Source organism: Methanohalophilus sp. DAL1 (assembly GCF_001683555.1).
GTDB classification, from domain to species: Archaea; Halobacteriota; Methanosarcinia; order Methanosarcinales; family Methanosarcinaceae; genus Methanohalophilus; species Methanohalophilus euhalobius.
Genome location: NZ_MAFX01000001.1, coordinates 1 through 56,576 on the forward strand (window position 1 = coordinate 1; position 56,576 = coordinate 56,576).

Genomic DNA, 56,576 nt, shown 5'->3' on the forward strand with positions numbered 1-56,576 from the left:
TCACAATATAAAGAAGCCCTTGACTCCTATTCCAAAGTGCTAAATATAGATACAATTGATTCAAATTATGCCAAATCATATCTTGGTCAGGGTAAAGTCTATGCCTATGAAAATTTTGACCATGAAGATATGTATGACCCAAAAAGGGCACTATATTGTTTTGAAAGGTCGATTGAGTTATATTCAAAATCTGTAGAATGTTGGATTGAGCTGGTTGATATTTATATCAAGTTCGAACGCTTTGATGATGCAATAAAGGCTACACAGGAATCTTTAAAATTAGGTTCCAAAAATCCAGATGTTTGGATTGCAGCGTCCGCTTTCTATGAATTTATGAGTATAAAATGCACGGAAAAAGCTTCTGAATTGAATCCAACCAATGAACTTATCCAAGAACGTTTGGAAATCAAGGATGAAAATAATATATGGTTAGATATGAATTATTTTTTCTATGTGCGTTCCAACGAAAAGTAAAATATAATTTATAATTTTCTACAAAAAATAGAGGTAGGTAAACATGAACAGACACAAATTATTGATTATTGCAATGATATCCATATTCTGTGTAACCATCTTATCATCTGGTTGTTCCACGAGTACAAATGATAATCTTAACCAAGTACAAAATTTTGATAATATAATCTTTAAAGACCAAGATAAGTTGTATGACTTATATGAAGAAATTGAATCAAAAAAAGATTATCGTGCTTTTGCAGGTGAATCTACACGTGATTATCCTGATGCAGAAGAATATACCGAATTTTCAGAAGATGCAATTTATCACCTAAGGGAATATGGTAATTTTCTTAAAGAAAATAAAAATACATTAGAACAAGACGGAATCGACACATCAACTAAATTCTACAACATTTCAGAATGTTACAGAAATATACTTTCTATGGATGCTGAAATTTTAAATGTATTTTATAATGAATACGTTTGGGAAAAGAAAGTTGATTTTAATGTACCAGGGTACAATAAATATATGGACTTTTCATTAATAGCTATACACCATGTTGAAGAATATGAATATTTTTTAAGAAACAATGAAGAAGAATTAGAAAAAAGCGGAGTCGATGTCTCTGACTTATTGATTACAATTTCATCATACAAGCAGGATATAAAATACGTGAGGAACAATATGTAATTCATAAGTACAGTAGTTCTCTAATTTTCGTTCCATCTTGTTCCTACCACGATTGAATTACCTTAAACACTGCACTACTAGCTGAATTCTTAACTTTCTCCTAAGCCATTCTTCAACAAACAGAATAAATCTGGCAAACTGAACTTGTCTTCATCAATGGTTATTGGACCTGGTTTTACAATTGTGAAATGCTTTTTCTGGAGATAGAGCCATACATTTCTGAGCAGGAACGATATTATTGTAAAGAAATACCTGAAAGTCACATCTTTTGTTGATGTTCTTGGTTTAACAATATTTCTCATCCTGTAAGATGATTCGATAGCAAACTCATACTTTTTCTCTGGTTTTAGAGTACCGACAGAACTGTGAAGAAGAATGCTTTGATTTGCCTAGATAAGTTCTTCAAGACTTAGTTTCCTGATTTTTGTTGCATTGTTACCGAATACAGCAAAGCTAAGAACACTATTATTACTTTTGACTGTCAAAGTCGGGTTAAAAATGTACTGTGTAGGTACTTTTTTAGTATTTCTTAGTATTTTTTAGTGTATCATTGATCACTTAACTGTTAAAATTAAAAGTAACACGATTAAAATAGAAATAATTAATTGTTTAAACTGGTAATTTTGCTTTTATTTTTTTTTATTTTTGAATTGGTTTACTGTCTGCCCTCGGGTCAACTGTTTGAGGTTCATCTTGTCCCTGGTCGTTGTCTCCCATTCTCTTTTGTAGGTTATTTCTTGTTTTTTCAATGAAACCGAAAAGTAATTGGTCAATGTCCTGTTTGATTTCTTCTGTTTGTTTGCCGCACTTGGTATCTTCCAGACCGCAGAGTGTTTGACTTCTCAAAACATCGGTTATCAACAAGTCGATTTGTTTTTGACAGTTAGTGCATTCGGTATTGTCTATCGCTTCCGAAAGTTTATCGAGTGCGGTAGCATAGTCCTCTTTCTAGATAAATCATATATTTAATTTTCATTGTAACCAAAAGCACCAGAAAGGAAGACATTTTTCCAATATTGCTCCCTATCAATTATAACCTTATCATCAGTTTTCATGGAATAATATTCCAAAAGTGAAAATTTAAAATTATTTCTTGCATAGTCGAAACTTTCTTTAGCAATTATTTCCATCAAATTTTTATTTCCGCCGTGTCCAGTATCAATATATTCCCTCCATCTAGACCAAATTCCAGAATCCCCATGGGCAGAGCCAACATACATCTTACCATTCTTTTTATCGACTATGAGGTACACACCTTTCACATGTTCAAGTGCTGCTTTCCAATCAATTTTGTTAGTCTTAAAAATAGTCTCCAAAATGTGAAAATCATGATTAATATTTTCATAACCACAGAAGTGCTCTCCTGAATATGGTCTGTCAAATATCTGCGAAACAATCAATTTCTCATAGTGTTTCTCAAAATTATATACACTCGTTGGTGTACCAGGACTTTGATAATGGACGAGCAGTCTACCTATGAATTCTTGACCTTTCTCAAGCAGTTCTACAGTATATGAAGCCTTATGTCTGGCTTTGACTTCAAAGATTCCACCAAATAACCACTTGTCATGTTGATGATAGCGAATCATTGAAAATATGTATTTTCGGCTGAAGCGGTCTCTTTTTTCACTACGCCAGCTATTCCATCCTTGCCATTCATCTCTGCTTCGTACGAATACATCTAAAGGATGTTCTGAGCCGTTCCATACAGCGAAGTGAATTTTGTAGTCTTCTGGGTTCTCAATTTTAATTAGATTTTCAATTGTTATATCCATAATGTACCAATCCATAATATTTAAGAAAGTAATACATTTATGGGTGATATCGGATGACATTACTATTTATTTTCCATTCATCATCTTCAAAAACAAATTCTATATTATAATTATTTGTTATATGAATTCCTTCCATATCCCATGTAATATCTACGTTCAGTGTTGTGACCTTATCTGTTACTGTTTTTTCAATGATTTCATAATCAGATATTGAATAATCAGTAGCATACACAATATTATGTATTTGATCCTTAGAATACTCTTTTTTTAAATCATTGGAAAACAAATCGTAGATATCATCGCCTTGAATTCCATTATAATAAATAACGTATTTTTTTAGTGTGTTCTCTGGGTTTGATGTTATAGATTCCGTACACCCAAAAGAGAACATTAATACTAATAAAACCAAAGTCACGAGAATTAAATTCTTTTTTCTCATTTTCAAGTTCACCATAATTTTTACCTTTATATCTATATTATTTGTAACTTGTTCCTTTTTCCTTTGGAAAATGTGCGCCTATTTTTCTAATTTGCAAAAATTATTCAGGATTCCATTCCCAAAATTCGAACATTAATTCCCCATCTCGCAGTCACCTATACCCCGGACAAATGTCAAATGTCCAAGGCCTGTATATAGCGTTTTTAAGTATATTTATATTATATTCTTACACAATGAAAGGTGAAATATACTTTTATTAGGACACTTCAAATTAAATTTAATAATAATTGATTTACCTTATTCCCTTATTAATATTTCGAAATAGCTACATTTTACTAAATCACGCAGGGCAACATCTATAAAAATCATTATAACAACACCACAATCAAAAAAATATTATTTCAAAATTCTAACTCTGAATTACCAAACTCCCCCGTCCCCCTGTCCTCCAAATCCGGCGGGTGTCGGTGTCGGATGATACTGGCAGATCAGGACATAATCTGCACCACAGGTTAAGCTCATGGTACCAAAAAGACCGATCAAGGCCGAAAAATCTGGCAAACCTGAACTTGTCTTCATCAATGGTTATTGGACGTGGTTTTACAAATATGAATATATCCAATGGTAAAAGGGCTATTGAAGAATATAAATCAAATAATCTTCTTCCATTATTTTTCGTTGGTTACTTTTTTGCATCCATTTTCATTAACTTAACTCTTGGATTGCTTATAGTTATAATTTCATCGGTGGTACTTTATTCTGATTCTAAAAATATTGGTGCTGGCAAACATTGTGAAAAAGAAACATTATCCCCTATTACATGGAAACCTTTTTCATGGCTATTATTCACGATATTTTTCTGGATAATTTCATATCCATACTATATGATTAAAAGAAAAGAGATTTGGGAAATGAATTTAGGATATTCGGATATATAAAAATACAAAGAAGGGTTGGATTAATTCATACTTTCATTCCTTTTAATGATATATACTAATACTACAATGAGATTTAATAACCAAATACATCCACCTATTGCCCATAAAACAGAATTTGGATTCCATGTATCAGTGTTCTTTTTAACATATTCACTATCATTATAGAGTGCTATCGGAAGAACTATCCAAGCAATTAATAACAAAAATCCAATAAGTGCGTCAAATCTAGGTGAGTCAGCTATTAAGGCTACAAAAATCCATAGAAATAACCATAATAAACTTGAACCAATAAGTGCCTTGTACCAGTCCAAAGAAGCTGATGAATGAGATTTTTTTATAGAAGGACTAGTTCCAGGCAGGTTTCTAACACCACAATGTGGACAAATTTCAGCTTCTTTTTTTATGATTATGCCACAACTGCGACAAAACATCTCATCTGGTTCTTTGTGTCTTTTTTGCTCATTTTGTTCATCCATGGTTAATAATCAGCCCCCATAGCATCAAGGTCTTTTCTTGCATTTGAAATCATAGAATATGTATGAATTGGAACTATGACTATTCCAAATAATAGATAGTTAAAAGTTAAGAAATTGATTATTGCTAAACCCCATTTTCCCACATAAATATAACCAAGTGGTGTTATAAGTATACTGAGAATTATTGCTATTGTTTTATCTTTTTCTGCAAGTTTCTGCAACTCATATATTCGTAAATCTGAACCATATGCTTTTTGAGATTCATTTTGTATTTGTCTAACACCACAATGTGGACAAATCTCTGCTTCTTTTTTTATAATATTTCCACAACTAGAACAATAAACTTCATCTGAGCTTGGATCCATTACTTTTTCTTCCATAAAATAGTCCCCTTAAAAATTATATTTCTAATATAGATGCATTACAAAAATCTCTAAGTGCATTTCACTTCTCTCGTAAAGCCAAAGCCCCTCCGATAATTAATATTAATCCAGATATTATCCAAAATGCAGAAACAGCTATAAATCCAAATATACCAGATATAAGCATCAAATATCCTGCATATTTATTGTTTTTATTAGCAATAGCTCCACCCACAATTCCAATTATACCGAGCAATATTGCCCCGAAACCACCACCAACAACTAAAGATGCATCCTGCATGCCAAAAGCACCTGCTATACCACCAACTGATATTGCAAAAATACCTGCAATTATACCAATCAATCCACCTATTATGCCCAGTATCATTTCACCGGTTCTACTTTTAGAATTGTCAGGGACATTTTCTTTTTGCCTAACCCCACAGTGTGGACAAATTTCTGCTTCCTTTTTGATAATATGCCCACAACTAATACAATAAGCATCATCCGTATTTGGAACATCTGTCATTTCTTCCATGAGTATCTATCCTATTATCGAGGTAGAATTTTTATTAGAAAGTGCTACCAACTGCGATTTTATAATCACTTACATCTTTATCAAATTCAATATTCGGAACATCAAAACTCCAAGATTCGCCAGCTCCTATATCATTAATATTATCTAGAGAACTACCTATTAAATTTCCATTAGCATCATAAAATTTTACACGGACTTCAGCATAAGACAAATCCTTGTTGGCTTTTGCAGTACCAACTACTGATGTTGTACCATATTCACCTGTTTGTAATTGATGGTCCAAAATTTCTAAATCTGGTTGTTCATTGTCTTTATTTGTAGAGGAAGATGAAGGGTCACTAGTACTGTCACCGCTACCTTCACTATACTCAGGAGAATCTGTACATCCTAATGATACAAACACTAATGAAAATATCAAAAGGACAATTATTATTTTCAATGCGGAATTTTTCATATATAATACACCTACTTAATATTTTAAATGTTACATCATATTTCAACTTTTCTATTTATCACTAATTTTGACTTTTGATTCTTCTATTTTATCTATTATCCGACAGTCTTTGCACTATGCACACTGGTGATAATTGGGCTGCATTTTATGGATCAGTAACCAATCTTAAATTGAATTATTTTTTTAAAAGCATGCTTAAAGGGCTCCTTCTTGGCATGTTTCTTAACGTATTCCTTTCAGTATTAAAACCCCCGAAGCCAATATCAATATCGCACATATATGGAATGGTGTTTCGAAGGATACATAGCCGGCCAGTATTCCTCCAAACAGGGGTCCGGTTGCCATACCTGCCGCCTGTGCACCTGTTATTACGCTTATCCGACTGCCTGTTGAATGCCCGCCTGTCATATCCACTGCCAAAGCCATCAAGGGCGTTTCGACTGCGGCCATTGAGATTCCCTGCATTATTCGCAGTATTATTAGCTCTTCAATATGTATTACATGTCCCAATCCGACAACAATCAGGGCATTTACTGCAATACCTGAGATAATTATCCATTTGCGTTCTATGCGATCGGACAGAATTCCCATTGGTGTCTGGAAAACAATACGGGATATTACATAGGCTGAAACTGCCAGGCTGAGGAAAAACTCCCCTGTCTGAAGCCTCTGCTGGTAGGCCGGTAGAAGGGAAAGGACGATGGTAATTCCCACCATCATCATGAAAATTGCAACTGCAAGGACATAGTACTCCTTCTGGTTTGCATGGTCCGCCGTTTTTGGTTCTTCTGGTTGTGGTGGGGGTGCTGTTTCTTTTACGAAAAATTGTACCAATAACAAAGTTGCAAGTACAAGAAATCCACATATATAGAATCCAACATCAAAGTTTGATATCGCCAGTATTCCTCCGGCGATGATGGAACCTATCCCGAAAGCAAAACCCCTCAGGCTTGAGTATATCCCGATTGCCTGGCCCCTTACAGATGAAGTGGAAAGGTGGGTAACCATTGCTACAATCGCAGGAACTGTAGCTCCAATGGCAATTCCCTGTATAACACGCAGTACTGTCAGGCTCTCAAGTGAGGAAGTATAGGGATAGGATAAACAGAGAAGGGTATAAATGACATATCCCACAACAAGAAAATCCTTTCTCCTGTTGAGTCGGTCACTCAAGCGGCCCATAAAAGGCTGGGATATTGAATTTGCAATTCCAAAAGCTGCAGTTGCAATCCCGGCTTTCAGTACTGCAGGCATCTCTGCTATTATTCCTGCATCAAGCCGGGCCGCATATAGAGGTATAAAAAACAGTAGCATACCTGTTGCCAGATCTTTAAATACCTTGGAAAAAGACAGGATGTAGAGTTGTCTGTCAATAGAGTGCTGGTTTTCTTTCATGACATGATCCGGATATCTTTATGGGTTATCTATTAAAGGGAATATATCTTTATAGATTTCCGGAGTACAAAATGTTTATCTAATTAAGCAGATTGGATGAAGTCTGCAGGAAATTCACACATAGATTACCTGATTGGATAAGGAGTGCCCAAAGAATAGGTTCACAGGCTGCCATCATGTAATTCTCTGTAACTTCTCCTTTCTTATTTGATTTATTTATATAACTGAATTCATAAAAGAAAATTACCAGTATCATAATACCGTTAAATTTGCAAATTTTACATGGTAAATCTTTATAAATATTGAATCCAATCAAAAACGAAAAGGTGATCCTGTGATGAAATACTGGCAGCCAGAATATGAAACCATGCAAAAAGATGAAATGCGCCAATTACAGTTAAAACGACTAAAAAAAACGGCTGCAAACGTCTATGGAAACGTTCCTTTCTACAAAGACAAATTTAAAGCACTTGATGTCTGCCCTGAAAATATCAATTCAGTTGATGATATCACAAATCTTCCCATCACAAAAAAATCCGATCTCCGTGCCAACTATCCTTTCGGACTGTTCGCAACTCCTAACAAAGATGTAGTCCGTATTCATGCATCCTCTGGAACCAGTGGAAAACCCACGGTTGTCGGATATACAGAAAATGATATTCGTACATGGGCAGACATGATGGCCCGTGATCTCAAAATGGTAGGAGTTGGACCGGATGATGTTTTCCAGAATTCCCTGAATTATGGACTTTTCACCGGAGGGCTTGGCTTCCATAACGGTGCTGAAAGACTTGGTGCAATGACCGTCCCTGCGGGTACCGGCAATACTGCCAGGCAACTTGAAATGATGCAGGATTTTGGAGTAACTGCAATTAATTGTACTCCTTCTTATGCTCTTTATCTTGCTGAAACCGCAGAAGAGATGGATATTCTGGATAAACTTTCATTACGTATAGGCACCTTTGGAGGAGAACCCTGGTCATCCAACACACGAAAAGATATTGAGGATGTCTTTGGAATGAAGGCTTATGATTCCTATGGTCTATCTGAACTTATCGGTCCCGGGGTTGCTTTTGAGTGTGAAGAGCAGGATGGGTTACATATATGGGATGACCATTTCCTTGTAGAGGTACTGGATTTAAATGGGGAACAGGTGTCCGAGGGGGAAAAAGGTGAACTTGTCCTGACATCCCTCACCAAGGAAGCCTTTCCTGTAATACGCTATCATACAGGTGATATTACCCGACTGCTTGAATCCGAATGTGCATGCGGAAGAACAAGCACCCGAATTTCCCGTATAATGGGCCGGGCAGATGATATGTTAATCGTACGCGGGATTAATGTGTTCCCATCCCAGATTGAGGATGTGCTTGTGGGTATTAATGAGATTACCGATCAATTCCAGATACTGCTCAAACGTAATGCACATAAAATGGATGAAATTACTGTCAGGGTGGAACTATCCGATAATGCTTTTACAGGGGAACTGAAAGATCTGGCTGCTGTTAAAAAACATGTCGAAAATGAACTTAAAAGTGTACTGAATATACGCACCAATGTTGATCTTGCGGAAAAAGGTACTATTCCTCGCACCACCGGAAAAGCAAAACGTGTAGTCGATCATCGTGAAGCACTCTAAAAGGATGTTTAAACATATGCCACATGTAATGGAATTGTTGGGAAAGACCCGGATTGTTGTAAAGAATGGCAAAGTTATCGAGGTTGGGGAACCTACCGTGAAATGGTGTCCCATTTTTGATAAGGTGCATGGAATCAAGGAAATTACTCCAGAAGCTGCGCGGAAAAATATGGAATATCGGATAAAGGATTTTGGTCTTTTCACATCCGAAAGGAAACTGGAGCAGGATGTATTCGTAGGATTCGGTGCTTCTGAAGTCATGATGACCGGCCTGAATCGGGATATGCTTGATACTACTGTCACCGTGTGCGATGGAGCGGGCACTGTGATCACAAACAACCCTAAACTTGTACAGGGAATGGGTGCCCGTATCTCAGGACTGATTGAAACAGAACCCATTGATGCTGTAATTAATGGTATAGCAGAAAAGGGCGGAATTGTACTGGATCCATCAACTGCTGAAATAAACCCGGAGGGTGGTGTGCTGAAAGCAGCTAAACTGGGCTACAGGAGAATTGCAGTCACTGTGGTCCATTCCGAAAATGCAGCACGCCTGAGACAACTTGAAGCTGAAGGTGAATTGGACCTGCTTATCGTTGCGGCACATACCACAGGTCTGGGAAAAGAGGAAGCAATGGAACTTTTCCAGCATGTGGACATTACGACAGGGTGTGCTTCCCGCCAGATACGGGAATTAATTAAACCCCTTGCACAGGTAGGCACGGCAGTACCGCTTTTTGCATTAACACAAAAGGGTAAGGAAATGCTGCTTGAAAGGGCAAAGGAAGTGGAATCCCCTGTCCTTATAAATACAATGCCCCTGCCGGTGTTACCGGAACATAAACAGCCCCGGGAACTGGTTTGAATTATTCAAAGGAAGTAATTGAACTTTCCTTTGATTTTTTCATTTTTGCTTCTATATATTTGAATGCAGGTACTCCCGTACCGCTTGTTTCAGCAGATACAAGTGCATTTACCCAGGGTCCGTTTACCATATAAGCGGTGCCAGGATGTGGTTCTTCATAGGTGGATTGGAGGGCTTTTACAACTACTTTCCCTGCACTGTTTTCAATAGTTACAAGATTTCCTTCCTTCAGTCCAGCTTTTTTCATGTCCTGTTTATCAAGCCGGATTATTGCTGTAAGGTTTGCATAATCATCTGAGAAACGGCTATCACTATTTGCTGCACTCTGGAAGATATCACGATGAGTGATAATGAGGATTTCCATTTCAGGAGATGAAAGGAACTGATCAAAACCCATCATATGGCCTCCATTATTTTTTCAATGATATCTGCATCGGCCATTTTATCCGATTTTCTCATTTGTGTTAGTTCGACTTTGACCCCATCCATCCGAATTGCTTCCCCTTTACATTCCACACCAGTAACGGCCGACGGGATTGTCACATTTGCAATCTGGGAAGTGAAGGTCTTACAGGGGTCAATTACAATGGTTGGGATTTCTTTGAGATTTGCAGCTATACTCCCGGGCAGGCTGGAAAGGGGGTCTGAACCGATGATAAGGGCAGCGTCTACTCTTTTCTCTTTCAATACCTCCACAACTGAGTATTGGGGCCCATGACCTATATCTTCCCCATCAAAACTTACCCTGTTAATATAGCCTGTTTGGTCAAACAGGGTATGGTTGAAGCCACGCATGTTATACTGCCCGACCATAGGCATCAAATGGAAGTCTGTCTTCTTGTTCAGGGCTTCCAGAAGATCTTCCATGGGTGATAGGTCGTGCATGGAATAAACCAGCCCCAATCCTGCAAATATCACACCGAATTCTGCTTTTTTCAGCACGTTTGCAAGTTCAAGAATTTCTTTTGGTTTCATACCAAAGGTTACTTTCGGTACTTTTCCTGATAGGGCTTCTGTCAGAGCCCGGGCAAATTCGGCGTCTGCTTTTGGAGGAATCCGGTAAAAATTATCTTCACATATTATTGCTGTATCCGATTTGCGTACATCAATTGCTATTGCCGTCCTGTCTTCTTCCCACCCCCTCTGGCGCATTCTTCCCCTGGGAAAATAAGAATATTTAGAAAGATGTCTGGGATGGGAATTTGAAGGATCACATCCCCAGTATACAATTACATCAGCCTTGTCCCTTACTTCATCCAGTGTACAACTTTTGATTTTATCATTGAGAATTGCTTCAACAAAAGGACCCTGGCAGAACGACGAGGTATCATCAATGCAGGCATTGGTTTTTTTTGCCAGTTCAATGGCTTTTTCCTGGGCTTTAAGACTCGAATTTCCCATACCAAATATGAGGGGATTTTTGGCATTTTTCAGAATTTCAGCTGCCTTTTCAATTGCATCCTGGGATGTGGCATCTTTTGCATCCACAGTACACTCTAGAGGATGCTGGCAATTTTTTATCCAGGCAACCCCTTTGCGACAGGCACTATCTATAATATTCTTGTTTTCTACTTCCCTCAGTTCTATATCGTCACACAAAAGAGCGCATCCTGTACAAACATGGTATTCTCTTTCCAAAGGCTCCCTCCTAATATCAGACAAATTCAATTGCTTTTGTGGGGCAGGTAACTATGCAACCGCTGCAAAGTCTCTTATTCTCTCCGAATCTGCGGCAATCTTCCACATTGGACAGGCGTACTACACCGTCTTCAACTCTCAGGATTACCCTTTCGTTAGTCGGTGCGTTTCCACTACCTGCACCTTTTGGGTCTTCTGCGACATTTACAGGACAGGCGACAACACAATTGCCACAACCTATGCATCGCTCCTCATGTACAATCATGCCGGTTTCTGAAGCTTGCTTTGCAGGTGAAACCAGGCCTTTAAGTTTTGTATAATTTTCACTGTATTTTTCCTCTTCCAGCATCGGAGTACATTCATCAAGGTTTTTCTCCCTGGAAAGCAAGGCTGCAGCAAAGGCCATACATGAGGATTTGCCACATTTCTTGCAGTTTGTCTTCGGGAGAAGCTGGTATATCTCCATCGCATTGGCCATTGTTTCACCACTCTGACGGACAAAAGGAAAATTTAGTCTTCTGAATCATTTTGTTGCTCTTCTTTTTTACCATTGTCTCCATTTTGGAAGAACAGATCACAGTGGCATGAACCATCCGCTGCAATTTCATCCTCATGGTAGACGCAGGGACAGATTATTTTCCTGTCTTCTTTTTCATCCCCTGAAGGTATTCTGCAGGGACAGTAACCTTTGCCGTACTTTATTTTGTTGTTCGCCAGCCCCTCAATTACCAGATCCAGCATTTCAGGATCGGGGTTTAGTTTGTACCCTTTCTTTTGAGCATACTTAGTAACCCAGTTTTCTGTTTTTACTTTGTCTTCTTGACTGACCATAGTTTTCTCACCTTAATCATTCAGATTTGATTTTGAATACCTCTTCGATTGATGCTTTAAGTTTATCTTTTGTGGTATTGCCTACCAGTTTTTCTTTTACTTCCCCCCTGTCAAAAAGCAAAAGTGTCGGGATTCCAACTACATGGTATTGTTTGGCAATATCTTTTGATTTATCGAGGTCAATTATTACAAATTTGACCTGGTTCTCATATTCGGCAGCTACCTCTTCGAACATAGGAGCCATTTTCTTACAGGGTGCACACCATTTTGCAAAACAATCCACGACCACAGGAGTTTCTGCTTTCACAACTTCCTGCTCAAAAGCCAGAGAATTAACTTTATAGAGATTTGTATTTATGGCTTCTGTAACAGGCTCTGACGTTGACATTGAGGGTTCGCCTTTGCCGAAAAGTCCTTTGATAAAATTTCCCAGTCCCATCATTGATCACCTTCAATGATTTAGTTATATTCTCCTTCTATATTATTTCTTTTGTGCACAGTGTTCACACAATCCACACGACCGTTTTTAATCTAATTAAGCAGAAGACTCCTTCCGTGATGTAGGAGATGAATGCGTCTTTCATTGTTTTGATACAAAATATAAATAGTGTCAAAGACACAGGTGAATATACATGTTGAAAGCCTACAAATATAGAATGTATCCTACAAAACAGCAAGAAGAAATGTTCAGTAAGCATTTCGGATGTGTGAGGGTAATCTATAATTGGGCGTTAGAACAGAAAATTAAAACTTATGAACAAGATGGGAAAGCGGTATCCAGATTCACATTAAATAAAACTATTCCAACATTGTATGAAGATATGGAATGGCTGAAAGAGGTTAATTCACAATCTTTGCGTGGAGCTACTCTTAATCTGGATAATGCTTTTACCAGGTTTTTCCGTGAGAAAACGGGTTTTCCAAATTTTAAATCAAAGAAAAATCCAGTACAATCATTTTCTGTTCCACAATATTATAAAGTGGATTTTGAGAAGAATAAAGTGAAACTTCCCAAAATTGGATGGATTAAAACAATATTACACAGGCACTTTGATGGAAAATGTAAAACCGCAACAGTATCAAAGATACCGTCTGGTAAATATTTCATTAGCATTCTTGTAGATGATGGTAAAGAATTACCTGATAAACAGGATTTTGATGAAAATAGTGCGGTTGGTATTGATGTTGGTATCAAAGATTTTGCCATCATGTCTAACGGTGAAAAAATAGATAACCCCAGGCATCTTAATAATTCAGTGAAAAGACTGAAGGTATTACAAAAGCGTCTCTCACGAAAACAAAGAGGTTCAAAAAATAGAGATAAAGCAAAACAGCAGATAGCCAAACTTCATGAGAAAATAGCAAATCAGAGAAATGATTTTCAGCATAAATTAACTTCCAGATTAATTAGCGAAAACCAAGCTATTGCACTGGAAACATTAACCGTATCTGGAATGTTGAAAAATCATAAACTTGCACAATCCATTAGTGATGTATCATGGAGTTCTTTTGTAACCAAATTGGAATATAAAGCAGAATGGTATGGGAAAAGCATATTGAGAATTGGACAATTTGAACCATCCACGAAAATATGCAATGTCTGTGGGTATCATAACAACAACATTACACTTGTAGAAAGACAATGGCAATGTCCTGATTGTGGTGCATCCCATGACAGAGATGTCAATGCTGCAATTAATATTAAGAAGTTTGCTTTAAATAAACAGAATTTGATAGGTATTTGAAGCACCGTAGGAACTACGGGGAGAGCCTGTGGAGTTGTTTTCAATGGGAAGGGCTATGAAGCAGGAAGCCACCCTATTCAGAGGGTGGTAGTTCACGCTGGAAGAATACAGGAAAAAAAGAGATTCTAACAGGACATCTGAACCTGAAGCCAAAGAGACTTCCAGATCCGATGAGCCTATTTTTGTAATACAGAAACATGATGCCAGCAATCTGCATTATGATCTCAGGCTAGAGATTGATGGCGTACTGAAAAGCTGGGCAGTTCCCAAACAACCTCCAAAAAAAGCCGGAATCAAGAGACTTGCCATACAGACGGAAGACCACCCAATGGAATATGCCGATTTTGAGGGAGAAATACCTGAAGGACAATACGGAGCCGGCAAAGTTGAAATATGGGACAGGGGAAACTACAAAGCAATAAAGATTGAAGACAAGGAAATCATCGTCACACTAAAAGGAAAACAATTGACTGGCGACTATGTTCTTATTAAGACGAAGTACGGCAAGAACGATAAGGGCTGGTTATTTTTCAAGAAGAAAGCAGATAACTGAATCCGGGTATCCCATACAAATAATCATAAAATACACCCATCCCGGCTATAAAAAACGCATTGAACCCGGAAGTTAAATACAAAAGCATTTATACCAACCGGAAAATCTCCTTTTGGAGTGAAAGGAAAATGCAATACAATCTGGGAATTGATGCTGGCGGAACGTACACGGATGCAGTTCTTATCCGTAACCGGGATGGGAAAGTCGTAGACTGGGCTAAATCCCTTACTACCTATCCGGACCTCATTATGGGCATACATAACGTCCTGGAATTGTTGAACCGGGAATATATGGAAAACATAAACCTGGTTTCCGTATCCACAACACTTTCCACAAATACCCTTCTGGAAAAAACCGGTGCATCCGCCTCCCTAATCCTGATCGGTGACCATCCACTGGAAAGAGAACTTGCTGCAGAGAATTATGTATTCATAGCCGGAGGACACGACCAAAACGGTGAAGAGTCGACACCCCTGGACATGAAAAAAGTGGAAGAATATATCAAAGAAGTGCAAGGCAGGGTTTCGGTATTCGCAGTTTCTGCCTATTTTGGAACCCGTAATCCGGAACATGAACTTAAAGTAAAGGATAAAATCCTCGAACTTACCGGCAAACCGGTTGTATGCGGCCATGAACTTTCCCAGGAACTCGGAGCCTATGAACGAGCTGTCACTGCCCTCCTCAATGCCCAGCTTATTCCTGTTACTACAAAATTCATCCGGTCAGTCATCCATGAAATCGAAAAACTCGGAATAAAGGAAAAAATGCTGATGTTGCGTTGTGATGGATCTGTGGTCAATATAGAGGATGCTCTGCATCGGCCAATCGAAACTATTTTTTCCGGACCTGCAGCAAGTCTTGTGGGTGCTTCATACCTAGCAAACCTGGATACATGTGCCGTTATGGATGTTGGAGGCACAAGCACCGATGTTTCTGCTATCTACAAAGGACTACCGGAGTTAAAAGCAGAAGGGGCTACAGTTGGTGGCTGGAAAACAAGGGTCAAAGCAATCGACATGGAAACTTCTGCTATGGGAGGAGACAGTCACATCTGGGTTACTAAAAAGAGCATAAATATCGGACCCAGAAGAGTAATACCTCTATGTATGGCTGCTACACATCACCCACAACTTATGGAGATCCTGAGCGAACAGGCACCTACCTTCCGTGTAATGGAAAATGAAAATTTCCAGCCAACCCGCTTTTTCATAAAGAATCAATCGGACCACCAGCATATTGATCCACAAGAGAAAGAAATCCTGGACTTACTGGGTGAACAACCGGTTTCCATACAGACTATTTCTCATCAACTAAATGGGATACCTTCTGCCAATGTACTGGATTCCCTGATACAGAAAAGAATTGTCCAGGCAATAGGATTCACTCCGACAGATGCCCTGCATGTACTGGGAGATTATACGGAGTGGAATGCAGAAGCTTCTGAAAAAGGGGCAGAGATGCTTTCAAAACTTCTCAGGAAGAACAAGATAGAGTTTTGTAAAAATATCAAAGAAATGTTTGCAAAAAATATGTCAAAAGAACTTATTCACTTCCTGCTGCCGGATGTTGATGAAAAAGTGATCACGGACATACTTAACGGCAAATATCCGGCACGTTTGAATCTGGATATTCCTGTAGCCCTGGTTGGGGGACCTGTTAAGGCTTACGTGGATGAAATACAAAAAATATTGATCGCAGACATAAAGGTACCTGAAAATTTTGAAGTTGGTAATGCGGTAGGAGCACTTATGGGAAAAGGGATCAAACGCGTGGATATTATGATCCGGCCACATTCCCTGCAACGGCCCGAAGAGAATTTTCTTGTATTTGCACCCGGGCAAAGAAAGCAGTTCAAGAAATATGTGGATGCCCTGGATTTTGCAAGAAAAACCGGAGAGAGTATTGTTAAAGGATACATGAACAAATGCCGTATAGATTCTGAGAGGGTGAAAATCACGTTTGAAAAGAAAACTGTGGTCCCGGATGGCTGGCATCACCCACCAATGGAAACACGCCTGATAGTGATGGGTGTAGGTACCCCAAACATCGGATAAACATAAGAATAAACAATCCTCTATACGACCCCAACAAGTTTGCCGTCAGGATATACACATTTATTCAGGGGCATGGAAGAGGAAAAAACAATGGATATCGAAAAAATACTTTCCAAAATAACATCATCCAGGGGCTACGAAGGGCAAATCGTACACAGTGAATCCATAAAAGAAAGACAGGGAAAGTATGATAATGTTGATATCAAGCCATTGCTCAGGTTTGCCCTGCATGAAAGAGGAATTAAAAGACTATATTCCCATCAGACAGAAGCCATTGAGAAGATCAGAAGTGGTAAAAACATCGTACTGGCAACCAGTACGGCCAGCGGAAAATCCCTGGCATATACAATACCTGTTTTTGAAGAAATAATGGACCATCCTGCCTCTACTGTCCTTTATATATCACCTCTAAATGCCCTTGCCAATGATCAGTATTCAAATTTTGTGAAATTGAGAGATATACTGGGTGAAAGGATTGACATTGGCCGTTTTGTAGGGCCGTCCTCTAAAGAAGAGAGATGGCAGGCAAAAGCCGATGCAAATATTATTTTTACCAATCCCGAAATGCTGCATATGAGTGTACTGGGCTGGAAACAGCAGTGGTACAGAGTATTATCCAACCTGAAATACATAATCCTCGATGAAAGCCATTATTACACCGGAGTCACCGGCAGCAACATGGCAAATCTTTTGCGCCGGCTGCAGAGAATATGCGATCACTACGGATCCAATCCCCAATACATATGCTGCAGCGCCACCATTGGCAATCCCGGCAAACATGCATGCAACCTGACTGGAAAAAACATGGAGGTCATTGACAGGGATGGTTCAGGCAGGGGAGCACAGAAGTTTGTATTCTGGAACCCGCCGGCATACTATAACAAAAAGGGTTACTTCCTGCGCAAAAGCAGTTTTGCAGATTCAAACCGGTTGTTTACCACATTAATACAGGAAGGATTGCAAACTATTCTTTTTACCCGTTCCCGCCAGAAAATGGAGAGAATGTACCTCCAATCAAAAAAGGAACTGCAAAACCGGGGGTTGAAAGAAAGGATCGCCCCTTATCGCGGTGGATATAGTCCAGAAGACAGGATTCTCATAGAAAAACAATTGCAGAATGGTACTCTTAAAGGCGTCCTTTCAACAAATGCCTTAGAACTCGGAATTGATATCGGAGGACTCGATGGTTGTATCCTTGATGAATTTCCCGGCACTATAATGAGCACCCGACAGCAGGCCGGAAGGGCCGGCAGAGGAGAGAACGAAAGCATGGTGGTACTTGTGGCCGGCCAGAATGCCCTGGACCAATATTACATGCGCAATCCAGAGAAATTTTTTGCAAAATCCTGCGAAGAGGCTGTCATTAATCCTGAAAATACCTACATACAAACGGGACATATACTGTGTGCAGCAAAAGAATTACCCCTGCAACAGGAGGACGAGAAGGATTTCGGTAGCGGAATACGGGATGTTATTGGAGTCCTGAAGGAAGAAAAATTGCTTGCAGAAAATGAAAAGGGTACAATCTGTCTTGATAACCATCCCCATGGACAGGTGAACATAAGGGGAGCCGGTAGGAACGGATATTGCCTTATAGATACCACAGGTGGCAAGAGGAAGATTATTGAAAAAGACCTGGAACGCTCAATGGCTTTCAGGGAAGCATTTGAAGGAGCCATCTATATCCATATGGGAAATCCCTATGTTGTGCAAATGATGAACCACAGCAAGAAAGAAATCCTTGTTGAGAAAGGTAAAGCTGATTATTATACCAAACCAATGGTTGCTTCCGAGATATTCCTGAGGGAAAAGTACGAAGAAAAAAAACCCGGGAAACTGGACGATATTACCGTCGGTTTGGGAAGGGTCGAAGTTGTCGAACAGGTGACAGGTTTCCGGAGAATACGGCACGGATCGGATGAAGAGATGGGCAGGAAGGAAATAGAAATGCCCCCTTCATCCCTTGAAACCGAAAGTTTGTGGATAGACCTGCCTGCAGGCTATGAGGAGATGGTGAGTAAACAGAAGCGGGATTTTGCCGGTGGCCTGCATGCAATTGAACATGCAATGATAGCAATGTATCCGGTACATCTGCTTGCAGATCGCAACGATGTCGCAGGAGTATCCACGCCATCACATGGAGACCTGGAGGGAAGAAGCGGGATATTCATCTATGATGGTCATGAAGGAGGTGTTGGTTTTGCAGAGAACGGTTTTGACAAAATTGAAGAAATGCTTGATGTTACCTTAAAAGCAATCAAGGGATGCCCCTGTGAAGAGGGATGTCCTTCATGTATCCAGTCCCCGAAATGTGGCAATAACAATGAGCCACTGGATAAACATGCAGCTATAATGATAATGCATGAAATACTTGGATTGGAGAAATACATACCACCTGCAAAGAAGGAAAGAAAAACCGTCTCAAAATCGCAGGGCAAACTTTCTACAAATAATACAAGCAACACAGATGCATTAAACCGTGCCCGAAGTAAATTGCGGAATAAGAAAAAAGCGAGTGTTGAAGAACTGATAATACAGGGCCAGGAATGCAGGACAGACCACAAAAAAGCCTATGAATTGTTCAGCAAAGCACTGGAGATGGAACCGTCCAACAAGAATGCCCTGTTTAACAAGGGAGTGGCCTGTATACAGCTTGGCAAATATTCACAGGCAAACAGGTGTTTTGATACCCTTGTACAGCAAGGCATGAACAAACCGGTAATCTGGGAAATGAAGGGGCGGGCTTTTCATGGAATGTGCAATTACGGTATGGCCATACAGATGTACAAACAGGCACTTGGATTGCATCCAAAAGATAAAGATGATATAAAGCGGATTCAAGAGTTGCTTGGGAAGGCACGAAAGAGCGTAAATGGCTGATAATGGGGATCTCGAACATTATTTTATCATCTGGCTATTTATGCATATAAAAATTTATATCTTTCACCTTTATATTTTTAGTAGATAGTCATTCACCCTGAAGTATATTTTTATCCGTGGATAAATGACTTGATAGCAAAATCCTGGTATACAACTTCAAAAAGTATACTAAAATGCATTATAGTAGAAAGAATTACACCCGGTAATTTGAAGGACGATATATCAAATAAGGCCAAAGGATAAAAGAAAAAAATAGTTATACATCAGCCGGGATTCGAACCCGGGTTCGAGCGTTGGCAACGCCCGGTGATAACCACTACACTACTGATGTCCATACTGAATTGGTGCCCAGACCCGGACTCGAACCGGGGACGACTGCCTCTTCAGGGCAGCGCTCTCCCAAACTGAGCTACCTGGGCATTGGGAGCACCACATACATGTGGTTTTTTTATTTAAGTATATCGCAATTTCGGAAGTGGGCCCGCTGAGAGTCGAACTCAGGATCCCCGCCATGTCAAGGCGATGTCATAACCTACTAGACCACGGGCCCATTCTGTTTATCAGACATCTACAAAAACGCAGACGCCCTGTACCTCAGGGCCACCCTGAAGCACTCTCCCTATACAGATTAAACCTATATATATTTTGTTGCCCCCCCCCTAGAGAGGTATATGTAAAGAAGACAGCGCCGCCAGGCCATAAAATCTGACAAAGCAAAATGAATAATGATTAAGAACCGCGGTCTGACTTGAACAAATAACAAACGAAGAAGAACAATAGATAAATATGATCAAATGGACTTAATAAAAATATTTATTGATCATGAACAACAGTTATATATTGGAATTTAATTAAGGAGAGACATGGACTCCTTTACGGTAATCATACTGGCTATATTTTTACCCTTTGCCGCGGCGATATTCATACCGCTGCTGGAAAAGTTCCTGAAGCACAGGATCGGTTGGTTTGCAGCAGGAATTGCCTTCCTGAGCTTTGCATTAATAGGTATAGTAGCTCCCGAAATAATTCATGGACATATAATACAACATTCAATTGAGTGGATGCCAAGCATCGGTGCAGAATTCAGCATTTATGCCGATGGACTGGCTATGATGATCGGATTCATAGCATCCGGTATCGGTGTAATTATAATGTCCTATTCCAATGGGTACATGTCCCACAAGGAAGACCTCCCCCGTTATTACCAGTACTTGCTCTTATTCATGGGGTCCATGATCGGTATGGTCTTTGCAGGGAATACACTCCAGCTCTTCATATTCTGGGAACTTACCAGTATCACATCATTCATGCTTATCGGTTATTGGAGAGATAAACCCGCTTCCATCTACGGAGCCACAAAATCCCTGCTGCTCACAGCAGGTGGCGGTCTTTTCATGCTGGCAGGATTTATCCTGCTACATACTATTACAGGTTCCTATGATATCGCTACTATTCTCCAGAACCCCGCGATGATTGAAAACATCAAAGCTCATCCTTTCTTCTTAATAACACTGATACTTATCCTGATAGGTGCAGCTGCCAAATCCGCACAGGGGCCCTTTTACATATGGCTTCCAAATGCAATGGAGGCTCCCACACCAGTCAGTGCTTTTTTGCATTCAGCAACAATGGTTAAGGCCGGAATATATCTGGTAGCCAGGATACACCCCATATTTTCAGGTACAGAAGCCTGGTTTATCTTAGTAAGTGGAATTGGCATATTCACAATGCTGCTTGCGGGATTTTTGGCATTCCGCCAGACAGACATCAAAGCAATCCTGGCCTATTCAACTATCAGCCAGCTGGCATACATGATGACAATGTATGGTTACACATCCTACCACGAACCCGGCTTAGGAGTGGCAGCAGCAACTTTCCATCTTCTCAATCACGCAACTTTCAAAGCGTGTCTTTTCCTGGTAGCAGGCATTGTTGCACACGAAGCAGCCACCAGGGACATACGCAAACTTGGTGGCTTGCGAAAAGACATGCCTATTACCTTTATCATTGCATCCATAGCAGCCCTTGCAATGGCAGGAATTCCACCTCTTAATGGTTTCCTTAGTAAGGAAATGTTCTACGAAACCTCGGTTGAGATGGGACATATTCTCGGAGGACCTTTCACATTCCTGATACCGGCAGCAGCAGTACTGGGAGGTGTGTTTACCTTTGCTTATTCCATCAAACTTATCGACGGGATATTCCTGGGGGAAAAACACCATGACCACCTACCTGAACATATACATGAACCACCGTACACAATGCTTATTCCTGCAGCATTCCTTGCAGGCCTGGTTATCCTGTTTGGCCTAGTCCCTTCGATTCCGATCCACAATATAATTGAACCTACAACCGCGGGAATCTTGCTCGAGGAAGTACATCTGCATGTCAAACTCTGGCATGGTTTTACACCGGCCCTTTTCATGACAGTAATCACTTTCATAGCAGGCCTGACAATTTACACACGCTATGATAGTATAGCGGCCTGGCAGGATAGGTTTAATGCAAAATACCCCCGGGTAAGTGTGAACTATTACTATGACAGGATTATTGATGGAGCAAAGGGAAGCGCAAAAGGATTTGCCAATTTTGCCCAGCCCGGTAGCATAAAGCTCTACATCTATGCTATATTATTTTTAATGGTCATACTGTTTGCCATACCAGCATTCATGATGGCAACACAGGTGTTCCCTGCCAACCTTAATTTTGACATTCCCCCTTACGAGGCACTGATAATGGTCCTCATGGTCATCGCAGCAATTGCAGCAGCAACCCTTCACAGATACCTGGCTGCTGTAATCGCACTTTCGGCGGTTGGTTACCTTGTCAGTCTAATATTTATATATCTCAAAGCACCCGATCTTGCTCTTACACAGGTGCTTGTGGAAACCCTCTCCACAATAATATTCCTGCTTGTAATAGCAAAGATTCCCCAGACATTCAAGGAAAAAATTCCAAAAACCATTCTGGCAAGGGATATAGTAATTTCATCTGCTGTCGCAGCTACAGTGCTGGTCTTGCTTCTCAATGCAACCCAAGGTATTGTTTCACCCTTTGAATCGCTTTCCTATTATTTCCTGGAAAACAGTGTTCCACTTGCAGGAGGGCATAATATTGTAAATGTAATCCTTGTGGATTTCCGTGGTTATGATACGTTGGGAGAAATTTCAGTGTTATGTCTGGCAGCCCTGGGAGTCTATAACCTAATACACAGCAGAGGTGAAGGAGAATGACAACATTAATTACAAAAACAATTACCAAAGTCTGCATACCCCTTGTTATCCTGTTCTCAATATCCCTCTTACTTGCAGGACATAATAATCCGGGAGGAGGATTTATAGGAGGCGTAATGTTTGCTTCGGTAATCTCCCTGACCTATGTTGTTTTCGGTTTGAAATATATCAAATCCTTCTTTAACCCTTCATGGGATAAATGGTTCGGTTTTGGATTACTTCTTTCTTCACTAACCGCTTTTGGGGCAATTGTATATGGACATAATTTCTTCAGGAGTTCAATTAAATTTGTAGAGATTCCCCTCTACGGTGAAATAGAGTTGGCATCAGCCACCCTCTTTGATATTGGAGTATATTTTGTCGTTATTGGCACTCTGCTACATATATTCAAAAACGTGGGTGAAGACAAATGAACAATACAATATTATCGATTGCAATAGCCCTGATCTTTGGTGTTGGGACATTTCTAATCCTGCGCAGGGACATCATAAAAATCATCATTGGTTTATCCCTCATCTCCCATGCAGTAAATATGCTAATAGTTTCAACCGGAGTATTTGATGGTGAAAAAGCTCCTATAATAACAGAGGGGCATCATGGTTCTGGCAGCGGGATAATTTTTACAGATAAATTATCAGAAGGTATACTTGCACCAATAGTACCTTCTGGAATGGAAACCCCTTTCGTAGATCCGCTTGTACAGGCTCTTGTACTGACAGCTATTGTCATCAGTCTCGCAACAACTGCATTTATACTTATATTGGCCTACCGCATCCATGAAGAATACGGTACCACCGATGTAAGGATACTCAGGAGGCTGCGGGGATGAATATTCAGGAACATCTCCCAATACTACTGGTTGCAATACCCATACTTATGTCAGCATTAATGATAATGCTGCGTTCCAGACCAACTTTCCAGAAAATCCTCAACATAATTGTATCAGCATCCATATTATTGATGAGTATTATTCTCCTCTTGCAAGTATGGAAGAGCGGAATACAGGTTTACGAAGTTGGGGAATGGGGTAAATATGGCATCATACTCGTTGCCGACCTGCTGGGCTCCGGGATGGTTGTATTGAGTTCAGGGATATCCCTGCTTGCGCTTATATATTCCCTTGATTATATCGAAGGAAAGTCCCTGAACACAACATATCATTCTCTTTTTAACCTGCTTGTTGCAGGCTTAAATGGAACATTCCTCACAGGGGACATTTTCAATATGTTCGTGTTTTTCGAAATACTGCTGCTTTCATCATGCGGATTGGTAGTAGCTTCGGAAAACGGAGGTGTCACAAAAGTTTCCGATAAAATGGAGGCAACCTTCAAGTATCTCATACTGAACATAATCGGTTCAATGCTAATGCTGGTTGCAGTTGCCTCCCTCTATGCAACGGTGGGCACACTGAACATGGCAGACCTTTCAGTGAAAATATCCGCACTGAGTGATGCAGGGACCCTACCCTGGCATATCTATTTCATTGCTTTATTATTTCTCATCGTTTTTGGTAACAAGGCAGCCATATTCCCTCTTCATTACTGGCTGCCGGATGTCCACCCGACAGCTCCATCACCCATAAGTGCCATGCTTAGCGGCGTTATGATCAAAGTGGGAGCATACGGAATTCTCCGGGTATATTTCCTGGTCTTTAAAGATGCACTGTTTTTACTGCAACCAATTATCATCCTGCTTGCATTGATTACCATAGCAATAGGGGCTATTGCTGCTGTAGGCCAGAATGATGTCAAACGCCTACTTGCCTATTCCAGCGTCAGCCAGATAGGTTATGTTTTTCTGGGGATTGGAATGGGAACAGCTTATGCCCTTGCAGCTTCTTTGGTATATCTTGTTAATCATGCAATTGCCAAATCCATGCTTTTCCTGACATCCGGAGGGATTATTCACCATGCCAAAACAAGGGATATGCATCATATGGGAGGAATGGTCAAAAGTGCACCTCTAATGAGTAGCATGTTCCTTATAGGAGCGATGTCCATTGCAGGAATGCCGCCACTGGGAGGTTTTATAGCAAAATTTGTCCTTTTTGACGCGGCTATGTTGGGAGAATATTATTTGCCAGTGCTTATAGGATTTGCATTCGCAGTTTTTACAATATTCTACATGTTCAGGGCATGGTTACTCATGTTCTGGGGTGAAGCAAGGGATTTTGAAAAATATGGCCCGTATTCATCACATAGACCTTCACCAATGATAACAGTACCAATAATTATACTTGCAGCAGCTGTACTCATCCTTGGTGTGTATTCAGAACCATTGATATCCCTTTCAAGTGAGATTGCAAATCAGCTTCTTAATCCGCAACCATACATTAACGCAGTCCTGGGAGGGAGCGTAAGATGAAGAGGTATGTTCTGTATTCAATTGCACTTGGTTTTGTCTGGTGTTTTGTTCACGGTGTCGTAAACCTCAGCAATTTCCTCATAGGTGCCATGATCGGACCATTCCTGATCAGGCCATTTAAGGAACTCTATAATTTCGGAGAGGAATTTTCATACAGGGATAAATTAAACCGCATACCAAAACAGATACATTATCTCTCCATACTCATAGTTGAGATTGTAAAGGCAAGTATCGTTGTAGCAAAAATTGTACTGCAACCAAAAATCGATATAAAACCCGGAATTATAGCAGTTCCCATCAGGGCAAAAACAGATGTTGGTATTACAGCTATCGCAAATACCATCACCCTGACGCCGGGAACCCTTACTATTGATGTATCTGATGACAAATCTGCATTGTATGTACATTGTATTGACATCGACAATGCAAAGGAAATACGTGATTCCATAAAGGACGATCTGGAAGAATATGTACTGGAGGCTTTCGAATGAACACAATCCACTTGCTTGACATAGCACTTGTATTTATGGTATTATCAATCATCCCCTGTATCCACAGGATTATCAAAGGTCCGACAATTCCCGACAGGGTTATTGCAGTCGATGCCCTTACAACAGTAATTGTGGTTATGCTGGGTGTTTATTCTTTTGTCCAGGGATCTGTGTTCTTCATGGATGTAGCTCTTGTGATTTCTATTATAGCCTTTGTAGGAACCGTCACAATCGCAAAATATCTGGATGAGGGAGTGGTATTCTGAATAACATAACATTTATACAGGATATTCTTAGCAATTTTTTCTTCTTCGCGGGAATGTTCTTTGTATTCCTGGGAATGCTGGGACTTTATCGGCTCCCTGATGTATACAACCGGCTTCACGCAACAACCAAGATCGGAACACTTGGAGCCTTTGGAGTAATGATGGGAATCGTTGTAAAACTTGGGTTCGGACCCATGGGAATCAAAGCAATTACTGTTGGTCTTTTTCTTCTGTTAACAGCTCCCGTAGCAGCTCACATGATAAGCAGGGCTGCTCACAGGCACGGAGTTGGACTTTGTGAAGAATCAACTGTAGATGACTACGGTAAAACCTATTGTATAATAAATTCCAGCTGCCCGGTTAAACATGAAGAAACTATTGAAGATGAACATGAGCATATGTGAAAGTTAAAGATATAAGGTAAGTCTGTCTAGAGATAGGGAAGAGATGGAACAAGTATCCCATATGCAAAAAAGAACAGAGATTATGAGGATTGCTGAAAAGACAGCAGACGATGTATTCAAAAAGGCAGGAGAGTTCTTGCGAGAAGGCAAAACTGTTGCCTTCCCTACAGAAACGGTTTATGGACTGGGAGCCGATGCGCTTAACCCACAAGCTGTAAAGCAAATATTCAAAGCAAAGGGCAGGCCTGCTGATAATCCCCTTATAGTCCATGTATCAAATCAGAGCCAATGCAAACAACTTGTGAGCACTTTTACCCCAATTGCTAGAAAACTTGCAGAATGCTTCTGGCCAGGACCCCTGACAATAATTCTCGAAAAAACAGATATGGTGCCTTATATAACTACGGGAAGACTTGAGACCGTAGCAATCCGCATGCCTGCAAACCAGATTGCCCAAAATATTATAGAGGCAGCCTGCAAACCTATTGCTGCCCCCAGCGCAAACATTTCCGGTCGGCCCAGCCCTACAACTGCATTCCATGTCGAGGAAGACCTTAAAGGCCGAATCGATGCAATTGTGGACGGAGGGGAAGTAGAAATTGGTGTGGAATCCACTGTAGTCGATGCACGCGGAGAGGTCCCGGTGATATTGCGCCCGGGAAAGATTTCTGCCGAAGATATACAGCAATGCACAAACACAGAAGTATGTATTGGATATGCAAAAAAGGACCATATGGAAAAACCTCTTTCACCCGGCATGAAATATACCCATTATTCCCCTTCTGCAAAGGTTATACTGGTGCAGGGAAAAGCAAAAGATGTATCTGCTAAAATTGCAGACCTTATTGGAAACACCAATGAGAACCAGGAAAGGGCAGGATTGTTACTTACAGAAGAGATCCAAAACAATTTCCCATTGGAAGAAAAATTATCTATAGGCCAGGCAACTAAACCCGAGAAAGCAGCAAAGTGTATTTTTGCAGGATTAAGAGAGATGGATTCAAAAGGTATGGATTTGATAATTGTAGACGGGTCTTTTACTGAAAAAGGGATTGGAGCTGCAGTCCTTGAGAGACTGCAAAAAGCAGCTGATATGATTATAACTACACCACGGATGTGAACACCTATGAAGGATGAGAAAAAAGAATATCTTGTACACAAGCAGATGTATCAAAGTACCGTTAAAAGAAACAAGAAAATCGGCCTGGCAAACATGTTTGTCCTGGCTACAGGTCTTGCATTAAAATATATAGGCAGACCGGATATCGGAGAGCATTTTATCTGGCTGGGAATTGTAATCCTTCTGTATACGTTCGGCTCCAACATGTTGGCAAAAAAAGAAATGCAAAAGCACCAGCCAAAGTGAGTCAGTCCTCTCTCACCGGGCAGGCGCACATTTCCAGCAGAGCTTCTTCCCCGGTGCGGGAACCACGTCCTATAAGGATGTCCCCACCCTCAACACGAGTGCGGGCACTTGGACTGTAAAGCCATCTTCCGGCTCTTTTTACAGCCATTATGTGAACTCCTGTCTCCGTGGCAAGCTGCAGTTCTCCAAGCGTGTCACCGACAATCGGGGAACAGTCTTCCACTACAACCCTCGTGATAACTTCATCCGAACCTCTAACAGCAAGAGTAATTATGGGGTGCAGTTCTATATCCCTGAGCACCGTATCAGCAATACCATACGCAGCATCAGAGATGGCTTCAGATGCATTGGCAAGATGTAATAGACCCTTGAGTTCGTCAACATCAGAGACATGTTTTGCGGTTTCAAGTACCCAGTGCTGGAGATCATATTTCATGACATCCATCTCAGACTCAATGGCACGCACCTCTTCTGCTATATCATTATTGTCATAGAGTATTGCAAAATAGGCAAGTCCTACAGACATTTCAGCCATGTTTTTCATGTCTACGATGATATCTACGGCCTTTTCCAGGTCTTTTAATAATCGCTCGTGTGAATTATCCCGTAAAACATACTCTTTGTTGGTGGCAAGTTTGATCAGAAGAGGTACCCCTTCATCATGCCCTCGTGCAAACAGGACATCCCCTGAACGTATGCGGGTTGAATGATCCGGATCATATATCCAATCATTCTGGCGCCTGATAGCAATAAGCCACATCCCTGTTTCGGTATCCAGTTCAAGATCACCCAGTGTATAGCCACTCATGCTGGAATCGTCGCTTACTGTAACCCTTAGAATGGTTTCTTCAGCTTCTCTGAGTGCCATTTTTAGTTCCAGCGGAATACCCATTTGCATCAGGACAATTTGGGCGATATCAGCAGCTGCATTTGCGATTTTTTCAGAAGATGAAGCTACCTGAAGCACCCCCGTCATTTCTTCGGCTTCCTCAACACGACGGGTGCTTAACATTGCAGCCATGTTCATGTGATAGTAGTAAGTATCCATCCTCTCTTCTAAGCGGAGGACTTCCTCAGCAATATCCTCATCATCATAAACCATAGCAGAGTAAGCAAGATCTACCATAAGTTCTGAGGAGTCTTTCATTTGAATAAGAAGATCTTTGAGATTAGTAGGGCTATATTTGATCTCTTTGGGACACATGATTCATTCTACCTTTGTTAACTTAAACTAATTCGCGAATATAAAAACATAATCATTATTAGTGTCAGACAAACTCCAACAATGCTATAACTCCAAATATGGCAGAGATCCCTACAACATCACCGATAGTTGCAATTATAGGAATAACGGTATCATCCGGGTCAAGCCCGAATTTGTGAGAGGCAACTGCTACAACCAGTGTTACTGCATATACTATGACCAATTCTATCACGCATGCCATTACAGAGATACTGAAAAGACTTGTAAACTCTATACCATTGTAAACAATCATCCCCACAATCCATACCACTACACTCAGGAAGCAGGAAGCGATAATACCTACAATAAAAGCAGCTACCAGACTATTGCGTACAACAGGATTCTTATGGATACGTGTGGTACCAAGACCCATATGAAATGCCGAGGCCAGCCTTGCTCCAAGCATGCTGCCTGTATCTCCTCCTATTTTTATCAATGCGGGTATCAGGAGTAAAAGGATAGGATATGAGATCAAACTATCCAGATGCGAGTTCATGATCTGACCTGCAAAAAGGCCGATGAAAGAAGTCAGGAAAAGGATAGGTGCACTGCTTTTCACTATACTTCCAATGGAATAATAGCTCATATTGCCAACACCACCTTTGCGGAAAGAAACAGCATGAACATGGATACGATGTCACCTATAGTTGCTATAGAGGGTGTGACTACATTATCCGGGTCAAAACCAAACCTGAACATACCTATGGCAAAAAACGTTGCTATTACAGAGAGAATTAAACCTGAAGACAAGCCTGCCATAACGGCTATTAATGTAAGGGTAAAGGCACCTGCACTTTCCAGACCCAGGGCAATTGTCATAAAATGACCCAACAAACCCAGTACAAAAGATAGCAACAAACTGAGCAAAAGAGAACCCCCAATATTGTTGAGCAATTCAGGATTGCGCTCTATTTTCGTGATCAGACCCATATGTATTGCACTGCCCAGACGGGAGCCCAGGGTAGAGGAGATGTTACCCCGCATTCCAAGCACTGCCGGAGTTATCACTAACAGACCGGGAATTACCTGAAGTTCTTCTGTCATACCGGAAAGAATGAGGCCTGCAACAACACCTCCTACAGTAGCAAGAAGCTCAAAGGGAAGAACTTCCCTGACAATCGAACCGATACTTGCATAATCCCCGAGATAATAGGTTTCTATATCTTCTTCATATTCATAATCTTCAGGGTCTGAATCCATCAAAACCTAATCAAATGTTACTATTATAAAAAGAATGGCATTCCATACATCAAAAATGATATATACAACTTGTAACATCTAGGGGATGCAAACGCAGGCAGGGGCCCGTGGTCTAGCCGGTCATGACATCGCCTTTACACGGCGAGGATCCTGAGTTCGAATCTCAGCGGGCCCACCAGAGTTTTTATCGTCTTCTGATATTGATTTTTCAAGATTTTTAAACTTATTTTTCAGATTATCTACTCTTGTCTCGAGGGCAGATTTGGTAGTTGGTTGTATAACTTCTATTTCACCATCAAAATCTTCGTCCAGCGAGATTATGAATAATGGAGTGCCTTTGTTGCAACTGATTGAATTACATGGCGGAAATGTGTGGGTAGAAAGTCAATACGGCAAATACAGTATATTCGGATTCAACCTTCCCTTAAGCCCCGATGATAAAAATCTACAATAAGGAGTGGAATCCCAAAAGCTCCACACCAATACTAAAATCGCAACAAATAGAATACTTTTTTACCCGATTATACTAAATACAATCATAGCTAATCTTATCAAAAGATTAACGTGGGAGTATTAGTTGATCAAAATTGTAATTGTAGCACTAACTTTGTTATTCTTATCAGCAGGCATGACAGGGGCCTGGCAACCGGAGACATGCAAGCAATGTCACAATGAACAATACATTATATGGAATTCTTCGGCACACGCGGATTCCCTGAAAGCGGCAGGAGGGTCGGTTGTTGACATTGAAAGTTGCACGGAATGCCACGTTGAATCCTCAATAAAGGAAACATAGGGAAGAGAAGATGTGGAGACAACTATTGAGCCAATTACGTGTGAAGTCTGCCATCGGCCTCCTGAAACAGGTTATGATTCACATATTGACAATCCGTCCAGCCATATACCAAAAGTGAATCTTTCCGCCGGGATGTGTGGCAACTGCCATACGGATTCACATCATCCTATTATTGATGAATGGGATGAGTATTCCTACAAAAAATTTGATATGGAATCGATGGCAAGTCATTCCGAACCCACTGATGTGGCGGAAACCTTCATTCTTGAAAGGGATAATTCCTGAGTCTCATTCAAAAGCACCGATGGTGCCATTGTTTCTCTGGAAGATGAAAGTATCGATGGTCTGAACCTGGATGAAGTTCCACAACCTGAAGATGTAGAAGAATGGCGTGTTACCTGTGTAGCCTGCCATGAACCACATTCCGCTGAATACCGTATAGAGGGGGCTCTTCTTTGTGGGAATTGTCATAACGGCATGGGTGCCACGGCAGATGGCATGACTACGGAAATCCACCATCCCAACTGGGAGATGTATAACGATTCCATCTATAACACAGGCAACCACCCTGAGGTCGGGTGTTTGGATTGTCATATGGCTTCAAGGGAGTATAATGACACCACACATGAAATAGCCGGGCATACCTTCGATTATGAACCCGAACTGCTATTCAGTTTGGAATCATCCGGGGAATGTTATGATTGCCATGATGAAGAATTTGCAGAAGTTATTGAAACAAGACAGGATTTGATTGCGCAAAGGATTGAAGAACTTAAAAGTGTACAGAACAATGCCAGTGTTGCTCTGGAAAATCTCAATGGTACGGCTTCCTATGAGACAAAACTTGAAGACTACAACAATGCAGTCTTTTACATGCATTTTGTTGAAGAGGACGGATGTCTTGGCATTCACAACATGGAAAAGGCCAATGAATATCTGGACAAATCAGAAAAATTATTCAATTCTGTAACTGAAACTGAAGAGCCTGTTGAGCAACCCGGATTTGAAGCAATTGTTGCAGTCTTTGGCCTGATGTTTATGTTCTGGATAGCAAAGAAAAGGGATTGAATTATCCCTTAACTTTTACTTTTCTTTGTTCTTTTCAATTTGCTCTCTGAGTGCCTTAATACCTACTGTGTCTTTTTCAACCCTCACCATTATATCACCTGTAAAGGGCATTTTATACGCCGGCTTCACATCATTTCAAGCTGGCAATTCCAAAACTCCCTAATAAAAATAAAATATCTTCAGTAATAAGTGTATGTAACTATCTGGAAATACCTGGAGGGATACAGATTAATAATTAGATTCAATTGGATAGAAGATCACATGCCTTATGTGAAATTTTGCCAGATCAAGAATCTGTTCTTCCAGATAAGATTTAGAGGGAAATTCGGGGAGGGATGTAGGAAAGAATGAATCCTTTATTTGTTCTCCCACTATATCGTCACAACCTCTTTCAACCTGTATTATCGTAGAACCTTCGCAATATTCAGCATCAACAAGCACATTATCCCTGTCCCCATCAGTAATTCCTATCAATGGTATTTCCAGACGTTTCAGGATGCTTCCTGCAATAGCCGTTGTGTCATCCCCAACTGAAATTGCTAGGTCCGCTTTTCTTGCAAGTTCGAATGTCCTTTCCGCTTCATGGTTAATAATTACGGCCCTACATAACTGGTGCTTATGAACATCAATTCTTTCCCTGTTCATTGATTCCAGAACAGGAGTGCGGCGTAAATTTCCACTTTTTATCCACGCATTTTCAGGGTCAATCTTACCGATGTATGAAGCAAGTTTTTCCACACCATGTTTTTTCAATTGTCCGCCCTTGATAGCAATAATAATCCCATCCTCAAATATTAATTCCACATCCTCAGTATTGGCGTAACCGATTACAAGGCCGTTGACCATTATGGATTCTCCGGGCAGGACCCCTGAAATCATACGTATCGTTTTATTATCGTTTTTTCTGATAGATGGTTGCCTTGCAATTTCAGGGTACACCAGTGGCATACCCAATTTCCTGCATAGCCAGTATACATCGGAGTTTACATTTTGTCCCCTGTGAATAACTTTCCCATCCAAATTCCCGGGTCTTTCAACATGTACAAGGGGGACTTCAATATCCACTCTATCCGCCACCATATTCCCAAAAACAGTCCCGCTTTCAATGGTTTTTCCATGATTTAGCAGGAATACACAGTCACATTCTTTTGCAAGTTCAGTAATCGCCTCACTGGGTTTGCTCAAACTCCAGATGTCGATTAAATCTTCAAGAAAGGAATCCAGCACGGCCAGTTTACACATAGTCCCGGCGGCTACGGCATACACATCTGCTCTTGCTGAAAGAAGTTGTATTATTTTCCCTGCCCAGCCACTGTCTATTATTTCCGGGCCGTGTATTATAATTCCATATTTCATCCTGTCATCCTTGTACTTAATGTCTCATATGTGAAGATAAATTTATATCTTATCGATTCAAACCCTCAACCTGACAAAAGTCGGTCTATTCTGAGTAATATCCATCCCCTCCGTTTTACCGTCACATGCGACTTTTGTCTTCATTGCAAATAAATGAGGACCGACACAATGACCGTAATCACTGTACCCTATGGCAACGAAAGTATTGATGTCAACATTCCGGATTCCAATATGGGTGATATCCTGATGCCCTGTGAAATGGAAGTAGAATCTACCCCTGAGGAACTTGTTAAAAATGCCCTTGCAAATCCGGTAAATAGCAAAAAACTTTCAGAAATCGTAACACCGAATTCCAATGTAGCCATCATAGTCAGTGATATTACCCGTCCATCCCCCTCTGCAACAATGCTCCCAACACTTCTTGAAGAATTGAAATCCGGAGGATGTACCGAAGAAAATGTAACGGTGGTCTGTGCTCTGGGACTTCATCGCCAGCAAACTGAAGAAGAGATTAAAAAAATACTGGGCCCTCTTTATGGAAACGTCAGATTTGTTGAACATAATAAAGAGAATTGTGTAAAGGTGGGAACAACTTCCAGAGGGACTCCGGTAGAAATATCCAAAGAAGTTTATGAGTCTGATATAGTAGTGTGTACCGGTAATATTGAATTCCATTATTATGCAGGTTACAGTGGAGGTGCAAAAGCAATCCTTCCCGGGGTGAGTTCCAATAATTCTGTTATTACAAACCATAAGATGATGACTATTGAAGAGGCAACTACCGGCAATATCGACAGTCCTGTAAGACAGGATATGGAGGAAGCGGCTCAAATATTCGGCCCGGATTTTTTACTCAATGTGGTCCTCAACAGCAAAAAGGAAATCGTCAGGGCTGTAGCCGGTAATATTATAGCTGCCCACCGAAAAGGAGTTGAATGTGTGGATAAAATGTACAAGGTGGAAGTGGAACCTGCAGATGTAGTCATTACAGCAACCGATGTCTCAAAAGGGATGAACCTCTATCAGGCCTACAAACCGCTGGACAATGCAAAAATGGCAGTTATTGACGGAGGCACCATCCTGCTTGCAGCCCCATGCAGGGAAGGGTTTGGTCATGAAATATTTGAGCGCTGGAGCCGACAATGCAGTTGTCCTGTGGAAACAATTGAAAAATTCAACTCAAATTTTGAGTTTGGGGGACATAAAGCGGCATTTATAGCACAGCTTGCAATGAAACATGATTTGCTCATGTATTCAGAAATGCCTGAAAAGGATGTACAGGACGTGTTTTTCAAGCCTGTACCAGACATCCAGCAGGCGATTGATTCAATCATTGCAAAAAATCCGGCCGTGAGAATCCATTTCATGCCCCATGGCCAGAGTACCCTGCCGATTCAAAAGTCGAGAATTTAAGAGACTGCTTACTTATGCGTGATCATGTACCCAGAAATCACCTTCCATGGTAACTTCTTTTTTCCATATGGGCACCTCTGACTTTACTCTTTCAATCGCATCACTCAGGGCTTTAAATAACTCCTGTCTGTGGGCCGATGCTACAGCAATATACACAATATCCTCTCCCCGCATTAGTCGGCCACTTTTGTGATGGATTAACACTTCGATAATTCCTTCTCTTTGTTTGAGGTCATTACATATCTTTTCTATACGTTCATCAGCAACACTCTCATATTTTTCAAATTCGAGCATTTTTGTGCTGATATCATCTGTCTCCCCTCTTACCACACCGGTGAAAGTACCGATACTTCCAGTCAGAGGAAATTCAGGCATATGACGTATTCTGTCAATCATACTGTTCAGGGTTACGAATTCCGATGTTTGCTGTACAATTCCTGCAACTTCGTCCATATCCCAGTCCGAACAAGGAGCAAGCCTGAGTACAACATTCCCTGCTTCCTCATCCATCTCTCCCAGCATTATTTTGGGCAAATCACTATTTGTAGCGCCTTCCACGATAGCGTAATCCATCCCTCTGCCTGCAAGGACTTCAAGAGCTTCATCCAGGCCTGCCCCACGCTGAATAGAAACCATACCTTCCTCTGAGACTGCAGTCACGTTTTCAGCGCCAGAATCGAAATGTTTACCCGTATCTTTTTTTGGGGAATCAAAGCGATGATCATGCATGATTTTGACAGTACCAACTTTACCCTTCAAAGCAAGTTTTTCCACCAGCCTGCAAACAAAAGTTGTCTTGCCGGTATTTTTGTAACCAATAACAGCTACGACTTTCATAATTATGGCATGGAATTATAAATATAAGTAGGCATTGGATAGACTGACATAATTTGATAATTAAGAAATATTACGTATTATTTATATATAAGAGGATTATTTACTCAATGTATGGATGAGCAGAAATTAAGGGTACAGGATATGCCATTGGAAGAAAGGCCAAGGGAGAGAATTGCAAAATATGGGCCTTCGAACCTTTCCAATACGGAATTGCTTGCAATAATCCTGCGAACCGGTACAGCGAAGGAAAATGTGATCAACCTGTGCAGTCGTATTTTTGCAAATTATTCTATCAAAAATTTAAGTCAGGCCAATATCACAAAGCTGACCGAAATCCATGGAGTAGGGATTGCAAAGGCTTCCCAGATCTCTGCTATATTCGAACTGGCTCGCAGGCTTGAGAAACATTCAGATGAGCCACTGCCACGTATCCGTTCCCCGGATGATGTGTACAAACTCCTGTATCCCCAGTTGAGGTGCCAGAAAAAAGAACATCTTACAACCCTTCACCTTGACACCAAAAATCAGGTCCTACGGGAAGATGTGGTATCAATAGGCAGCCTCAATGCCAATATTGTTCATCCAAGGGAGGTATTCAAATCAGCCCTTCTGGAATCAGCAGCCTCTGTAATTCTTACACACAATCATCCATCGGGAGATCCCACACCAAGCAGGGAAGATATAAATATTACCCGTAAACTCGTAGACGGAGGGAAAATACTCGGAATTGATGTACTGGATCATGTGATAATCGGGGAAGGAAAATTTGTGAGTTTGAAGGATGAAGGATATATTTCCTGACAAAAGATTTAAAGCATTTTCCGACAATTATCCAGCCGAATGAAAGAGATAGAACTTGATGAACCATACTCCATCCCTTACAGGGCAATCTATGCCATATGTGATGAAACGGATGAATGTGCGGAGATAATTGAACATAGTAATTGTTATGGTGGTGCTGCATGGGCCAGGCACCATTATTCCCACTCCCCTATTGTCCGGCAGGTAAGGACACTGGGAAATATGACTCGCTATCTTGTAAAAACCGGTAATGTACCCCTTGAACTAAAGCCATCGTCTGCCGCTGCAGGTATTGAAGCGGTGGAAATCAAAGATAATGAGGTTGCAATTACCTATGCCGGACTGGGTGGGGGAGGCGTCGGTGCCACGCGTTGTCGTGCACAGGCAGCCGGGGTCCTACACTCAGAAACTACTCCCTCTGGAGGTGGGAAGGCGGCAAAAGGTACCATCATTGTCCCAAAACGCAAGCGTGTACTCGTGGGAATTGATGATACTGACAACAAAGAAACAGGTGCTACCTGGTGTCTGACCCACAACATCGCAAAAGAACTGGATTGTGTGGAAAGTGTGTACCTCTCCCACTCCCTGGTGCAACTTTTCCCTGTATCGGCAAAAACCCAGAACTGTGTTTCAACAGTCCTGGAATTTGGATGTGTGAATGAAAGGGCACAGAATGCACTCCTTGAAAATATCCGCAGTGCACTGGAAAAGTACAGTGTATCAAAGGATACGGGAATGGTTGTCCTCGACTCCTTTAATGCTTCCAGCATTAAGGAATACAGCAGATTGTGCAGGTCTGCTGAGCTGACCTATGAGTTTGCAATGGAGTATGCTGAAAATCATGGTGTGGATGTCTGGATTGATGGTAAAGGCGTAATAGGTGCCCTTGCTGCCCTACCCTGGTTTGCCAGACCGGATGATTCGGTAATAATGGATGCTGAACTCCCATGAATGAGCGTCAAATAAGCGGCAAAGATGTGATATTAAAGGCTGCCGGCCTGCTGGAAGTTAAGCTGGTCAGTGCGGTTGCCGGCTATCCTGTTACTTCGATTGTGAATCTATTCAGAAATGATGATTTTTGGGCAGACAATACTTTCTGGATGATTAATGAAAAAGTGGCTCTTGAAACTGCCCTGGGGGCCTCGGTTGCCGGACGCAGGTCTTTTGTCCTGACAAAACATGTGGGCATGAATGTACTCTGTGACCCTCTGGTTACATCCGCCACCCATACAATAGGCGCAGGTTTAGTGATAATCGCAGGGGATGACCCCGGCGCAAAAGCCTCCCAGAATGAACAGGACTCACGCTATTTCGGACCCCTGGCCGAAGTACCTGTCTTTGATCCTGCAACTCCTGAAAAGTTGTTTGATTCACTGAAAGAAGCAATCGAACTTTCGGAAAAGGCAAGTATTCCCGTTATAGTCAGAGTAACTTCCCGTCTTCTGGAATCGTTTTGTGAAAGTGCTTTATTGCGACCAAAAGGATCGGTACCACCTGAATTTGACAGGTCTGTATGGGACTACACCATGAAGGGGAAGCATCAGCGTTTCCATTCAATGTCATACCCTTTAATGGGAGATTATTCCCAATCACAGGATTGTCTGTGTCATATCGATACAACAAAAACAGGCATTATTTCCTCAGGTTATCCTGCCTGCCTTGTGGAAAAATTCATTGAAGAAAGCAATTCCCGGATTTCACATCTGGCTCTGGACATGGTTTATCCACTGCCAATTAAAAAATTGAAAAGATTTATTGATCACCATGAATATGTGCTTGTGGTTGAGGAAACAGAAGATTACATCGAATCTCATATTTCAATCGAAGACACCATAAAGGGCAAATCCACAGGACATATACCCCATGGTAAAATAGAAAAAGAACATATACTGCATGCTCTTGAAAATATCAAAAAAACACATATGGATAAAGTGGTCAACCCCGAGACTATTAAAGAGAGAGGGCCACGTTCTATCTGTGATACATGCCCCTATCTGCCTCTCTACAAAGTGCTTGGTACAATAGATAAACCAATTGCAGGGGACATGGGCTGTTCCATATTAAGTACTTCTGCACCTCTTCAGGCCGTGGATACAGGTTTTGCACTTGGCTCTGCCATATCGGTCGCCTGTGGTTTCAAAGGAAAAGGTATTGCAGTCATCGGGGATTTTGGTCTGGCACATACAGGAATGCAGGGATTGATCAATGCAAAATCCAACGGTTTTGACCTGCTGGTTATTATACTGCAAAATGATGTTGCAGCTATGACGGGAGGACAGGATGTAGCGGACCTTACTCATGTTCTTGAAGCACTTCATGATGACATTGAAGTGGTAGATTTTGCAGAAAAAATCAAAGAAAGAGAATTGCAGGCCCTTCTGATGGAAAAAATGGAAAAAAAAGGAATATCCATAATACTTGCAAAAGGTACATGTCCCAAATACTGAGGAGATACTCTATGGTAAAAGTTGCCTGTATCCAGATGGACATTGAGCATTGTAATAAGAAAACAAACATTGAAAAAGCCCTCGCTATGGCTAATCGGGGCCTTGCCATGGGTGCTGAAATAATTGTATTCCCGGAAGTGTTTTCCACAGGTTTCTGTTATGAACAGATGGATAAACTGGCTGAAAAGTCCCCCTACCCCACAGTAGGACAACTTGCGGATTTTTCAAAAAAAAATAAATGCATCCTTATCGGTTCAATAGTGGAAGAACTGGATGCTAAAACCAAACCCTATGCCAATCTTGGGTTCTGTATTGAAAGCGGTATAATTCGGGGAACTTATCGCAAAATTCACCCCTTCGGGGAAGAAAAAGGTCACTTTACCCCGGGTGATTCCATTCAGCCCATAAAACTTGAGAATATATGTATCGGATTGGAAATATGCTATGAGATAAGGTTTCCTGAAGTGGCACGCAAACTTGTGCTTGAAGGAGCCGACTTACTGGTGACGATTGCCCAATTTCCGAACCCCCGGGTCAATCACTGGAGAATCCTGGGTCCTGCCAGGGCAGTGGAAAACCAGATTCCTCATGTGATGTGTAACCGCACAGGAAAAGACCCTACCAAATCGTTCCCTGGAAGTTCCATGATTATTGATGCCCTGGGGAATACTCTTGCAGATTCCGGCCGCGATGAATGCATAATCATAGCAGACATCGACCTCTCACTTGCCAAAGAACTATCCAGTAAAATACCTGTACTGGAAGACCGTAGGAGAGATCTGTATTCCAATTGAAATTCAGATACTAACTTCGATACCCAGGATTTGCTTTTTGCCTTTTGCAATATCCCTGGCCATTCGGGCACATCCAGTAGCTGCACTCCATTTTCCCAGAATCCAGGGTTTCATATCCAGATAGTGATGTATTTTTTCCACAAGAGGATCCACTTCTGCCATAGAACCTGCAAGAAAAAGACAATCACATGTTGAATAATCCTTTAGCAAAACTTTCATAGCTTCTATTTCCATGGATGCAAAAAGAGCAAGAGTATCAATTGCAAATTTTGCCTGATCTTCATTATCTTTTAATCCATCAAGCAAATCTGCAGTGTTTTTATAAGATGTATTTTTCACCACACCACTGTTCATGAATGCCTCGTTTGCACCACATGTCCCGGCATCAACCTGCCTTATTGATTCAAGATCAAGAGGGCCGTGTACGGTACCGGGTGCGAAAATACAGGCATCAAGGGCACCTATAACCACGCCGTTTGCAACAGCCAGAGTTACAGTGTTTGAACTGATATCTGATACAATGAAATTATTAATACCCCTGGATAATGCATCATAGGCAATTCCAAGTTTTTCAGGGCTTGTGGAATGAGAAAATACGTTCATTCGAGAATCAGTATGGCTTTGTGAATGTATCCCGGGTATTACAACTGTGGGGATTTGTGCCTTCTTGATAGTATCAAACACCAGAGTTCCCGCACCGGTCTTTTTACCGACTCCTTCAATACTTCTTACTCCACGATTGTGGACATCCTGTATATCCATAATATTGACAATTCCATCTCCCATAGAATAAGTCAGGGCAATCATTTCAATCTGTTTGATATTGATATTGAATTGCTTTTGGATTAATTCAAGAATTTGACTGTCTTCCATTTCCTTCATGTCTGTTCGGGGAACTTCAAAATAGAAGGATTTTCCATGTTTATCAAGAGCTGCAAAACGCATTGCATTTGTGCCGTGATCAATACCCAGATACATACCCGGGATCACTCCATAAACATTGCATTTATTTCCTGCATTATTCTTTCCCCTTCTTCTTCTTTCCCAACGCTTGTAACGATTCTTACCTCCTGGGAAGAAGTACCATGTGTCAGGAGAGCCCTCAAATTGCCTCTACTATCCGGACGAAGAAGTTTTACATCTATCTTCCCCCCGGGTGCACTCTTTCCTTTAACAGTAATTACTGAAGGGATTATTCTTTTGACATCTGGATGATTACTGATTATTTTGAGCAGTTTCTTGCCATGTCTACCACCTATGATGGTGGAATGCGAACCCCCAAGCTTGCTTTGTAAGGTTGAATTAGGAGTCATATATAGGAGCCGTGGTTTTACTTTTCAAAAAAAAAGAAAGATTAGATGCTTTGCACATCACCCATATCCAGCAATGAAATTCCTTGTTCATAAAGCGTTTCAACAGCGGTTTTCAAATCATTAACGCGTATTATGAGAAACGCCTTTTCTGTTTTTGTAACAAAAGCGTAAGCATAATCGATGTTGACACCTTTTTTGCCAAGTACCTCTGCTATTGTTGCAAGCTGGCCGGGTACATCTTCCATTTGTATACCCAGAACATCTGTTTCGGAAACTGTAAAACCTGCATCATGCAATACACGATGTGCTTTTTCCGGCTTGTCTACTACCATCCTTATAATTCCGAAATCCCCTGCTTCAGCGATAGTAAATGCCCTTATATTGACGGATGCCTCTTTGAAGCTGGATGCAATATTTGCAAGGTGGCCTGGCTTATTCTCTGCAAAGAGTGATATTTGTTTGATAAATTTCTCATCCATGGAATCATCAACCTGTGGTGTTATGGTCTATAAATTATCCTGAAATTCTTTATAGCTTTCTATTATCAATTATCTTTTTGGATTTACCAATAGACCGCGGAATTGTCCCATGTTCTACAAGTTCGACACCAACAGAAAGATTGAGCACACTCTTTAGAGCAGAGGCAACTTTTTTCTCCAGTGAGATTATGTCATTGACCTTGTCACTGAATGCTTCATCATTCATTTCAATCTGTATTTTCATTGTATCCATTTCATTGATACGATCCACATGTATCATGAAATGTTCTCCAACTTCGGGTATTTTCATAAGCACGGATTCTACCTGTCCCGGGAATACGTTGATTCCACGGATAATCAGCATATCATCCACACGTCCGGTCACCCTCATTATTCTGGGATGTGTGCGCCCGCATTCACAGGGTTGCTTGTTCAGAATTGTACAATCTCCTATCCTGTATCGGATAAGAGGCAGGGCTTCTTTTGTAAGAGTGGTTATTACAAGTTCTCCCCTTTCTCCTTCTGGTAGAGTATCTCCAGTTTCAGGATCGATTATTTCCACAATAAACTGGTCGCCCCAGATATGAATTCCATCCTGGCAAGTACACTCAGTAAAAAGTGGCCCACTGAGTTCAGAGGTACCAAACACATCATACGCCTTGATGCCTGTAGCGTCTTCCATACGCTTGCGCATTTCCTCAGTCCAGGGTTCTGCTCCGAATATACCGGTTTTCAGGCCGGTATCCTCCTGGAAATCAATACCCTTATCCTTTGCTTCTTCTGCCATGTAAAGGAAGTAAGAAGGAGTACATGCAAGCGTTGTGGTACCAAGATCCTGCATCAGTTCAAGCTGTTTATCGGTGTTACCAACACTAATCGGCAGGACGGTGGAACCCACTTCTTCAGCACCATAATGCAGTCCGAGTCCACCTGTAAAAAGACCGTAGCCGTAACTTACCTGAAGGACATCCCCACGGCCCACACCAATTGATGTTAATGCTCTTCCCAGGGACTTTGCCCACTCATGAATGTCATTTTTGGTATAACCCACAACAGTAGGTTTGCCAGTGGTACCTGAAGAAACATGATAGCGTACAAGCTGTGTATCAGGTACACAAAACATTCCTTTAGGATAATTGTCCCTGAGGTCCTGTTTATAGGTAAACGGAAGCTTTTGCAGGTCCTCCAGAGTCCTGATATCTTCCGGTTTCACCCCGGCTTCATCAAAACGTTTTTTGTAAAAAGGAGAGTGAGTATAGACATAGTCTACAAGATGGCGCAACCGCTCCTCCTGAATCTGTTCCAGCTCATCAAGGGGCATTCTTTCAATCTGTGGGTTCCAGTATTCGATCATGTTATCACATAACAGATATTTTGTCATGTACAAAGTACATCATTATATATAATATTTGAAATTAAGATTTATAAACTAGACGGATTCGTCTTATTCCGGAGAACTTCAATAACCTTTTGTTTGCAGGCCCAAAGTATCTCATCCATATCGGCAACTACATCGATACCCGCAGCACCTGCATGTCCTCCACCTGTGCCATTGTAATCAGCACTCACATCTTCCATGATCTGACCCAGATTTACTCCGGCATTTACAGCATCTCTCTTTGCCCTTCCGCTAACCCGGATAGAGTTTTCTTTCAACGTACCTACAAATGCAACATCAGCACCTATATTGATCAGCATTGAAGAAGCAGAACCTCCAAAAGAGCTTACATGAGAGGTAGCCACAAGCCAACTTTCCACTCTTTCAATCTCCGCACGATTGGCCGTCTTTAGCATGGCAATACGCATAGACACATCCTGTGGAGTGGAAGCCATCAGCTCCAGTACTTCCGCATATTCAACACCGCTACTTTCAATAATATTAGAAAATGTGCGGAAAGTATCACTTGTTGCATGTTTGAAATGCCCGGTATCGGTCACTATCCCTGTCATGAGCCCCACAGCAGTACGGTTCATAATAGGGGCACCCATGCATTTCAGTACATCATAAACTATTTCTGCAACAGATGTCTTATTGCGGTGCAGATAAAATGCTGCATTCTCTGTAAGAGCAGTTGTGGCGTGGTGATCAATCACGCCATAGTGACATAATTCAATATCATTTAATTGTGCAATTGTTGAAGTATCTACTACAACCGTAAGATCGTAGGCTTCGGGGTTTGGGTTTTCCACAACATCAATCTCAAGTTTGTCAACCAGCAAAGAAGCAACACGATTGCAACCATCAACCAGCCCTACTTTGCCTCCAATAGCTTCAGATAGAGCAAAGGCACTGCTTACAGCATCGGGGTCAGCATTGCGATGACATAGATACAGGATATTATGGTAGTCAAGAAGTTTGTTGTAGAATCCCTCTTCATCTACTTTCATTTCAACCTCTACTATCACTACCCGCAATTGTGCCGGCAAATGATAGTTGGCAGGCAGGTCAGGCTCACTGTGCCTGATAACCGCCCTGGGTACCCATAGCCTGTTTGACCTGTTCCTGAAGCTGGTTGAAACGTTTGGATATGCGTTCTTCCTGACGAGAAATAGACTGCAATCTCAGGGAAAGGGTTTCATTTCTCTCTTTGAGCTTTTCGATAGCATCATCCTTGGTCGTACGGATCTGCATATCCCCAACAGTCCTGTAGACAACTGCATCTCCTGATAACTGTTCAAGTTCTTCCAGAGCATTTTCCGTTTCTTTCAGTGTACTTTCGATCTGATTTTTTTGCATAGCAAGTGTCTGGGCCTGTTGTTGAACCTGCTGCAACTGTGCCAGCTGGTTCTGGACCTGTGGGGGTAGTTCTGAACTCATTTTAGTTTCACCTGAGCATCCAATAAACCTAAAATGATTTTAATGTTTCTATGGTTCATTCACCTGAAAAGATGTCTGCAGTTGTTTATTGGAAGAGAGTCCAAGCAACCTGAGATTCAATAGTACATCACAAGATAGATGTGTACCCCCAGCAGATAAGAAAGGAACCATAATGCAGCTATGAGTTTCATTGCAATTAACCTATTGAGAATATCCTTGACCCTGCCCATAAAAAGTAATTCTACATAAAGGCCCAAAAGAAGGATAAAAAGGCCCAACCCATGATGGAAAAGCAGTTCAATATTGAAAAACGTGTTAAAGTAATAAGTAGATCTTACACCAGACATAGCGGGGTACATAAAAAATACTGTCGACAAAAGCTGTGCAAACAAAGCAAAACCCATTATACGACAATGGAGTTTAGTTTTATTATTACGAACAAGATATACTGAAACAAGTATAATAGTTATCAGAATTGTTTGAAAAATAAGGTTTAACATAAAATATCCCCTCCAAAGTGTCTTACTGAAGATTGGAACAGAATGATATAAGACTGTCTTACAATAGAAATGCAAAAAAGAGGTATATAACATATGGCAATGCTATCAAGGAAAGAACTTAACAAACTACTGGAGGGTGAGCAGCCTCTTGTAGAAGGTTTTGTGGATGAAGAATTTCAGGTGCAACCCAATGGTATCGAACTTACACTTGAGAGTGTGCACAGACTAAATGGAGAGGGTACCATCGATTTTGATAATTCAAAAAGGCAAATTCCTGAAAGTATACCTCTTGATTTTTATGAGGAATGGATTGATCTTGAAAAGGGCATATACAAAATTATCTTCAACGAAATCGTTAATATTCCCAAAAATATTGCAGCACTCGCAACACCAAGGTCAAGCCTGATACGTGCCGGAGCGACTCTGGAAACTGCTGTATGGGATGCCGGATACCGGGGCAGAAGCGAATGTTTACTTGTTGTATATAACCCCGATGGCCTGAAACTGCAAAAAAATGCGCGTCTTATACAACTTGTGTTTTATACTCTGCACACAGAAGTGGATGAAGGATACAATGGTAAATACCAGAATGAGAATACCTGCTTACAATAATTTTTTATAAAAAACACATGTACATATATGTACAGGAGAGGACATATGAGTGAAATTGGCAAATCCGTAAGGATAGAACGCATATTCGATCGTAATACACAAAACGCAATAATAATACCAATGGACCACGGAGTCGGGGCCGGGCCTCTAAGAGGACTGACAGATATGCCCACTACTGTAAATAAAGTCGCTGAAGGTGGTGCAAACGCAGTATTGGGGCACATGGGTCTTCCCAAACATGGCCACAGAGGATATGGAAAGGACGTGGGATTGATAATTCATCTTTCCGGTTCAACATCCCTTGGCCCTGATCCAAACCACAAGGTACTGGTTACCACCATTGAGGAAGCCATAAAGGTGGGCGCTGATGCAGTATCAGTCCACATAAATATAGGTGCAGATGATGAGGCAGAAATGTTGCAGGACCTTGGTAGAATTGCAAAGGGCTGTGATGAATGGGGAATTCCCCTTCTTGCAATGATGTACCCCAGAGGACCCCGCGTAGCATCAGAACATGATGCAGAGTATGTGAAACATGCTGCAAGAGTGGGTGCCGAGCTGGGAGCAGATATCGTAAAAACAAATTACACAGGAGATATTGATTCATTCAAAGAAGTCGTGGAAGGCTGCCCGGTACCTGTTGTTATAGCAGGTGGTCCCCAGATGGAAACCGAAGAAGATCTCCTTCAAATGATACATGATTCACTGGAGGCAGGCGGCAGAGGTGTTGCAATCGGCAGAAATGTATTTCAGTCCGAAGACCCGGTTGTTACCGTATCTAATATATCCCGCATTGTACATGGGGGAGAATCTGTAGAAGAAGTCCTCAATAGATAATATTTGAAAAGATGAGAGCAAGACCATGTGAGTGATATGGCCAAATGAAGATATGTTAGGTAGTGGTACGATATGAAAATGGTCTTGTATATGATAGTGTATATACAGTCCTCTATAGACAGGTCACACATCCCCAATAAATGAACAAATGTTACTGGGCTTTAATTGTTCTGTTCACAATTATAGTGTAATTTTGAAATAGTTCGATAGAATTAAATGTCATGGAAATATGGAGAATGAGATCACTTTCATATTATCCCATTTATCGAGGATTCAATTATGGACAAATATGAGCAGGTTATCGAACTGGCAAAAAGACGGGGATTCCTGTGGAACTCTTTTGAATTATATGGAGGTACTGCCGGATTCTATGACTACGGACCCCTGGGAAGTACCCTGAAACGCAGAATAGAAAACATTTGGAGACAATTCTATGTCGTTCGGGAAGGTTTCATGGAAATCGAAACTCCCACCATCGGCATTGAGGACATTTTCGTGGCTTCCGGTCATGTAGGTGGTTTCTCCGACCCTCTGTGTGAGTGTGAACAATGTGGAGAGGCATTCCGGGCAGATCACCTGATTGAAGACTATGTAGCGGTTGCGGATGCATTGACCAATGAAGAAGTAGATGAGATGATCAGCAAATATGATATTTGCTGCCCGGAATGCGAGGGGAAACTCGGAAAGGCCAAGGAATTTAATCTGATGTTTGAGACGAGTATAGGACCCGGCAATGGCAAACCCGGATACCTGCGTCCGGAAACCGCTCAGGGAATCTTCATTGATTTCCAGAGGCTGGCGCGTTATTACAGGGAAAAACTGCCTTTTGGTGTAACCCAGATCGGTAAGTCATATCGTAATGAGATATCCCCGCGGCAGGGTGTCATAAGACTCAGGGAATTTACCCAGGCTGAAGCTGAAATATTCATCCATCCACAAGAAAAAACACATCCAGAAATTACTGCAGTGGAGAATGACCTGATAATACTTTATTCCGATAAAGCCCAGGAAAGAGGAGAACTGGAAGAAATGACAATCCGGGAAGCAATTGATAACAAAATCATTGCTCACGAATTCCTTGCATACCATATCGCTCTTACCAACCGTTTCCTCAAACGTATTGGTATTTCTCCTGATAAACTGAGATTCCGCCAGCATAAAAAAGATGAAATGGCACATTATGCAATCGATTGCTGGGATGCCGAAATCAAAACAACTCGTTTTGGATGGATAGAAACAGTGGGTATTGCTGACAGGACCGACTATGACCTGAATGCGCATACAAAAATGAGCAAAAATGAGCTGGCTGTCTATATTGAATATGATGAACCTAAAATGGTGAAAAAATTTGCTGTAAAACCGGATATGGGAAAACTGGGCCCCCTATTCAGGAAAAAAGCAAAGGATGTTGCAGAAGCCCTCAAGCAACTCGGGCCTGAAGAACTCGAAAAAGATGGCGATATAAACGTATTAGTCAACGGCGAAAAAGTTTCAGTACCAAAAGATGTTGTTTCAGCTGAAGAAGTGGAAGAAAAAATAAGCGGGGAAACTGTGGTACCCCATGTGATCGAACCGTCCTATGGAATCGACAGGATATTCTACACATTACTGGAACATGCTTATGAAACCGAAATGGTCCCCACAGCTGAGGAAGAAAAGGAAGAAGAGCGTATTCTTCTCAAATTTAAGAGTGAAATTGCCCCTATTCAGGTAGCAGTCCTGCCCTTGATGAAAAACAGTGATGAACTGGTCATTAAAGGCAGGCAGATCGCAAGTATCCTAAAGGACATGGGATTGATGGTGGCTTATGATGATTCGGGAACCATCGGCAGAAGATACCGCAGAAATGACGAAATAGGTACTCCATATTCGGTTACTATCGACTACGAAACCCTTGAAGATAATACCATTACAATTCGTGAGAGAGATACCATGAAGCAGATTCGCGCCCCTGTAAGTAATCTTGAAGAAAACCTGAATAAATTAATCAGTGGAAATATGGTGTTTGAGGAGGCGGGAAGCCCCCTCTAATACTTTCAATCCGCTTTGCTAAGATATTAATAAAAATTGTTTGTTCCTTCCCCTTTAAAGATAAATAAAGAGTAATATGGTAAAGTACATACAACATCCCCTGATTAAACCCGATTCTGTCGAACAACGTCTCTACCAGCTTGACCTGGCAGGCAAAGCACTATCTTCCTCTACACTGATAGTCCTTCCCACAGGGCTGGGCAAAACAATAGTCGCTCTGCTTGTCATGGCGTCGAAACTGGAGGCTACGGGAAAAAAGGTGGTGATGTTATCACCCACAAAACCACTGGTCGAACAACACGCAACTTTTTTTAGCCAGATGTTAAACCTGGAACCTGAAGAAGTGATGACATTTACGGGAAATCTCCCTCCTGCAAAGAGGGAAAAGATGTGGGAAAAGGGCAGGGTAATAGTATCCACGCCCCAGGTCATCGAGAACGACCTGCTCACAAAAAGGATCAGTCTTCAGGACGTGGCCCACATAACATTCGATGAAGCACACCGTGCTGTTGGAAACTACTCATATACCTACATTGCAGAGGAATATTTCAACCAGGCAAAAGAACCCCTGTGTCTGGCAATTACAGCAAGCCCGGGAAGCTCTGATGAAAAGATAGCAGAGGTCTGCGAAAGCCTTCATATCGAAAAAGTGGCAGTCAAAACAGAAGACGATTCTGATGTTACCCCATATATCCACCATAAACAAGTCGAATGGGTTCACTTAAAATTGCCCGATGAAATGCAAAGGCTCAAGGATTTGCTTGATAAAGTCCTGGAAGACAGAATCCAAAAACTGGATGAACTGGGATACAGACTGCCCTACGGGAAAAAAACATCAAAAAAGGAACTACTGGGACTCCAGAGAAAAATGCAGGGCCAACTCAGAAGTGGAAACCCTGATCCTTCTGTATACAGTTCCATATCCCTCATGGCAGAAATCCTCAAAGCAGGCCATGCAATAGAAGTTATTGAAACCCAGGGAGTAGGGGCTCTTGCCAAATATGTGGACCGCCTGGAGAGGGAAGCCTGTACAAAGGGAGCGAGTAAAGCTTCTAAAAGACTCATGGAAGACCTGTTCATGAGGCAATTATCCTATCGTCTTAAAGAGTGCGGTGCAGAGCATCCCAAACTTGAGACCGTGTGTAACATTGTAAAAGAACAATTAACCTCCAATCCAGATTCAAGAGTGATCGTTTTTACCAATTTCAGGGATACCGCAGAAATGGTAACAGATGCACTATCAAATATTGAAGATATAAATCCAGTGAAATTTGTAGGCCAGAGTTCAAAATACAGAGACAAAGGCCTGACCCAGAAACAACAGGTCGAAATTATCGATCATTTCAAACAGGGAAACTTCAATGTACTTGTTGCAACTTCCGTTGCTGAAGAGGGACTGGATATACCTGCAACAGACCTGGTTGTTTTTTATGAACCAATTCCTTCGGAAATACGCAGTATCCAGAGAAAGGGAAGAACCGGCCGCAAACATGCCGGCAGGGTTGTAGTTCTGGTAACAAAGGGGACACGGGACGAAGGTTACTACTGGAGCAGTGCAAACCGGGAAAAGAAGATGCAGGGAAATATCAGACAACTCCAGGAAACACTATCCACAGATGAACACGAAAATCCTTTCATTAAAGAAAAGCAGCGCAGTCTTGAAGATTTCGACAACCGCGTGGGGCCTGAAGATGAAAACGGACCGGAAGTCGTGGCAGATCAAAGAGAGATACGCAGTACTGTAACACGCAATCTACAAAAAGCAGGTGCATCCCTTAGTGTAAAAACCCTCGAAGTGGGAGATTATATCGTCAGTGAGAATGTCGCTATCGAGAGAAAGGAAACCGGGGATTTCGTGAATTCACTTATTGAGGGGAAGCTCTTTGAGCAGATTTCAAACCTGACACGCACATATGAAAAAACTATCCTGATTATCGAAGGAGAAGGACTATTCAATGCCCGACGTATCAATCCATCTTCCATTTACGGTGCAATGTTATCAATATCAATGGATTTTGAAACAACTATTCTCCATACCAGAGACGCAGAGGAAACAGCAGCTCTCATACTCCAGATAGCTAAAAGACAGCAGGGAAAGGAAAAAAAACCTATCAATCCCCACGGGAAAAAAGCTGCTCCAATCCTTTCAAAGCAGCAGGAATATATTGTATCCGCAATACCCCAGATTGGACCACAAGCAGCACGCAACCTGCTTGAACATTTCGGGTCTGTTGAGGCTGTAATGAAAGCTTGCGAAGAAGAACTCAGGGAAGTGAAACTCATTGGTCCTAAAACCGCTGCACGTATTAGAGAAGTGGTTTGTAGCGAATATAAAGGATAAGATCAGGAATTGTGCCTTATCCTTTCCAGAATATTCATTCCCCTCTCGATAAGATCAAAAGCGTCTTCTACACGCCGGGGATCTGATTCTGATTGAATATTTTTTGCTATTTCAACAAGTTTGGATTCTATCAATTGTTCAAGGGGACTTGAGCCCTTCCTTTCAGCATGCAATGAATCAGATACTGGTTCCTGAAAGTTGGCGTGCGGTTGCTCCGAAGAAACCTTCGATTTACTTTCAACAGGCTCTGTTTCAAACTCCTCTTTTATTCCCGTGGATACTTCTGTTTCAACAGAAGGAATCATTTCCTCTACCTTTTCATTTTGGTCCTCTTCCCCCTCTTCTGCAACGTTACATAGAGGACATAGGACCTGCCCTTGATAACGGAATAAAGGAGATCCACAAGTATCACAATGTTGTGCAAGCATTGTGCCACCAAGCTCAAGCAATTTGGAAATTCTTCTTATTTTAGCATCGTCATCATTTCTTCCCATTATTATCACATCACAACTAAAAGAATAATATGTGGCCGGAATACAGCATTCAGTACAAAGAGGTAATAGTCCACCCAGGAATTTAAATCTGACTGAATCGAATCAACAACTTTCATAAGATGAGATTCCAGCAAACGGGTAAGTTTTTATATGAGATTATTAGTTAGACATACAGAACTAATCCTTATTTTATATCCCTATTTAACTCAAGGTGATCAAAATGCTGTCTGTTAATACTAAAGATGTTATAGAGCAATGCACACAGGTACTGGAGCACATCGCAAACGATAATTCAGTCCCAAGAAATATCAGGCGCTCCGCCACCGAAGTCGTGGAAAAATTAAATGATGACAGTGAATCTCTTTTCCTGAGAGCTTCTTCAAGCATATCCATTCTTGAAGACATCAGCAATGACCCCAACATCCCTCTTCATACCCGTACATTAATCTGGAATGTAGCAAGTCAGCTTGAAACAATACCTGTGGATGAATAATTCATCAGGTATCTTTTTTTTATCTAGATAATCCCCAGGAAACATGGATTCTATTACCGGTATCCTTATTGGAAATTTTGAAGAAAAGGATGCTGCACGGGAAAGGGGCTTGGCCCTGTCACGTAAACTTGTCAGAGCGTGCCGTACAACTACTATCGCCATTCATCGCAAAGACAGGGATACTGTCAAAAAGAATCTCCTGACTGCTCGTAATTATCTCCGGGAAATGAATGAGACCCTGGGAAAATACCCTGAAATTTATTACAAAGGACCTGTGGGGCAGGCACAGCAGGAATATGCGGAATGTATTATTACCTATTCTATACTATGTGAAAATAAGACACTTGAAGAATTGCCAACTCCCCAACAGATGGAAGTCGAAGATTCAGCCTATCTTAATGGCCTTGCAGAGGCAGGCGGGAAATTGAGAAGGCATGTACTTGATCTGATAAGAGAAGACAAGCCTGCAGAGGGGGAAAAATATTTACAGATAATGGATAACATTTATTCATTTTTGATAATGTTTGATTACCCTGATGTAATTACCGCAAATCTCAGACGTCACACGGATGTACTCAGATCCCTGAATGAAAAGACCAGAGGAGATCTGACCCATGCATTACAGCAATATAAATTCCAGAAATTAATGACAAATTCGCAGGAAATAAATTAAATTTAAAAGGGAACTCATATGAAATTCAATCCTGATAAAATAAGAGAAGATGCCAGCGAAGATTTTGACAGGGCCTGGAACGATAGCGCAAAATATATCAAAAAGCCCCAGTTCAATGAGCGCTATCCTATAACATCAATCAACTATGGTAAACCTCATCCTGTTTATGATACTATTGCAAAACTCAGGGAAGCCTATCTTCGAATGGGCTTTGAGGAGATGATGAATCCCATTATTGTTGATGAACAGGAAGTGCACAAACAATTCGGCCATGAAGCACTGGCCGTACTTGACAGATGTTTCTACCTGGCAGGACTTCCCCGACCAAATGCCGGCATATCCGATGAGCGTATATCTAAAATAAAAGAAATGCTGGGAGATCTTTCCACAGAAGATATTGATATAATACGAAAGGTCCTGCACGCCTATAAGAAAGGAGAGATCGAAGGCGATGATCTTGTCCCCGAAATGGCCGCAAAACTGGACGTGTCAGATTCCCTCATAGTCGAAGTAATAGATCAGGTGTTCCCGGAATTTAAGGAACTGACACCCAAAGCAGGCAAACGTACCCTGCGCAGCCATATGACCTCCGGCTGGTTTATCAGCCTTTCAGAGATTCTCAAGCGCCGTGAACCACCATTCAATTTGTTCTCCATCGACAGGTGTTTCCGTCGGGAACAACAGGAAGATGCTGCCAGGCTTATGACCTATTATTCAGCATCCTGTGTTATCATGGACGAGGATGTGACCGTAGATCACGGCAAAGCTGTTGCCCAGGCCCTGTTGTCTCAGTTTGGTTTTGAGAAATTCCAGTTCAGGCCCGATGAAAAACGCAGTAAATATTACAGTCCGGATACCCAGATAGAGGTATTTGCATACCACCCAAAACTTGTAGATTCCAATACCAAATATTCGGATGGATGGGTAGAAATTGCTACTTTTGGAATATATTCCCCGATACCTCTTTCAAAATATGATATTCCCTGTCCTGTGATGAATCTGGGCCTTGGAGTTGAAAGGCTTGCCATGATCATCCATGAGGCCACTGACCTGCGGGGCATGAGCTATCCACAGATGGAATTGTACTCTGAATGGGAGATGTCCGACAGCGAACTTGCCAGACATGTCGAAATTGACATGATACCTAAAACACCCCAGGGCAGGGAAATATTCGAAGCCATTGTTAAACAGTGTGAGGCCCATGCATCCGAACCCAGCCCCTGCCAGTTCCCTGCATGGGAAGGAGAAATTGAAGGGCACAATGTAAAGGTTTCAGTCATTGAACCAGAAGAAGACACTAAACTCTGTGGCCCGGCTGCTTTTAATGAGATTGTAATTTACAATAACGATATCCTGGGATTGCCAAATAATAAAAAATGGAAAAAAGCATTTTCCAATCATTCAGCAAGGACTGGTGTCAGGTTTATTGAAGCACTGGCAGCAAAGGCCGCAACAGAGGTCGAAGATGCTGTTGCAAAAGGCGATACTGAAATTGAGACTCGTGCACGAATAATAAAGACACCTGCAGAAATCAACATTAAACTCTCCCCCCTTGCCCAGCGTTACGTGACCGGCAAAAACAAGAAAATAGACATACGGGGACCTGTGTTTACCACGATAAAGACAGAAATTTCATGAAAAAACTGCCAGATTCCGCTCTATAGTGGTTCAGAAATCTTCAGGAAGAAATAGGCAGACAGGTTGTCACCATTGATGGGTTTGAAAATATCAAACTTATTGGGGGTACTGACTGTACCTATTTCAAAGATCTTGTAATATGCTGTATTGTCGTACTAAAATATCCCACAATGGAATTTGTCGAAAGGACAGTTCATATTGGAAAGATAAGTTTTCCTTATATATCGGGATTTTTTTCATTTCGTGAGGGGGAAGGGACAATAAGAGCCTACCAGAAGCTCAACCACAAACCCGATCTGCTTATGATCAATGCCTGTGGTATCACCCATCCTGCAAACGCCGGGTTTACCTCTCATATTGGAGTGATCCTGGATAAGCCTACAATCGGGATTACAAAAAGAATTTTTTGTGGCAGAGCAAAAATGCCACAAAAAGAAAAGAAGCCCAGCCATTGTATCATGAAGGAACACAAAAAGGTTGGCTCCTTAAAGTATTGCCCGAAACAAAACCAATCGTAATTACAGTCGGACATCTGACATCTACCAGGAGTTGCCTGGATATCACAAAAAAGTGCTTGAGAGGAAACAAAATGCCTGAACCATTAAGGATTGCTCATCGATGTGCAGGAGAAGAGAAAAAGAAAAGGGGTAAACGCGGTGGTACATGAGTGGATGAAAAGCATAAAGGGCATCATGGATGAAGGAAGTCCGGTTTGTATTACTTTCCAGGACAGTACGAGAGGGGACGTATCGGAGAAACTTTTCTGCGAAATTATTACCGATGCAAGATATGGAAAACAATCCTTGATTACAGCACAACGATGCAGAGTCGGCAAATTCATACTTGGTAAAAGCAATGAACCCCCGGCTGAATATTATTTTAATACAGGTAGATACGCATCATACGAAATCGCAGAAAATGCGGTCCTTTCCCTCAGCCGGCTGGAAAAGGAATACGGGACTTTGAAAATCGAACCTCTTTCAAAAAACAGCACAAAATTTGATCTTTGTATTTTGTACCTGAAACCGGAAAAAGCAATGCGAATAATCCAGGCGATGGCCTATTATAATGGAGCTCCGGCAGACATTCAAACAATCGGCGCAGCTTCTGTATGCAGTGATTGTGTAGCAGGGACCCTGAATAAAGGAATTGGTCTGTCTTTTGGCTGCAAAGGATCCAGAAAACACAGCAAGTATAGCAGCGAAGAAGTACCTATCGGAATACGCTATGACATGCTGGAAAAAGTAGAAAAGGCATTGGGAATAATCCCGAATACCTTTGATTGATCAACGGGCATCATAGAAGGACATTTCTTCGGCATCAACAAGGGTAATCTGCCCTATCTGATTGGAGAGCACTTTCCTCACCCTTGCCATACATCTAGATTGCAGCTGGATACGTATCATGGTCATTTCCCTTTCCTCGTAAAAATTATCCGTACCGTTGATTATACGATGCGTAGAAACCTGATGCTGCATTAGTTTTACAATAATACCCTTTGTGCCTGCAGTCAAATCCTGTGTACTTGTGGAAGTAAGGAAAATATTATCTCCTACGTGCAGATTCAGTGCCGTGAAAAAATTATGAGGACTTCTGATCTCAATCGTCCTTAGCCCATGGTTCTTAAGATCTGTAACTACATCATGAGAGATTCCGGTTAAAGCAACATATTCCATTTAGATCACCCATACATAGGGAACTCTTTCCTGGTGGAAGAAGGCTGTTCCGTGCTCCGCACATCTTCTGCAAGTTTCTGCATCTCAGCTTCAATCTTCTCAGCCTGCTCGATGAGACTTTCCGTATCTATTGAGTAATCGCAGAAGTCATTTAGTATCTTTATTACAGCTGCAGCGGCCCTTGGATCCGGATTCTGGGTTTGTGTAGCTCCCAGAAGACTGATGGCAGGAAGTTTACGCATAAAGCATTCCGCCATAATACTGCCGGATATACCCGATATTGTACCCATCTGGAATATTTCCACTTTTTCTTTTATGCGTTCCAGCATTTCCTCAGTCGTAGCAGCACCGAATACAACGGGTTCTTCACTCATGGTAGCAATACCGGCAATTGAAATGATTTCCTTTACATTTACCGACTCAGCCCAATCAAGAAGGGCCTTACTTACATCATAGGAAATAGAAGGATTGATGGGGATATCCGACACAACCATTATAAGATTGAGAGCCGGATTTTCATATATCCTGACAGGCATGTTGATTATCCCTTCATAGAGCACTGCTATGGGAGGGAAATAACGGGATTCTATGGAACCTATATATTCCATATTGAGTTCTTCAATTATTTGCTGACTTGCAATATTACCCACAAGCCCGATACCCGGGAACCCTTCTATTAAAATAGGCTCTTCGGATTTTACCTTTTCTGTGATAATATGTACATCACTTTTGTAATCTGTTTCCGACAAAAAACCACCTGCGTTTAGAAATCTAATATAAACTATACCAACTAGCATAGTATATGTTCATACTGATAAATAAGTCCTGCCCGAAATGAAACATATAAAAATTATAATTTCTTT

67 protein-coding genes and 4 tRNA genes (1 of these 71 running past the window's edge) are annotated in these 56,576 nt (G+C 41.3%); 37 read left to right on the forward strand and 34 right to left on the reverse strand.

What is annotated here, in order from left to right:
- Positions 1-474, forward strand: a 474-nt coding sequence (locus tag A9957_RS00005; protein WP_292342780.1) for a tetratricopeptide repeat protein, incomplete at its 5' end; no start/stop codon positions are given.
- A gap of 43 nt (positions 475-517) precedes the next feature.
- Positions 518-1,147 carry a hypothetical protein gene (locus A9957_RS00010; RefSeq protein ID WP_292342781.1) on the forward strand — a complete coding sequence of 210 codons (630 nt, stop codon included), beginning with the start codon at positions 518-520 and terminating at the stop codon, positions 1,145-1,147.
- A gap of 89 nt (positions 1,148-1,236) precedes the next feature.
- Here the strand turns inward: A9957_RS00010 and A9957_RS00015 are convergent, their stop codons facing one another.
- The 4 genes from A9957_RS00015 to A9957_RS00030 form a co-directional block, all read right to left on the reverse strand.
- On the reverse strand, positions 1,237-1,449 hold the full coding sequence (locus A9957_RS00015) for a hypothetical protein (protein WP_292342782.1): 213 nt from the start codon (positions 1,447-1,449) through the stop codon (positions 1,237-1,239).
- A 337-nt stretch (positions 1,450-1,786) separates the two neighbouring features.
- The gene (locus tag A9957_RS00020; protein ID WP_292342784.1) at positions 1,787-1,993 is read right to left on the reverse strand and encodes a hypothetical protein; all 207 of its coding nucleotides are present in this window, start codon (positions 1,991-1,993) and stop codon (positions 1,787-1,789) included.
- Positions 1,994-2,112: 119 nt separating this feature from the next.
- Positions 2,113-2,922 (reverse strand): GIY-YIG nuclease family protein, encoded by an 810-nt coding sequence (locus tag A9957_RS00025; RefSeq protein ID WP_292342785.1) that lies wholly within the window; start codon positions 2,920-2,922, stop codon positions 2,113-2,115.
- 37 nt (positions 2,923-2,959) lie between these two features.
- On the reverse strand, positions 2,960-3,361 hold the full coding sequence (locus A9957_RS00030) for a hypothetical protein (protein WP_292342787.1): 402 nt from the start codon (positions 3,359-3,361) through the stop codon (positions 2,960-2,962).
- Between the two features lie 467 nt (positions 3,362-3,828).
- Here A9957_RS00030 and A9957_RS00035 point away from each other — a divergent pair, with 467 nt between their 5' ends.
- Positions 3,829-4,299 carry a hypothetical protein gene (locus A9957_RS00035; protein ID WP_292342788.1) on the forward strand — a complete coding sequence of 157 codons (471 nt, stop codon included), beginning with the start codon at positions 3,829-3,831 and terminating at the stop codon, positions 4,297-4,299.
- 20 nt (positions 4,300-4,319) lie between these two features.
- On the opposite strand, the gene A9957_RS00040 is transcribed toward A9957_RS00035, so the two are convergent.
- The 5 genes from A9957_RS00040 to A9957_RS00060 all read right to left on the reverse strand — a co-directional run bounded on the left by A9957_RS00040 (position 4,320) and on the right by A9957_RS00060 (position 7,524).
- Positions 4,320-4,775 carry a zinc ribbon domain-containing protein gene (locus A9957_RS00040; RefSeq protein WP_292342789.1) on the reverse strand — a complete coding sequence of 152 codons (456 nt, stop codon included), beginning with the start codon at positions 4,773-4,775 and terminating at the stop codon, positions 4,320-4,322.
- A gap of 2 nt (positions 4,776-4,777) precedes the next feature.
- Positions 4,778-5,155 (reverse strand): zinc ribbon domain-containing protein, encoded by a 378-nt coding sequence (locus tag A9957_RS00045; protein ID WP_292342791.1) that lies wholly within the window; start codon positions 5,153-5,155, stop codon positions 4,778-4,780.
- 64 nt (positions 5,156-5,219) lie between these two features.
- Positions 5,220-5,675: a zinc ribbon domain-containing protein gene (locus A9957_RS00050; RefSeq protein ID WP_292342792.1), complete on the reverse strand. Its 456-nt coding sequence runs from the start codon at positions 5,673-5,675 to the stop codon at positions 5,220-5,222.
- A 34-nt stretch (positions 5,676-5,709) separates the two neighbouring features.
- Positions 5,710-6,129, reverse strand: a complete 420-nt coding sequence (locus A9957_RS00055; RefSeq protein WP_292342793.1) for an FxLYD domain-containing protein — start codon at positions 6,127-6,129, stop codon at positions 5,710-5,712.
- A gap of 222 nt (positions 6,130-6,351) precedes the next feature.
- A complete protein-coding gene (locus tag A9957_RS00060; RefSeq protein ID WP_292342795.1) occupies positions 6,352-7,524 on the reverse strand; it encodes an MFS transporter in 1,173 nt (390 codons plus the stop codon).
- A gap of 337 nt (positions 7,525-7,861) precedes the next feature.
- Here A9957_RS00060 and A9957_RS00065 point away from each other — a divergent pair, with 337 nt between their 5' ends.
- Positions 7,862-9,163 (forward strand): phenylacetate--CoA ligase family protein, encoded by a 1,302-nt coding sequence (locus tag A9957_RS00065; protein WP_292342796.1) that lies wholly within the window; start codon positions 7,862-7,864, stop codon positions 9,161-9,163.
- Between the two features lie 16 nt (positions 9,164-9,179).
- On the forward strand, positions 9,180-10,028 hold the full coding sequence (locus tag A9957_RS00070; protein WP_096711393.1) for a methanogenesis marker 8 protein: 849 nt from the start codon (positions 9,180-9,182) through the stop codon (positions 10,026-10,028).
- Position 10,029: 1 nt separating this feature from the next.
- Here the strand turns inward: A9957_RS00070 and A9957_RS00075 are convergent, their stop codons facing one another.
- Genes A9957_RS00075 through trxA form a run of 5 tightly spaced genes read right to left on the reverse strand, consistent with a single transcriptional unit; the run spans position 10,030 to position 12,939 of the window.
- On the reverse strand, positions 10,030-10,428 hold the full coding sequence (locus A9957_RS00075) for a molybdopterin dinucleotide binding domain-containing protein (protein ID WP_308736806.1): 399 nt from the start codon (positions 10,426-10,428) through the stop codon (positions 10,030-10,032).
- The gene (locus tag A9957_RS00080; RefSeq protein ID WP_292342797.1) at positions 10,425-11,666 is read right to left on the reverse strand and encodes a formylmethanofuran dehydrogenase subunit B; all 1,242 of its coding nucleotides are present in this window, start codon (positions 11,664-11,666) and stop codon (positions 10,425-10,427) included. Before A9957_RS00080 ends, A9957_RS00075 begins: the two co-directional genes overlap by 4 nt.
- A gap of 16 nt (positions 11,667-11,682) precedes the next feature.
- A complete protein-coding gene (locus tag A9957_RS00085; RefSeq protein ID WP_292342799.1) occupies positions 11,683-12,144 on the reverse strand; it encodes a (Fe-S)-binding protein in 462 nt (153 codons plus the stop codon).
- A gap of 32 nt (positions 12,145-12,176) precedes the next feature.
- Positions 12,177-12,497, reverse strand: a complete 321-nt coding sequence (locus tag A9957_RS00090; protein WP_292342800.1) for a ferredoxin-thioredoxin reductase catalytic domain-containing protein — start codon at positions 12,495-12,497, stop codon at positions 12,177-12,179.
- Positions 12,498-12,513: 16 nt separating this feature from the next.
- Entirely contained in the window at positions 12,514-12,939 is a 426-nt protein-coding gene (trxA, locus tag A9957_RS00095; protein WP_292342801.1) for a thioredoxin, read from the reverse strand.
- Between the two features lie 190 nt (positions 12,940-13,129).
- Here trxA and tnpB point away from each other — a divergent pair, with 190 nt between their 5' ends.
- The 4 genes from tnpB (at position 13,130) to A9957_RS00115 (ending at position 19,729) form a co-directional block, all read left to right on the forward strand.
- Entirely contained in the window at positions 13,130-14,242 is a 1,113-nt protein-coding gene (tnpB, locus tag A9957_RS00100; protein ID WP_292342802.1) for an IS200/IS605 family element RNA-guided endonuclease TnpB, read from the forward strand.
- 97 nt (positions 14,243-14,339) lie between these two features.
- On the forward strand, positions 14,340-14,795 hold the full coding sequence (locus A9957_RS00105) for a DNA polymerase ligase N-terminal domain-containing protein (RefSeq protein WP_096711557.1): 456 nt from the start codon (positions 14,340-14,342) through the stop codon (positions 14,793-14,795).
- Between the two features lie 128 nt (positions 14,796-14,923).
- The gene (locus A9957_RS00110; protein ID WP_292342803.1) at positions 14,924-16,849 is read left to right on the forward strand and encodes a hydantoinase/oxoprolinase family protein; all 1,926 of its coding nucleotides are present in this window, start codon (positions 14,924-14,926) and stop codon (positions 16,847-16,849) included.
- Between the two features lie 90 nt (positions 16,850-16,939).
- Entirely contained in the window at positions 16,940-19,729 is a 2,790-nt protein-coding gene (locus tag A9957_RS00115) for a DEAD/DEAH box helicase (RefSeq protein ID WP_105460621.1), read from the forward strand.
- Between the two features lie 259 nt (positions 19,730-19,988).
- Here the strand turns inward: A9957_RS00115 and A9957_RS00120 are convergent.
- From A9957_RS00120 to A9957_RS00130, 3 genes are all read right to left on the reverse strand, one after another.
- Positions 19,989-20,060 (reverse strand) — tRNA-Gly (locus tag A9957_RS00120).
- A gap of 11 nt (positions 20,061-20,071) precedes the next feature.
- Positions 20,072-20,148, reverse strand: a tRNA-Phe gene (locus A9957_RS00125).
- A gap of 57 nt (positions 20,149-20,205) precedes the next feature.
- Positions 20,206-20,279: transfer RNA gene (locus A9957_RS00130), tRNA-Val, on the reverse strand.
- Between the two features lie 313 nt (positions 20,280-20,592).
- Between A9957_RS00130 and mbhE the strand changes: the two genes are divergently transcribed.
- The 9 genes from mbhE to A9957_RS00175 all read left to right on the forward strand — a co-directional run bounded on the left by mbhE (position 20,593) and on the right by A9957_RS00175 (position 27,853).
- A complete protein-coding gene (gene mbhE / locus A9957_RS00135) occupies positions 20,593-22,962 on the forward strand; it encodes a hydrogen gas-evolving membrane-bound hydrogenase subunit E (protein ID WP_105460551.1) in 2,370 nt (789 codons plus the stop codon).
- Entirely contained in the window at positions 22,959-23,375 is a 417-nt protein-coding gene (locus A9957_RS00140) for a monovalent cation/H+ antiporter subunit B (protein WP_292342804.1), read from the forward strand. The genes mbhE and A9957_RS00140 overlap by 4 nt, the downstream gene beginning before the upstream one ends.
- Positions 23,372-23,791 carry an NADH-quinone oxidoreductase subunit K gene (locus A9957_RS00145; RefSeq protein WP_105460549.1) on the forward strand — a complete coding sequence of 140 codons (420 nt, stop codon included), beginning with the start codon at positions 23,372-23,374 and terminating at the stop codon, positions 23,789-23,791. The genes A9957_RS00140 and A9957_RS00145 overlap by 4 nt, the downstream gene beginning before the upstream one ends.
- The gene (locus A9957_RS00150) at positions 23,788-25,326 is read left to right on the forward strand and encodes a proton-conducting transporter membrane subunit (RefSeq protein WP_105460548.1); all 1,539 of its coding nucleotides are present in this window, start codon (positions 23,788-23,790) and stop codon (positions 25,324-25,326) included. Before A9957_RS00145 ends, A9957_RS00150 begins: the two co-directional genes overlap by 4 nt.
- Complete coding sequence (locus A9957_RS00155) at positions 25,323-25,817, forward strand: Na+/H+ antiporter subunit E (RefSeq protein WP_105460547.1); 495 nt, start codon at positions 25,323-25,325, stop codon at positions 25,815-25,817. Before A9957_RS00150 ends, A9957_RS00155 begins: the two co-directional genes overlap by 4 nt.
- Positions 25,814-26,083 (forward strand): cation:proton antiporter, encoded by a 270-nt coding sequence (locus tag A9957_RS00160; protein ID WP_105460546.1) that lies wholly within the window; start codon positions 25,814-25,816, stop codon positions 26,081-26,083. Before A9957_RS00155 ends, A9957_RS00160 begins: the two co-directional genes overlap by 4 nt.
- Before the next feature lie 23 nt (positions 26,084-26,106).
- On the forward strand, positions 26,107-26,487 hold the full coding sequence (gene mnhG / locus A9957_RS00165; RefSeq protein WP_292342814.1) for a monovalent cation/H(+) antiporter subunit G: 381 nt from the start codon (positions 26,107-26,109) through the stop codon (positions 26,485-26,487).
- Between the two features lie 61 nt (positions 26,488-26,548).
- A complete protein-coding gene (locus tag A9957_RS00170; RefSeq protein WP_292342806.1) occupies positions 26,549-27,607 on the forward strand; it encodes an L-threonylcarbamoyladenylate synthase in 1,059 nt (352 codons plus the stop codon).
- Positions 27,608-27,613: 6 nt separating this feature from the next.
- On the forward strand, positions 27,614-27,853 hold the full coding sequence (locus A9957_RS00175; protein ID WP_096711567.1) for a hypothetical protein: 240 nt from the start codon (positions 27,614-27,616) through the stop codon (positions 27,851-27,853).
- 1 nt (position 27,854) lies between these two features.
- On the opposite strand, the gene A9957_RS00180 is transcribed toward A9957_RS00175, so the two are convergent.
- From A9957_RS00180 to A9957_RS00190, 3 genes are all read right to left on the reverse strand, one after another.
- Positions 27,855-29,057 (reverse strand): potassium channel family protein, encoded by a 1,203-nt coding sequence (locus A9957_RS00180; RefSeq protein WP_105460543.1) that lies wholly within the window; start codon positions 29,055-29,057, stop codon positions 27,855-27,857.
- Positions 29,058-29,121: 64 nt separating this feature from the next.
- A complete protein-coding gene (locus tag A9957_RS00185) occupies positions 29,122-29,682 on the reverse strand; it encodes a magnesium transporter (RefSeq protein ID WP_096711569.1) in 561 nt (186 codons plus the stop codon).
- Positions 29,679-30,296: a magnesium transporter gene (locus A9957_RS00190; RefSeq protein ID WP_105460542.1), complete on the reverse strand. Its 618-nt coding sequence runs from the start codon at positions 30,294-30,296 to the stop codon at positions 29,679-29,681. The genes A9957_RS00185 and A9957_RS00190 overlap by 4 nt, the downstream gene beginning before the upstream one ends.
- Before the next feature lie 101 nt (positions 30,297-30,397).
- On the opposite strand from A9957_RS00190, the gene A9957_RS00195 reads away from it, so the two are divergent.
- The 3 genes from A9957_RS00195 (at position 30,398) to A9957_RS00205 (ending at position 31,377) form a co-directional block, all read left to right on the forward strand.
- Positions 30,398-30,474: transfer RNA gene (locus tag A9957_RS00195), tRNA-Val, on the forward strand.
- A 399-nt stretch (positions 30,475-30,873) separates the two neighbouring features.
- Complete coding sequence (locus tag A9957_RS00200; protein WP_105460541.1) at positions 30,874-31,092, forward strand: multiheme c-type cytochrome; 219 nt, start codon at positions 30,874-30,876, stop codon at positions 31,090-31,092.
- A 12-nt stretch (positions 31,093-31,104) separates the two neighbouring features.
- Positions 31,105-31,377 carry a hypothetical protein gene (locus A9957_RS00205; RefSeq protein WP_096711571.1) on the forward strand — a complete coding sequence of 91 codons (273 nt, stop codon included), beginning with the start codon at positions 31,105-31,107 and terminating at the stop codon, positions 31,375-31,377.
- 3 nt (positions 31,378-31,380) lie between these two features.
- Here A9957_RS00205 and A9957_RS00210 read toward each other — a convergent pair whose 3' ends face one another.
- Positions 31,381-31,686, reverse strand: coding sequence for a hypothetical protein (locus A9957_RS00210; RefSeq protein ID WP_164908979.1), 306 nt, complete (start codon positions 31,684-31,686; stop codon positions 31,381-31,383).
- On the opposite strand from A9957_RS00210, the gene A9957_RS00215 reads away from it, so the two are divergent.
- Positions 31,624-32,160, forward strand: coding sequence for an ammonia-forming cytochrome c nitrite reductase subunit c552 (locus tag A9957_RS00215; protein WP_241645789.1), 537 nt, complete (start codon positions 31,624-31,626; stop codon positions 32,158-32,160). The genes A9957_RS00210 and A9957_RS00215 overlap by 63 nt on opposite strands.
- A 228-nt stretch (positions 32,161-32,388) precedes the next feature.
- On the opposite strand, the gene A9957_RS00220 is transcribed toward A9957_RS00215, so the two are convergent.
- Positions 32,389-33,516 carry a DUF2117 family protein gene (locus A9957_RS00220; RefSeq protein WP_128753969.1) on the reverse strand — a complete coding sequence of 376 codons (1,128 nt, stop codon included), beginning with the start codon at positions 33,514-33,516 and terminating at the stop codon, positions 32,389-32,391.
- A gap of 168 nt (positions 33,517-33,684) precedes the next feature.
- On the opposite strand from A9957_RS00220, the gene larA reads away from it, so the two are divergent.
- Positions 33,685-34,929 carry a nickel-dependent lactate racemase gene (gene larA / locus A9957_RS00225; RefSeq protein WP_128753968.1) on the forward strand — a complete coding sequence of 415 codons (1,245 nt, stop codon included), beginning with the start codon at positions 33,685-33,687 and terminating at the stop codon, positions 34,927-34,929.
- A 12-nt stretch (positions 34,930-34,941) separates the two neighbouring features.
- Here larA and A9957_RS00230 read toward each other — a convergent pair whose 3' ends face one another.
- Positions 34,942-35,766, reverse strand: a complete 825-nt coding sequence (locus A9957_RS00230) for a molybdopterin synthase (protein WP_096711575.1) — start codon at positions 35,764-35,766, stop codon at positions 34,942-34,944.
- Positions 35,767-35,877: 111 nt separating this feature from the next.
- On the opposite strand from A9957_RS00230, the gene radC reads away from it, so the two are divergent.
- From radC to A9957_RS00250, 4 genes are read left to right on the forward strand one after another with little or no spacing between them, the layout of a single operon-like run.
- Positions 35,878-36,567 (forward strand): DNA repair protein RadC, encoded by a 690-nt coding sequence (gene radC, locus A9957_RS00235; RefSeq protein ID WP_096711576.1) that lies wholly within the window; start codon positions 35,878-35,880, stop codon positions 36,565-36,567.
- Between the two features lie 39 nt (positions 36,568-36,606).
- A complete protein-coding gene (gene mmp11, locus A9957_RS00240; RefSeq protein ID WP_096711577.1) occupies positions 36,607-37,518 on the forward strand; it encodes a methanogenesis marker protein 11 in 912 nt (303 codons plus the stop codon).
- Positions 37,515-39,014, forward strand: coding sequence for a thiamine pyrophosphate-dependent enzyme (locus A9957_RS00245; RefSeq protein WP_096711578.1), 1,500 nt, complete (start codon positions 37,515-37,517; stop codon positions 39,012-39,014). The genes mmp11 and A9957_RS00245 overlap by 4 nt, the downstream gene beginning before the upstream one ends.
- 11 nt (positions 39,015-39,025) lie before the next feature.
- Positions 39,026-39,808: a nitrilase-related carbon-nitrogen hydrolase gene (locus A9957_RS00250; RefSeq protein WP_105460530.1), complete on the forward strand. Its 783-nt coding sequence runs from the start codon at positions 39,026-39,028 to the stop codon at positions 39,806-39,808.
- Positions 39,809-39,811: 3 nt separating this feature from the next.
- Here A9957_RS00250 and A9957_RS00255 read toward each other — a convergent pair whose 3' ends face one another.
- From A9957_RS00255 to A9957_RS00285, 7 genes are all read right to left on the reverse strand, one after another.
- On the reverse strand, positions 39,812-40,786 hold the full coding sequence (locus A9957_RS00255; protein ID WP_096711580.1) for a methanogenesis marker 12 protein: 975 nt from the start codon (positions 40,784-40,786) through the stop codon (positions 39,812-39,814).
- A gap of 8 nt (positions 40,787-40,794) precedes the next feature.
- A complete protein-coding gene (locus tag A9957_RS00260) occupies positions 40,795-41,121 on the reverse strand; it encodes a DUF2103 domain-containing protein (protein ID WP_096711581.1) in 327 nt (108 codons plus the stop codon).
- A 41-nt stretch (positions 41,122-41,162) separates the two neighbouring features.
- Positions 41,163-41,600, reverse strand: coding sequence for an ACT domain-containing protein (locus A9957_RS00265; protein ID WP_096711582.1), 438 nt, complete (start codon positions 41,598-41,600; stop codon positions 41,163-41,165).
- Positions 41,601-41,649: 49 nt separating this feature from the next.
- Entirely contained in the window at positions 41,650-42,954 is a 1,305-nt protein-coding gene (locus A9957_RS00270; RefSeq protein ID WP_105460529.1) for a phenylacetate--CoA ligase family protein, read from the reverse strand.
- Between the two features lie 68 nt (positions 42,955-43,022).
- The gene (locus A9957_RS00275; protein WP_105460528.1) at positions 43,023-43,988 is read right to left on the reverse strand and encodes a bifunctional oligoribonuclease/PAP phosphatase NrnA; all 966 of its coding nucleotides are present in this window, start codon (positions 43,986-43,988) and stop codon (positions 43,023-43,025) included.
- Positions 43,989-44,052: 64 nt separating this feature from the next.
- Positions 44,053-44,418, reverse strand: a complete 366-nt coding sequence (locus A9957_RS00280) for a prefoldin subunit beta (protein WP_072562211.1) — start codon at positions 44,416-44,418, stop codon at positions 44,053-44,055.
- A 116-nt stretch (positions 44,419-44,534) separates the two neighbouring features.
- Entirely contained in the window at positions 44,535-44,765 is a 231-nt protein-coding gene (locus A9957_RS00285; RefSeq protein ID WP_128753961.1) for a hypothetical protein, read from the reverse strand.
- A 246-nt stretch (positions 44,766-45,011) separates the two neighbouring features.
- Here A9957_RS00285 and A9957_RS00290 point away from each other — a divergent pair, with 246 nt between their 5' ends.
- The 4 genes from A9957_RS00290 to A9957_RS00305 all read left to right on the forward strand — a co-directional run bounded on the left by A9957_RS00290 (position 45,012) and on the right by A9957_RS00305 (position 50,739).
- A complete protein-coding gene (locus A9957_RS00290) occupies positions 45,012-45,530 on the forward strand; it encodes a deoxyuridine 5'-triphosphate nucleotidohydrolase (protein WP_096711585.1) in 519 nt (172 codons plus the stop codon).
- Between the two features lie 45 nt (positions 45,531-45,575).
- Positions 45,576-46,367, forward strand: a complete 792-nt coding sequence (locus A9957_RS00295) for a 2-amino-3,7-dideoxy-D-threo-hept-6-ulosonate synthase (protein WP_292342807.1) — start codon at positions 45,576-45,578, stop codon at positions 46,365-46,367.
- Positions 46,368-46,646: 279 nt separating this feature from the next.
- Positions 46,647-48,398, forward strand: coding sequence for a glycine--tRNA ligase (gene glyS / locus A9957_RS00300; RefSeq protein ID WP_292342808.1), 1,752 nt, complete (start codon positions 46,647-46,649; stop codon positions 48,396-48,398).
- A 76-nt stretch (positions 48,399-48,474) separates the two neighbouring features.
- Entirely contained in the window at positions 48,475-50,739 is a 2,265-nt protein-coding gene (locus A9957_RS00305) for a DEAD/DEAH box helicase (protein ID WP_292342809.1), read from the forward strand.
- 2 nt (positions 50,740-50,741) lie between these two features.
- Here the strand turns inward: A9957_RS00305 and A9957_RS00310 are convergent, their stop codons facing one another.
- A complete protein-coding gene (locus A9957_RS00310; RefSeq protein ID WP_096711589.1) occupies positions 50,742-51,233 on the reverse strand; it encodes an Sjogren's syndrome/scleroderma autoantigen 1 family protein in 492 nt (163 codons plus the stop codon).
- Between the two features lie 220 nt (positions 51,234-51,453).
- Between A9957_RS00310 and A9957_RS00315 the strand changes: the two genes are divergently transcribed.
- The 6 genes from A9957_RS00315 to A9957_RS00335 are packed head-to-tail and all read left to right on the forward strand — an operon-like array spanning position 51,454 to position 55,323.
- Positions 51,454-51,726 carry a UPF0147 family protein gene (locus A9957_RS00315; protein WP_292342810.1) on the forward strand — a complete coding sequence of 91 codons (273 nt, stop codon included), beginning with the start codon at positions 51,454-51,456 and terminating at the stop codon, positions 51,724-51,726.
- Positions 51,727-51,769: 43 nt separating this feature from the next.
- Positions 51,770-52,399, forward strand: coding sequence for a haloacid dehalogenase (locus tag A9957_RS00320; RefSeq protein WP_292342811.1), 630 nt, complete (start codon positions 51,770-51,772; stop codon positions 52,397-52,399).
- Between the two features lie 18 nt (positions 52,400-52,417).
- Complete coding sequence (sepS, locus tag A9957_RS00325) at positions 52,418-54,037, forward strand: O-phosphoserine--tRNA ligase (protein ID WP_105460523.1); 1,620 nt, start codon at positions 52,418-52,420, stop codon at positions 54,035-54,037.
- 50 nt (positions 54,038-54,087) lie between these two features.
- Positions 54,088-54,555: an endonuclease V gene (locus A9957_RS00330; RefSeq protein WP_105460522.1), complete on the forward strand. Its 468-nt coding sequence runs from the start codon at positions 54,088-54,090 to the stop codon at positions 54,553-54,555.
- Positions 54,489-54,704, forward strand: a complete 216-nt coding sequence (locus tag A9957_RS10545; protein ID WP_367121571.1) for an endonuclease V — start codon at positions 54,489-54,491, stop codon at positions 54,702-54,704. Before A9957_RS00330 ends, A9957_RS10545 begins: the two co-directional genes overlap by 67 nt.
- 4 nt (positions 54,705-54,708) lie before the next feature.
- Positions 54,709-55,323, forward strand: a complete 615-nt coding sequence (locus A9957_RS00335; protein ID WP_241645712.1) for a DUF169 domain-containing protein — start codon at positions 54,709-54,711, stop codon at positions 55,321-55,323.
- Here the strand turns inward: A9957_RS00335 and A9957_RS00340 are convergent, their stop codons facing one another.
- The 3 genes from A9957_RS00340 to A9957_RS00350 form a co-directional block, all read right to left on the reverse strand.
- Positions 55,324-55,713, reverse strand: coding sequence for a DUF473 domain-containing protein (locus A9957_RS00340; RefSeq protein ID WP_096711593.1), 390 nt, complete (start codon positions 55,711-55,713; stop codon positions 55,324-55,326).
- A gap of 5 nt (positions 55,714-55,718) precedes the next feature.
- On the reverse strand, positions 55,719-56,462 hold the full coding sequence (locus tag A9957_RS00345) for a proteasome assembly chaperone family protein (protein ID WP_164908980.1): 744 nt from the start codon (positions 56,460-56,462) through the stop codon (positions 55,719-55,721).
- Between the two features lie 101 nt (positions 56,463-56,563).
- Positions 56,564-56,576, reverse strand: the 3' portion of a protein-coding gene (locus A9957_RS00350; RefSeq protein ID WP_157769641.1) for a hypothetical protein. The gene runs 128 nt beyond the window's last position; only the last 13 of its 141 coding nucleotides appear in the window; its start codon lies beyond the right edge, outside the window — the gene reads right to left on this strand; its stop codon occupies positions 56,564-56,566.

Excerpts from the sequence above, each read along its gene's own strand:
- A9957_RS00150 (WP_105460548.1), top strand. The coding sequence starts at position 23,788 with ATGAATATTCAGGAACATCTCCCAATACTACTGGTTGCAATACCCATA.
- A9957_RS00015 (WP_292342782.1), bottom strand. The coding sequence starts at position 1,449 with ATGAGAAATATTGTTAAACCAAGAACATCAACAAAAGATGTGACTTTC.
- A9957_RS00160 (WP_105460546.1), top strand. The coding sequence starts at position 25,814 with ATGAACACAATCCACTTGCTTGACATAGCACTTGTATTTATGGTATTA.
- A9957_RS00180 (WP_105460543.1), bottom strand. The coding sequence starts at position 29,057 with ATGTGTCCCAAAGAGATCAAATATAGCCCTACTAATCTCAAAGATCTT.
- A9957_RS00170 (WP_292342806.1), top strand. The coding sequence starts at position 26,549 with ATGCAAAAAAGAACAGAGATTATGAGGATTGCTGAAAAGACAGCAGAC.
- mbhE (WP_105460551.1), top strand. The coding sequence starts at position 20,593 with ATGGACTCCTTTACGGTAATCATACTGGCTATATTTTTACCCTTTGCC.
- radC (WP_096711576.1), top strand. The coding sequence starts at position 35,878 with ATGGATGAGCAGAAATTAAGGGTACAGGATATGCCATTGGAAGAAAGG.
- A9957_RS00295 (WP_292342807.1), top strand. The coding sequence starts at position 45,576 with ATGAGTGAAATTGGCAAATCCGTAAGGATAGAACGCATATTCGATCGT.
- A9957_RS00045 (WP_292342791.1), bottom strand. The coding sequence starts at position 5,155 with ATGGAAGAAAAAGTAATGGATCCAAGCTCAGATGAAGTTTATTGTTCT.
- A9957_RS00060 (WP_292342795.1), bottom strand. The coding sequence starts at position 7,524 with ATGAAAGAAAACCAGCACTCTATTGACAGACAACTCTACATCCTGTCT.
- A9957_RS00075 (WP_308736806.1), bottom strand. The coding sequence starts at position 10,428 with ATGATGGGTTTTGATCAGTTCCTTTCATCTCCTGAAATGGAAATCCTC.
- A9957_RS00315 (WP_292342810.1), top strand. The coding sequence starts at position 51,454 with ATGCTGTCTGTTAATACTAAAGATGTTATAGAGCAATGCACACAGGTA.
- A9957_RS00215 (WP_241645789.1), top strand. The coding sequence starts at position 31,624 with ATGTATAACGATTCCATCTATAACACAGGCAACCACCCTGAGGTCGGG.
- A9957_RS00270 (WP_105460529.1), bottom strand. The coding sequence starts at position 42,954 with ATGATCGAATACTGGAACCCACAGATTGAAAGAATGCCCCTTGATGAG.
- glyS (WP_292342808.1), top strand. The coding sequence starts at position 46,647 with ATGGACAAATATGAGCAGGTTATCGAACTGGCAAAAAGACGGGGATTC.
- A9957_RS00040 (WP_292342789.1), bottom strand. The coding sequence starts at position 4,775 with ATGGATGAACAAAATGAGCAAAAAAGACACAAAGAACCAGATGAGATG.
- A9957_RS00055 (WP_292342793.1), bottom strand. The coding sequence starts at position 6,129 with ATGAAAAATTCCGCATTGAAAATAATAATTGTCCTTTTGATATTTTCA.
- A9957_RS00310 (WP_096711589.1), bottom strand. The coding sequence starts at position 51,233 with ATGGGAAGAAATGATGACGATGCTAAAATAAGAAGAATTTCCAAATTG.
- A9957_RS00280 (WP_072562211.1), bottom strand. The coding sequence starts at position 44,418 with ATGAGTTCAGAACTACCCCCACAGGTCCAGAACCAGCTGGCACAGTTG.
- A9957_RS00260 (WP_096711581.1), bottom strand. The coding sequence starts at position 41,121 with ATGACTCCTAATTCAACCTTACAAAGCAAGCTTGGGGGTTCGCATTCC.
- A9957_RS00065 (WP_292342796.1), top strand. The coding sequence starts at position 7,862 with ATGAAATACTGGCAGCCAGAATATGAAACCATGCAAAAAGATGAAATG.
- A9957_RS00050 (WP_292342792.1), bottom strand. The coding sequence starts at position 5,675 with ATGGAAGAAATGACAGATGTTCCAAATACGGATGATGCTTATTGTATT.
- A9957_RS00090 (WP_292342800.1), bottom strand. The coding sequence starts at position 12,497 with ATGGTCAGTCAAGAAGACAAAGTAAAAACAGAAAACTGGGTTACTAAG.
- mmp11 (WP_096711577.1), top strand. The coding sequence starts at position 36,607 with ATGAAAGAGATAGAACTTGATGAACCATACTCCATCCCTTACAGGGCA.
- A9957_RS00305 (WP_292342809.1), top strand. The coding sequence starts at position 48,475 with ATGGTAAAGTACATACAACATCCCCTGATTAAACCCGATTCTGTCGAA.
- A9957_RS00250 (WP_105460530.1), top strand. The coding sequence starts at position 39,026 with ATGGTAAAAGTTGCCTGTATCCAGATGGACATTGAGCATTGTAATAAG.
- A9957_RS00230 (WP_096711575.1), bottom strand. The coding sequence starts at position 35,766 with ATGAAAGTCGTAGCTGTTATTGGTTACAAAAATACCGGCAAGACAACT.
- A9957_RS00340 (WP_096711593.1), bottom strand. The coding sequence starts at position 55,713 with ATGGAATATGTTGCTTTAACCGGAATCTCTCATGATGTAGTTACAGAT.
- tnpB (WP_292342802.1), top strand. The coding sequence starts at position 13,130 with ATGTTGAAAGCCTACAAATATAGAATGTATCCTACAAAACAGCAAGAA.
- A9957_RS00030 (WP_292342787.1), bottom strand. The coding sequence starts at position 3,361 with ATGAGAAAAAAGAATTTAATTCTCGTGACTTTGGTTTTATTAGTATTA.
- A9957_RS00025 (WP_292342785.1), bottom strand. The coding sequence starts at position 2,922 with ATGGATATAACAATTGAAAATCTAATTAAAATTGAGAACCCAGAAGAC.
- larA (WP_128753968.1), top strand. The coding sequence starts at position 33,685 with ATGACCGTAATCACTGTACCCTATGGCAACGAAAGTATTGATGTCAAC.
- A9957_RS00115 (WP_105460621.1), top strand. The coding sequence starts at position 16,940 with ATGGATATCGAAAAAATACTTTCCAAAATAACATCATCCAGGGGCTAC.
- A9957_RS00285 (WP_128753961.1), bottom strand. The coding sequence starts at position 44,765 with ATGTCTGGTGTAAGATCTACTTATTACTTTAACACGTTTTTCAATATT.
- A9957_RS00145 (WP_105460549.1), top strand. The coding sequence starts at position 23,372 with ATGAACAATACAATATTATCGATTGCAATAGCCCTGATCTTTGGTGTT.
- A9957_RS00210 (WP_164908979.1), bottom strand. The coding sequence starts at position 31,686 with ATGACAATCCAAACACCCGACCTCAGGGTGGTTGCCTGTGTTATAGAT.
- A9957_RS00190 (WP_105460542.1), bottom strand. The coding sequence starts at position 30,296 with ATGGATTCAGACCCTGAAGATTATGAATATGAAGAAGATATAGAAACC.
- A9957_RS00155 (WP_105460547.1), top strand. The coding sequence starts at position 25,323 with ATGAAGAGGTATGTTCTGTATTCAATTGCACTTGGTTTTGTCTGGTGT.
- A9957_RS00010 (WP_292342781.1), top strand. The coding sequence starts at position 518 with ATGAACAGACACAAATTATTGATTATTGCAATGATATCCATATTCTGT.
- A9957_RS00290 (WP_096711585.1), top strand. The coding sequence starts at position 45,012 with ATGGCAATGCTATCAAGGAAAGAACTTAACAAACTACTGGAGGGTGAG.
- A9957_RS00255 (WP_096711580.1), bottom strand. The coding sequence starts at position 40,786 with ATGTATCTGGGTATTGATCACGGCACAAATGCAATGCGTTTTGCAGCT.
- A9957_RS00175 (WP_096711567.1), top strand. The coding sequence starts at position 27,614 with ATGAAGGATGAGAAAAAAGAATATCTTGTACACAAGCAGATGTATCAA.
- A9957_RS00320 (WP_292342811.1), top strand. The coding sequence starts at position 51,770 with ATGGATTCTATTACCGGTATCCTTATTGGAAATTTTGAAGAAAAGGAT.
- A9957_RS00245 (WP_096711578.1), top strand. The coding sequence starts at position 37,515 with ATGAATGAGCGTCAAATAAGCGGCAAAGATGTGATATTAAAGGCTGCC.
- trxA (WP_292342801.1), bottom strand. The coding sequence starts at position 12,939 with ATGATGGGACTGGGAAATTTTATCAAAGGACTTTTCGGCAAAGGCGAA.
- A9957_RS00070 (WP_096711393.1), top strand. The coding sequence starts at position 9,180 with ATGCCACATGTAATGGAATTGTTGGGAAAGACCCGGATTGTTGTAAAG.
- sepS (WP_105460523.1), top strand. The coding sequence starts at position 52,418 with ATGAAATTCAATCCTGATAAAATAAGAGAAGATGCCAGCGAAGATTTT.
- A9957_RS00140 (WP_292342804.1), top strand. The coding sequence starts at position 22,959 with ATGACAACATTAATTACAAAAACAATTACCAAAGTCTGCATACCCCTT.
- A9957_RS00335 (WP_241645712.1), top strand. The coding sequence starts at position 54,709 with ATGAAAAGCATAAAGGGCATCATGGATGAAGGAAGTCCGGTTTGTATT.
- A9957_RS00110 (WP_292342803.1), top strand. The coding sequence starts at position 14,924 with ATGCAATACAATCTGGGAATTGATGCTGGCGGAACGTACACGGATGCA.
- A9957_RS00265 (WP_096711582.1), bottom strand. The coding sequence starts at position 41,600 with ATGGATGAGAAATTTATCAAACAAATATCACTCTTTGCAGAGAATAAG.
- A9957_RS00085 (WP_292342799.1), bottom strand. The coding sequence starts at position 12,144 with ATGGCCAATGCGATGGAGATATACCAGCTTCTCCCGAAGACAAACTGC.
- A9957_RS00220 (WP_128753969.1), bottom strand. The coding sequence starts at position 33,516 with ATGAAATATGGAATTATAATACACGGCCCGGAAATAATAGACAGTGGC.
- A9957_RS00275 (WP_105460528.1), bottom strand. The coding sequence starts at position 43,988 with ATGAAAGTAGATGAAGAGGGATTCTACAACAAACTTCTTGACTACCAT.
- A9957_RS00185 (WP_096711569.1), bottom strand. The coding sequence starts at position 29,682 with ATGAGCTATTATTCCATTGGAAGTATAGTGAAAAGCAGTGCACCTATC.